At 30.3% G+C, this 57,671-nt stretch carries 50 protein-coding genes (1 of these 50 running past the window's edge); 46 read left to right on the top strand and 4 right to left on the bottom strand.

Features of this window, described 5'->3' with window-relative positions:
- Window positions 1-116 precede the first annotated feature (116 nt).
- The 14 genes from hisZ to BET03_RS05325 all read left to right on the top strand — a co-directional run bounded on the left by hisZ (window position 117) and on the right by BET03_RS05325 (window position 14,979).
- The gene (gene hisZ / locus BET03_RS05260) at window positions 117-1,415 is read left to right on the top strand and encodes an ATP phosphoribosyltransferase regulatory subunit (RefSeq protein WP_120168046.1); all 1,299 of its coding nucleotides are present in this window, start codon (window positions 117-119) and stop codon (window positions 1,413-1,415) included.
- Between the two features lie 10 nt (window positions 1,416-1,425).
- The gene (gene hisG, locus BET03_RS05265; RefSeq protein ID WP_120168048.1) at window positions 1,426-2,082 is read left to right on the top strand and encodes an ATP phosphoribosyltransferase; all 657 of its coding nucleotides are present in this window, start codon (window positions 1,426-1,428) and stop codon (window positions 2,080-2,082) included.
- On the top strand, window positions 2,066-3,349 hold the full coding sequence (hisD, locus tag BET03_RS05270; protein WP_120168049.1) for a histidinol dehydrogenase: 1,284 nt from the start codon (window positions 2,066-2,068) through the stop codon (window positions 3,347-3,349). Before hisG ends, hisD begins: the two co-directional genes overlap by 17 nt.
- The gene (gene hisC, locus BET03_RS05275; protein WP_120168051.1) at window positions 3,349-4,425 is read left to right on the top strand and encodes a histidinol-phosphate transaminase; all 1,077 of its coding nucleotides are present in this window, start codon (window positions 3,349-3,351) and stop codon (window positions 4,423-4,425) included. Before hisD ends, hisC begins: the two co-directional genes overlap by 1 nt.
- Window positions 4,403-4,987, top strand: coding sequence for an imidazoleglycerol-phosphate dehydratase HisB (hisB, locus tag BET03_RS05280; RefSeq protein WP_120168053.1), 585 nt, complete (start codon window positions 4,403-4,405; stop codon window positions 4,985-4,987). The genes hisC and hisB overlap by 23 nt, the downstream gene beginning before the upstream one ends.
- A gap of 2 nt (window positions 4,988-4,989) precedes the next feature.
- Window positions 4,990-5,592, top strand: a complete 603-nt coding sequence (hisH, locus tag BET03_RS05285) for an imidazole glycerol phosphate synthase subunit HisH (RefSeq protein ID WP_120168055.1) — start codon at window positions 4,990-4,992, stop codon at window positions 5,590-5,592.
- Window positions 5,589-6,305: a 1-(5-phosphoribosyl)-5-[(5-phosphoribosylamino)methylideneamino]imidazole-4-carboxamide isomerase gene (gene hisA, locus BET03_RS05290; protein ID WP_120168057.1), complete on the top strand. Its 717-nt coding sequence runs from the start codon at window positions 5,589-5,591 to the stop codon at window positions 6,303-6,305. Before hisH ends, hisA begins: the two co-directional genes overlap by 4 nt.
- Window positions 6,299-7,060, top strand: a complete 762-nt coding sequence (gene hisF, locus BET03_RS05295; protein ID WP_120168059.1) for an imidazole glycerol phosphate synthase subunit HisF — start codon at window positions 6,299-6,301, stop codon at window positions 7,058-7,060. The genes hisA and hisF overlap by 7 nt, the downstream gene beginning before the upstream one ends.
- Window positions 7,061-7,067: 7 nt before the next feature.
- Window positions 7,068-7,685 carry a bifunctional phosphoribosyl-AMP cyclohydrolase/phosphoribosyl-ATP diphosphatase HisIE gene (hisIE, locus tag BET03_RS05300; RefSeq protein ID WP_120168061.1) on the top strand — a complete coding sequence of 206 codons (618 nt, stop codon included), beginning with the start codon at window positions 7,068-7,070 and terminating at the stop codon, window positions 7,683-7,685.
- A 241-nt stretch (window positions 7,686-7,926) separates the two neighbouring features.
- Window positions 7,927-9,972, top strand: coding sequence for a urocanate hydratase (locus BET03_RS05305; RefSeq protein ID WP_120168063.1), 2,046 nt, complete (start codon window positions 7,927-7,929; stop codon window positions 9,970-9,972).
- 151 nt (window positions 9,973-10,123) lie between these two features.
- A complete protein-coding gene (gene ftcD, locus BET03_RS05310) occupies window positions 10,124-11,026 on the top strand; it encodes a glutamate formimidoyltransferase (protein ID WP_183108735.1) in 903 nt (300 codons plus the stop codon).
- A 38-nt stretch (window positions 11,027-11,064) separates the two neighbouring features.
- Entirely contained in the window at window positions 11,065-12,345 is a 1,281-nt protein-coding gene (gene hutI / locus BET03_RS05315; RefSeq protein ID WP_120168065.1) for an imidazolonepropionase, read from the top strand.
- Window positions 12,346-12,384: 39 nt separating this feature from the next.
- Window positions 12,385-12,990, top strand: a complete 606-nt coding sequence (locus BET03_RS05320) for a cyclodeaminase/cyclohydrolase family protein (RefSeq protein ID WP_279230350.1) — start codon at window positions 12,385-12,387, stop codon at window positions 12,988-12,990.
- Window positions 12,991-13,800: 810 nt separating this feature from the next.
- On the top strand, window positions 13,801-14,979 hold the full coding sequence (locus tag BET03_RS05325) for a YibE/F family protein (RefSeq protein WP_207666037.1): 1,179 nt from the start codon (window positions 13,801-13,803) through the stop codon (window positions 14,977-14,979).
- Between the two features lie 48 nt (window positions 14,980-15,027).
- Here the strand turns inward: BET03_RS05325 and BET03_RS05330 are convergent, their stop codons facing one another.
- Complete coding sequence (locus tag BET03_RS05330) at window positions 15,028-15,195, bottom strand: aspartyl-phosphate phosphatase Spo0E family protein (RefSeq protein WP_120168069.1); 168 nt, start codon at window positions 15,193-15,195, stop codon at window positions 15,028-15,030.
- A gap of 494 nt (window positions 15,196-15,689) precedes the next feature.
- On the opposite strand from BET03_RS05330, the gene BET03_RS05335 reads away from it, so the two are divergent.
- From BET03_RS05335 to asrC, 23 genes are all read left to right on the top strand, one after another.
- Entirely contained in the window at window positions 15,690-18,734 is a 3,045-nt protein-coding gene (locus BET03_RS05335; RefSeq protein WP_120168071.1) for an AAA family ATPase, read from the top strand.
- Between the two features lie 142 nt (window positions 18,735-18,876).
- Window positions 18,877-20,196, top strand: a complete 1,320-nt coding sequence (locus BET03_RS05340) for a YjiH family protein (protein WP_120168073.1) — start codon at window positions 18,877-18,879, stop codon at window positions 20,194-20,196.
- 592 nt (window positions 20,197-20,788) lie between these two features.
- Complete coding sequence (locus BET03_RS05345; RefSeq protein ID WP_183108736.1) at window positions 20,789-23,842, top strand: AAA family ATPase; 3,054 nt, start codon at window positions 20,789-20,791, stop codon at window positions 23,840-23,842.
- A 154-nt stretch (window positions 23,843-23,996) separates the two neighbouring features.
- Window positions 23,997-25,631 (top strand): BCCT family transporter, encoded by a 1,635-nt coding sequence (locus BET03_RS05350; protein WP_120168078.1) that lies wholly within the window; start codon window positions 23,997-23,999, stop codon window positions 25,629-25,631.
- Between the two features lie 138 nt (window positions 25,632-25,769).
- Window positions 25,770-26,225 (top strand): (2Fe-2S)-binding protein, encoded by a 456-nt coding sequence (locus BET03_RS05355; RefSeq protein ID WP_120168092.1) that lies wholly within the window; start codon window positions 25,770-25,772, stop codon window positions 26,223-26,225.
- A gap of 20 nt (window positions 26,226-26,245) precedes the next feature.
- Window positions 26,246-27,133, top strand: coding sequence for an FAD binding domain-containing protein (locus BET03_RS05360; RefSeq protein ID WP_120168094.1), 888 nt, complete (start codon window positions 26,246-26,248; stop codon window positions 27,131-27,133).
- The gene (locus tag BET03_RS05365) at window positions 27,120-29,399 is read left to right on the top strand and encodes a xanthine dehydrogenase family protein molybdopterin-binding subunit (RefSeq protein WP_120168096.1); all 2,280 of its coding nucleotides are present in this window, start codon (window positions 27,120-27,122) and stop codon (window positions 29,397-29,399) included. The genes BET03_RS05360 and BET03_RS05365 overlap by 14 nt, the downstream gene beginning before the upstream one ends.
- A gap of 33 nt (window positions 29,400-29,432) precedes the next feature.
- Window positions 29,433-30,956 carry an HAL/PAL/TAL family ammonia-lyase gene (locus tag BET03_RS05370; RefSeq protein WP_120168185.1) on the top strand — a complete coding sequence of 508 codons (1,524 nt, stop codon included), beginning with the start codon at window positions 29,433-29,435 and terminating at the stop codon, window positions 30,954-30,956.
- Between the two features lie 130 nt (window positions 30,957-31,086).
- Complete coding sequence (locus tag BET03_RS05375; protein ID WP_120168098.1) at window positions 31,087-32,106, top strand: molybdopterin-binding protein; 1,020 nt, start codon at window positions 31,087-31,089, stop codon at window positions 32,104-32,106.
- A gap of 8 nt (window positions 32,107-32,114) precedes the next feature.
- Entirely contained in the window at window positions 32,115-32,861 is a 747-nt protein-coding gene (gene yqeC, locus BET03_RS05380) for a selenium cofactor biosynthesis protein YqeC (RefSeq protein WP_183108737.1), read from the top strand.
- 4 nt (window positions 32,862-32,865) lie between these two features.
- Window positions 32,866-33,459: a molybdenum cofactor cytidylyltransferase gene (mocA, locus tag BET03_RS05385; RefSeq protein WP_147417145.1), complete on the top strand. Its 594-nt coding sequence runs from the start codon at window positions 32,866-32,868 to the stop codon at window positions 33,457-33,459.
- On the top strand, window positions 33,452-34,270 hold the full coding sequence (yqeB, locus tag BET03_RS05390) for a selenium-dependent molybdenum cofactor biosynthesis protein YqeB (protein ID WP_120168105.1): 819 nt from the start codon (window positions 33,452-33,454) through the stop codon (window positions 34,268-34,270). The genes mocA and yqeB overlap by 8 nt, the downstream gene beginning before the upstream one ends.
- Complete coding sequence (locus BET03_RS05395; protein ID WP_120168107.1) at window positions 34,260-35,066, top strand: XdhC family protein; 807 nt, start codon at window positions 34,260-34,262, stop codon at window positions 35,064-35,066. Before yqeB ends, BET03_RS05395 begins: the two co-directional genes overlap by 11 nt.
- A 67-nt stretch (window positions 35,067-35,133) precedes the next feature.
- A complete protein-coding gene (locus BET03_RS05400; protein ID WP_243096865.1) occupies window positions 35,134-36,006 on the top strand; it encodes an aminotransferase class IV in 873 nt (290 codons plus the stop codon).
- Between the two features lie 916 nt (window positions 36,007-36,922).
- The gene (locus BET03_RS05405; protein WP_120168109.1) at window positions 36,923-38,032 is read left to right on the top strand and encodes an aminopeptidase; all 1,110 of its coding nucleotides are present in this window, start codon (window positions 36,923-36,925) and stop codon (window positions 38,030-38,032) included.
- A 77-nt stretch (window positions 38,033-38,109) separates the two neighbouring features.
- Window positions 38,110-38,625 carry a D-glycero-alpha-D-manno-heptose-1,7-bisphosphate 7-phosphatase gene (locus tag BET03_RS05410; RefSeq protein ID WP_120168111.1) on the top strand — a complete coding sequence of 172 codons (516 nt, stop codon included), beginning with the start codon at window positions 38,110-38,112 and terminating at the stop codon, window positions 38,623-38,625.
- A 125-nt stretch (window positions 38,626-38,750) separates the two neighbouring features.
- Window positions 38,751-40,016: a DNA polymerase Y family protein gene (locus tag BET03_RS05415; protein ID WP_120168113.1), complete on the top strand. Its 1,266-nt coding sequence runs from the start codon at window positions 38,751-38,753 to the stop codon at window positions 40,014-40,016.
- A 15-nt stretch (window positions 40,017-40,031) separates the two neighbouring features.
- On the top strand, window positions 40,032-40,274 hold the full coding sequence (locus BET03_RS05420; protein WP_120168115.1) for a hypothetical protein: 243 nt from the start codon (window positions 40,032-40,034) through the stop codon (window positions 40,272-40,274).
- A gap of 61 nt (window positions 40,275-40,335) precedes the next feature.
- On the top strand, window positions 40,336-41,013 hold the full coding sequence (locus tag BET03_RS05425) for a Crp/Fnr family transcriptional regulator (protein ID WP_120168117.1): 678 nt from the start codon (window positions 40,336-40,338) through the stop codon (window positions 41,011-41,013).
- Between the two features lie 163 nt (window positions 41,014-41,176).
- Window positions 41,177-41,989 (top strand): formate/nitrite transporter family protein, encoded by an 813-nt coding sequence (locus BET03_RS05430; RefSeq protein ID WP_120168119.1) that lies wholly within the window; start codon window positions 41,177-41,179, stop codon window positions 41,987-41,989.
- Window positions 41,937-42,992 (top strand): anaerobic sulfite reductase subunit AsrA, encoded by a 1,056-nt coding sequence (asrA, locus tag BET03_RS05435; protein ID WP_279230351.1) that lies wholly within the window; start codon window positions 41,937-41,939, stop codon window positions 42,990-42,992. The genes BET03_RS05430 and asrA overlap by 53 nt, the downstream gene beginning before the upstream one ends.
- Complete coding sequence (asrB, locus tag BET03_RS05440) at window positions 42,982-43,776, top strand: anaerobic sulfite reductase subunit AsrB (protein WP_120168123.1); 795 nt, start codon at window positions 42,982-42,984, stop codon at window positions 43,774-43,776. The genes asrA and asrB overlap by 11 nt, the downstream gene beginning before the upstream one ends.
- 14 nt (window positions 43,777-43,790) lie before the next feature.
- Complete coding sequence (asrC, locus tag BET03_RS05445) at window positions 43,791-44,795, top strand: sulfite reductase subunit C (protein WP_120168125.1); 1,005 nt, start codon at window positions 43,791-43,793, stop codon at window positions 44,793-44,795.
- A 29-nt stretch (window positions 44,796-44,824) separates the two neighbouring features.
- On the opposite strand, the gene BET03_RS05450 is transcribed toward asrC, so the two are convergent.
- Together BET03_RS05450 and pepT are read right to left on the bottom strand one after the other, a co-directional pair.
- The gene (locus BET03_RS05450) at window positions 44,825-45,499 is read right to left on the bottom strand and encodes a nitrite/sulfite reductase domain-containing protein (RefSeq protein ID WP_243096866.1); all 675 of its coding nucleotides are present in this window, start codon (window positions 45,497-45,499) and stop codon (window positions 44,825-44,827) included.
- Between the two features lie 64 nt (window positions 45,500-45,563).
- Window positions 45,564-46,787, bottom strand: coding sequence for a peptidase T (gene pepT, locus BET03_RS05455; RefSeq protein WP_120168129.1), 1,224 nt, complete (start codon window positions 46,785-46,787; stop codon window positions 45,564-45,566).
- A 444-nt stretch (window positions 46,788-47,231) separates the two neighbouring features.
- Between pepT and BET03_RS05460 the strand changes: the two genes are divergently transcribed.
- The 8 genes from BET03_RS05460 to BET03_RS05495 all read left to right on the top strand — a co-directional run bounded on the left by BET03_RS05460 (window position 47,232) and on the right by BET03_RS05495 (window position 55,815).
- The gene (locus BET03_RS05460; protein WP_120168131.1) at window positions 47,232-48,926 is read left to right on the top strand and encodes a glycosyl hydrolase family 18 protein; all 1,695 of its coding nucleotides are present in this window, start codon (window positions 47,232-47,234) and stop codon (window positions 48,924-48,926) included.
- 216 nt (window positions 48,927-49,142) lie between these two features.
- A complete protein-coding gene (locus tag BET03_RS05465; protein ID WP_183108738.1) occupies window positions 49,143-49,316 on the top strand; it encodes an aspartyl-phosphate phosphatase Spo0E family protein in 174 nt (57 codons plus the stop codon).
- Window positions 49,317-49,477: 161 nt separating this feature from the next.
- On the top strand, window positions 49,478-50,461 hold the full coding sequence (locus BET03_RS05470) for an acyl-CoA dehydratase activase-related protein (protein ID WP_120168135.1): 984 nt from the start codon (window positions 49,478-49,480) through the stop codon (window positions 50,459-50,461).
- A gap of 13 nt (window positions 50,462-50,474) precedes the next feature.
- Window positions 50,475-51,569, top strand: a complete 1,095-nt coding sequence (locus tag BET03_RS05475) for an acyl-CoA dehydratase activase-related protein (RefSeq protein WP_120168137.1) — start codon at window positions 50,475-50,477, stop codon at window positions 51,567-51,569.
- A gap of 14 nt (window positions 51,570-51,583) precedes the next feature.
- Window positions 51,584-52,558 (top strand): acyl-CoA dehydratase activase, encoded by a 975-nt coding sequence (locus tag BET03_RS05480; protein WP_120168139.1) that lies wholly within the window; start codon window positions 51,584-51,586, stop codon window positions 52,556-52,558.
- Window positions 52,559-52,741: 183 nt separating this feature from the next.
- Window positions 52,742-53,710, top strand: coding sequence for an ABC transporter ATP-binding protein (locus BET03_RS05485; RefSeq protein WP_120168141.1), 969 nt, complete (start codon window positions 52,742-52,744; stop codon window positions 53,708-53,710).
- Window positions 53,703-54,413: an ABC transporter permease gene (locus BET03_RS05490; RefSeq protein ID WP_183108739.1), complete on the top strand. Its 711-nt coding sequence runs from the start codon at window positions 53,703-53,705 to the stop codon at window positions 54,411-54,413. The genes BET03_RS05485 and BET03_RS05490 overlap by 8 nt, the downstream gene beginning before the upstream one ends.
- A 13-nt stretch (window positions 54,414-54,426) precedes the next feature.
- Entirely contained in the window at window positions 54,427-55,815 is a 1,389-nt protein-coding gene (locus tag BET03_RS05495; protein ID WP_183108740.1) for a GldG family protein, read from the top strand.
- A 44-nt stretch (window positions 55,816-55,859) separates the two neighbouring features.
- Here the strand turns inward: BET03_RS05495 and BET03_RS05500 are convergent, their stop codons facing one another.
- Complete coding sequence (locus BET03_RS05500) at window positions 55,860-56,699, bottom strand: CAP domain-containing protein (RefSeq protein ID WP_120168148.1); 840 nt, start codon at window positions 56,697-56,699, stop codon at window positions 55,860-55,862.
- A gap of 445 nt (window positions 56,700-57,144) precedes the next feature.
- Between BET03_RS05500 and BET03_RS05505 the strand changes: the two genes are divergently transcribed.
- Window positions 57,145-57,671, top strand: partial view of a DegV family protein gene (locus tag BET03_RS05505; protein ID WP_120168150.1) — the 5' portion only. Its footprint extends 337 nt past the window's final position; 527 of the gene's 864 nt are visible here — the first part of the coding sequence; it begins with the start codon at window positions 57,145-57,147; its stop codon lies off the right edge, out of view.

Raw genomic sequence — 57,671 nt, forward strand, 5'->3', positions numbered from 1 at the left:
AATTTTTAAAAAAAGATATTGCATTTTTGTTAAAAATATAGTAACATATAGACTAATAATTTAGCATGATAAAGTGATAAAGTTATAAATTAATAAAGTGAGGTGCCAAATATACAATGTACAATTTCAAGCGTGAAGTTCCTCAAGGAGTTAATGATGAGCTAAGTGATTACTATGAGATTAAGGATAAGCTTATATTAGAAATAAAAAACATTTTTAAAAGCTATGGATATAAACAGATTTGCACTCCAACTATTGAGTATTTAGATGTATTTTCTAGAATAGGAAGTACTGTAATAAAGGATGAAATGTTTAAGCTTATAGATAGCTCAGGAGAGATACTCGTTCTTAGACCCGATATGACAGTTCCAATTACTAGAATGGTTACAAGCAGAAAAAAATTTAATGATGATTTATTAAAGTATTTTTATGTTTCAAAAGTATATAGAATGAATAAAAACCATCAAGGAAAAAGAAGGGAAATTACCCAAGCTGGTATTGAGTTTTTTGGAAATGAAAAATTAGATGCAGATGGTGAAGTAATTGCAATAGCTATTAAGACTTTATTAAATGAAGTATCAGATTTTCATATAGAGATAGGCCATACAGATTTCTATAAGGGACTATTTGAAGAAGTAAATGCAGATAACAATATTAAAAGTCAATTAAAAAAGCTTATAGAAAATAAAAATTTTACAGAAATTGAAAGGTTTCTAGAAAAATTAAATATTAGAGAAGATGTAAAAGATATTCTAGTAAAAGTTCCCGGACTTTATGGAGACTTTGAAAACATAATAGATAAGGCAAAGGAAATGTGTTTAAATAAAAAAATGGAAAAAGCATTAGAAGACTTAAAATCAGTATATGAAATACTAAAAGACTATGGTTATAGTAATTTTGTATCTGTGGATTTAGGATTAATAAATTACCTTGATTATTACACAGGTATTATATTCAAAGGCTATATGGCAAATTATGGTCAGATAATATTAAGTGGAGGGAGGTATGACAAATTAACAAAGGAGTTTGGACATTCCATACCTGCAACTGGTTTTGGAATAAATATAGATGAACTATTAAGGGGGTTGTTAACAATTAATAAGTTAAAACATAAAAGGTATTATACAGATTATTTAATTCTTTATACACCTAAAAATAGAAGGGAAGTATTCCAAATAGCAGAAAAATTAAGAAAGAATGCCTTTATAGTAGAAACTAGATTACTTAATAAAAGATTTAAAGATTATATAAACTATGCATCAGCAAACAGGGTAAGATGGGTAATGAAATATAGTGATGAAAGGGTAATAGTCATCGATAATAAGAAAAATAGTTCTGAAACAATTAATACAAGACGCTTTATAAAGGAAATAGATACTAAGGAAAACCAAAACTTAGTTATGCCTATACACTAGGGGGGATAATTTGGAATATTTAAACATAGCTCTAGCTAAGGGAAGATTAGCCCAAAAAGGATACAAACTTTTTAAAGAAATGGGATTTGAATGTGAAGAAATAGAAAAAAATACTAGGAAATTAATATTTGTAAATGAAGAAAAGCTTATTAGATATATACTAGTCAAAGCAAGTGATGTTCCAGCATACGTTGAAAGGGGAGCAGCGGATTTAGGGGTAGTTGGTAAAGATACTATTATGGAGGAAGAAAAGGAATTTTATGAATTATGTGATTTAGGATTTGGAAAATGTAAATTTGTTATTGCAGGCCCTCCTGGATATGAAATGAATACAAGCTATGAGACTTTAAGGGTAGCAACAAAGTATCCTAATGTAGCTAAAAAGTATTTTCTAAAAAAGGGAAAACAGATTGATTTGATAAAACTTAATGGTTCAGTAGAATTGGCACCATTGGTGGGATTAGCAGATGTAATAGTAGATATAGTAGAAACTGGTAGAACTTTAAAAGAAAATGGGTTAAAGGTTATAGAAGATATGTATCATATAAGTGCTAGACTTATAGCTAATAAAGTAAGTTTTAAAATGAAAAATAATAGAATTAAAGAAATAATGAAAAAAGTAAGGTTAATTCAAGAGGTGAATAAAAGAAATGATAAGGATAATTAACTTAAAAGAAGAAGGGAATAAAGATATAAAGGCTTTTATAAGAAAGAGTAAAGTTGTATTTAATGATGTTACCAAAGGGGTAGAAAAGATTATTGAAGATGTTAAGAAAAACGGTGATAAAGCTGTTATTGAGTATACAAAAAAATTTGATGGAATTAAATTAAACAACTTTTATGTTTCAAATACAGAAATAGAGGATGCATACAAAGATTGTGAAGATGATTTTATAAAGGCATTAGAAAATGCAAAGGAAAATATTAAAGAGTTTCATAAAAAGCAACTTAAAAATTCTTGGATATGGAATAAAGATAAAGGGATAACCCTAGGGCAACTATATAATCCAATTTATAGAGTAGGAATATATGTACCAGGTGGAACTGCAGCTTATCCTTCAACAGTTCTTATGAATGCTATTCCTGCAAAGGTTGCAGGTGTAAAGGAAATAGTTATGGTAACTCCACCTGATAAAAATGGACAGGTTAACAAAGCTATTTTAGCTGCAGCTAAGATTGCAGGTGTAAATAAGATATTTAAAATAGGAGGAGCTCAAGCAGTAGGTGCTTTAGCCTTTGGTACAGAGACAATCCCTAAGGTAGACAAGATAGTAGGACCAGGGAATATATATGTAGCTACAGCTAAAAAATTAGTATATGGGTCTGTAGATATAGATATGATTGCAGGACCAAGTGAAATATTAATAATTGGTGATGAAAATTCTAATCCAAAATATATTGCTGCTGATATGTTAGGTCAGGCAGAACACGATGAATTGGCATCATCTATACTTATAACAACATCTATAAGATTAGCAGAAATGGTTAAAAATGAAATCAAAGAACAAGTAAAAGGACTGTCTAGAAGGGAAATTATAGAAAAATCCTTGAAGGATTTTGGAGCAATTATTGTTGTTGAAGATTTACAAAAAGCTATAGATTTGTCTAATGAAATCGCCCCAGAACATTTAGAGCTTATGGTTGATAATGCCTTTGAGATAGTAAATGAAATAAAAAATGCAGGGGCAATTTTTATAGGTGAATATTCCCCTGAAGCATTAGGAGATTATTTAGCAGGACCAAATCATACTTTACCTACAAGTGGAACAGCAAAGTTCTTTTCACCTTTAGGTGTAGATGATTTTATGAAAAAATCAAGCCTTATATATTATAGTAGAGAATCTCTTATGAAGGATAAAGATAAGATAATAAAATTAGCAGCAAAAGAGGGGCTAACGGCTCATGGAAACTCAATAAAAGTGAGGTTTGAATAATGGAAAAGTCTTTAATTAAAGAGAGTATATTAGCTTTAAAACCCTATGTTCCTCATGATTATAATTATATTTATAAGTTAGATGCAAATGAAAGCCCTTTTAATATTCCAAATAGAGTTATTGAAAGTATTCAAAAAAAATTAAGTAATTTAGCCTTAAACAGATATCCCGATACAGATTCTACAGAACTTAGAAGGGAATTAGAAAAATATATAAATGTAGATTACAAAAATATTTTGGTAGGTAATGGTTCAGATGAAATGATAAATATTATAATAAATACTTTTGTAGATAAAGGAGATGTTGTAATATCCTATTCTCCAACTTTTGTAATGTATAAGCATATTACTAAAATTATTGGTGGAAGATATATATCTATACCAACTAATAGCAATTTTCAAGTAGATATAGATAGGATAATTAGGAAAGCCAATAAAGAGAAAGCCAAAATTATATTTTTATGTTCACCAAATAATCCAACGGGAAAAAAGCTTAATAAGGAAGAAATTTTAAAGGTAATTAGAAATACAGAAAGCTTAGTAGTTGTAGATGAAGCATATATAGAATTTTCACAGGGAAGTATTGTGGGTGAAGTAAAAAATTTTAAAAGGCTTATTGTACTTAGGACATTATCTAAAGCCTTTGGATTAGCAGGAATTAGGACTGGTTATATTGTGGCCAATGATGCTATTATAGATAGCCTTAATAGTGTAAAACCTCCTTATAATCTAAATAGCATATCACAACTTATTGCAATAGAACTTTTAAAGAATAAAGATGATATATTTAAAAATATTGAAAAAATAAAGAAGGAAAGGGAACGTATGTATAACCAATTAAAAAATATTGAAGGTATTAAACCTTATACTTCAGAGGCTAATTTTATTTTTGTTAAAGTCCCAAACAATAAGAAAATATTTAAAGGATTACTAAAAAAGGGCATAATGGTAAGAGCTTTTGGTGATGGAATTTTAGAAAATCACCTTAGGATTACAGTAGGAAAAAAGAAAGAAAATGACTTTCTTATTAGTAGCTTAAAGGAAGTGATTAATAATGAGGAAATCAGAAAAAACTAGAAGGACTTTAGAAACTGATATTAAGCTTATTCTTAATATTGATGGAAGGGGTAAAAGTAACATAAAAACTGGAATAGGATTTTTTGATCACATGCTTACACTTTTTTCTAAACATGGATTATTTGACTTAGAAGTAGATTGTCAAGGAGATTTACATGTAGATGGGCATCATACAGTTGAGGATATAGGAATTGTTTTGGGAAAGGCCTTTAAGGATGCCTTAGGAGATAAAAAAGGAATAAGAAGATATTCACATGTTTATACACCTATGGATGAAAGCCTTACATGTATAGTTGTAGATATTAGTGGAAGACCTTATTTAGCATTTGATGTAGATTTTACAAGAGAGAAGGTAGGGGAGTTTGATACTGAATTAGTGGAGGAATTTTTAAGGGGCTTTGTAAATAGTAGCAAAATTACTCTTCATGTAAAGCTTGTAGAGGGGAAAAACACCCATCATATTATTGAATCGATTTTTAAAGGATTAGGAAGAGCACTAGATAAAGCCACCGTTATAGATGAAAGGATAAATGGAGTTATGACGACAAAGGGAGTGATATAAACTTGATTGCAATTATTGATTATGGAGTGGGGAACTTAAAAAGTGTCTATAAGGCCCTATTAAAACTAGGTTATAATTCAAAGATTACCGATAATCCTAATGAAATTGATGATGCTAAAGGAATAATCCTTCCAGGTGTAGGGGCTTTTAGAGATGCTATCTATAGTTTAAGAAATAAAGGATTAATCTCTACTATAAAAAGAAATGTTAATAATGATAAGCCCCTTTTAGGAATATGCTTGGGAATGCAGCTTTTATTTGAAAAGAGTTTTGAAGATGGAGAATATGAAGGATTAGGAATTTTAAAAGGTGAAGTTGTTAAATTTAAAAAAGGAATGGTTGTTCCACATATGGGTTGGAACACACTAGAAATAAATAAGGATAGTAAGATAATAAACTATATTAATGATAAAGACTATGTATACTTTGTACATTCCTATTATGTAAAAGCACAAGAAGATGATGTTGTGTGCTGGACTCAGTATGGAAATGAATTTCCCTCTATAGTACAAAAGGATAATGTAATAGGAATGCAATTTCACCCAGAAAAAAGTGGGAATACAGGATTAGCCTTATTAAAGGCATTTGGAGAGATGATACAATGATAATATTTCCGGCAATAGATATAAAGAAAGGAAATTGTGTAAGACTTAAACAGGGAAACTTTAAGGATATAACAGTATATAGTAATAGTCCATCAGATATAGCTAAAAGGTGGGAAGTAGAAGGGGCTAGATATCTTCATATAGTAGATTTAGATGGAGCAGTAGGTGGATTAAATAAAAATATAAAATCCATAGAGGAAATCTTAAAAACAGTCGATATTCCAATACAAGTTGGTGGAGGAATAAGAAATCGAGCAAGTGTTGAAAGAATGTTAAGCTTAGGAGTAAAACGAGTTATATTAGGATCTCTTGCTGTTAGGAATAAACAGCTATTAAAGGAATTAGTAGAGGATTATGGTGAAAGAATTATTGTATCAATAGATGCAAGAGAAGGACAAGTTGCAGTTGATGGATGGAAAAAAGTAAGCTCTATAAATTCTTTAGACCTAATAAAAGAACTTGAAAGCATGGGATTAAAAACAATAGTATATACGGATATATTAAGGGATGGAATGATGAAGGGGCCTAATTTTGAGATATACAAGACCTTACAGGAAAAAACAGAAGTAAATATAATTGCTTCCGGTGGAATTAGTAGTTTAGATGATGTAAAGAGACTAAAGAATATGGGAGTATATGGTTGTATAATCGGAAAGGCCCTATATACTGGAAAGGTTAGCTTAAAAGGGTTGCTGGAGGTGGCTAAATGCTAGCAAAGAGAGTCATACCATGTTTGGATGTTAGAGAAGGTATTGTAGTAAAAGGAAAAAAGTTTAAGGATATAAAAAATGTAGATGATCCAGTTAAATTAGCTAAATATTATAATGAGCAGGGTGCTGATGAATTAGTTTTTTATGATATTACTGCATCACATGAAAAGAGGAAAATAATGTTAGATGTTGTAGAAAGGACTGCGGAAGAAGTTTTTATTCCACTTACAGTAGGAGGGGGAATAAAATCTATAGATGACTTTACTCAGATATTGAGGGCAGGTGCAGATAAGGTTTCTATTAATTCGGCAGCAGTAAAAAATCCTCAGTTGATAAAAGATGCTGCATTAAAATTTGGTTCTCAATGTGTAGTACTTTCCATTGATGCTAAGAAAGTAGATAAAAAAGATAAGTGGGAAGTTTTTGTTAATGGTGGAAGGATAAATACTGGATTAGATGCTATTAAATGGGCTAAGTCGGGAGTGGAATTAGGAGCAGGGGAAATTGTAATTAATAGTATTGATACTGACGGGATTAAAAATGGATATGATATTGAATTGGTTAAAAGACTATCTTTAGAAGTAGATGTACCTATAATTGCATCAGGTGGAGCAGGAAAAAAAGAAGATTTTTATCAGGTGTTAAGTGAAGGTAAAGCAAGTGGAGCATTAGCTGCCTCAGTTTTTCATTTTAAAGAGATTTTTATAGATGATTTAAAAGAATATCTAAAGTCAAAAGATATACCAGTAAGAAGGTGATATATTAATGAAATTTATTGAAAAAATAAAATTCGACTCTAATGGATTAGTACCTGCTGTTATTCAAGATATAGAGACTAATAAAGTATTAATGGTTGCATATATGAATAAAGAGTCTTTAAAAAGGACAATTGAAACGGGAAAGACTTGGTTTTACAGTAGAAGTAGAAAGAAATTATGGAATAAAGGTGAAACATCAGGAAATTTTCAAGAGGTTTTAAAGATATATTATGATTGTGATAAAGATACATTACTTATAAAGGTAAAGCAGAAGGGGGTAGCTTGCCACACTGGTAAATATTCTTGCTTTCATAATGAAGTTTTAAGTAAGGATTATAAAAACTATGATAAGGTAATTAGTGAATTATATGAAGTAATTAAAGGTAGAAGGAATAATCCAGTAAAAGGCTCTTATACTAGCTATTTATTTGAAAAAGGTATAGACAAAATATTAAAAAAGGTTGGAGAAGAAAGTAGTGAGGTTATCATTGCAGCAAAAAATAATGATAAAAAAGAGCTTATATATGAGATTTCCGATTTAGTATATCATTTACTTGTATTAATGGTTAATGAGGGAATAGACATTGATAGTATAAAAAAGGAATTATATGATAGATCTAAATAATTTTAACTTAGTAATATCTTTTTATAATATGTAGATACTATATATGAATAACATAAATGTAAAGAGGGGATTGCCCCTCTTTTGTTTATTTGAATAATTAAATATAAATTGAAACGAGAACCGGGGTCCTGTTTCAATTTTGTAAAATAAACCCAATTCATAATTGTCACAAAAATTAGACGATTTGGTGACGCTTATTTTATATAATTAAAATACACAAATCTATAGAAGGGGGAGTTGTATGATTAACAATATAGATATTTCCAATGCTATGACTATAAAATTAGACGATATATTTGATGAATTGCCTGAAATGCCTAAATTTGAAGAGGGTATTAGAAGGGCACCGAAAAGGGAATTAACTTTAAATAAAAAGGAAATAGAACTTGCACTTAAAAATGCACTACGTTATGTTCCAGAAAAGTGGCATGAAAAGTTAGCACCGGAGTTTTTAAATGAATTAATGACAAGGGGAAGAATCTATGGATACCGTTTCCGTCCAGAAGGAAGGATATATGGAAAGCCAATTGATAAATATAAGGGTAAATGTACTGAGGGAAAAGCTTTTCAAGTAATGATAGATAATAACTTGGATTTTGATATTGCCCTTTATCCTTATGAACTTGTTACTTATGGGGAAACAGGACAGGTTTGCCAAAACTGGATGCAATATAGACTAATAAAAAAATATCTTGAAGAATTAACTCAAGACCAAACACTGGTAGTAATGTCAGGACATCCATTAGGATTGTTTAAATCTTCACCTGAAGCACCAAGGGTTATTATAACTAATGCATTAATGATAGGTATATTTGATGACCAAGAAAACTGGCATAGGGCTGCAGCTTTAGGTGTAGCAAATTATGGTCAGATGACAGCAGGTGGATGGATGTATATAGGCCCTCAAGGTATAGTGCACGGAACTTATAGTACTATATTAAATGCAGGAAGATCTAAGCTTGGAATACCTGGTGATAAAGACTTAAGGGGACATCTATATGTTACATCAGGCCTTGGTGGAATGAGTGGAGCACAAGGTAAAGCTGTTGAAATTGCTAATGGTGTAGGTATAATTGCTGAGGTTGACTATTCAAGAATTAAGACAAGACATGAACAAGGATGGGTTAGCGAGATAGTAGAGGATCCAAAGGAAGCATTTAGATTAGCAAAGGAATATCAAGAAAAAGAAGAAGGTATTGCAATAGCCTTTTATGGTAATATTGTTGATCTGTTAGAATATGCTGTTGAAAATAATATTGAAATAGATTTATTATCAGACCAAACTTCTTGTCACGCTGTTTATGATGGAGGATATTGTCCTCAAGGATTAACATTTGAAGAAAGAACGGAATTATTAAGAAATGATAAGCCTAAATTTAAGGAGTTAGTTGATAAATCACTAAGACGTCATTTTGAATTAATTAAGAAGTTAGTTGCTAGAGGAGCTTACTTCTTTGATTATGGAAACAGCTTTATGAAGGCTGTATATGATGCAGGAGTTAAAGAAATCTGTAAAAATGGAGAAGACCCAAGGGATGGTTTCATATTCCCATCATATGTAGAGGATATAATGGGACCTGTTTTATTTGATTATGGTTATGGACCATTTAGATGGGTATGCTTAAGTGGTAAGCATGAGGATTTATTAAAGACAGATAGGGCTGCTATGGAATGTATAGACCCTAATAGAAGATTCCAAGATAGGGATAATTATGTATGGATAAGAGATGCAGATAAAAACAAATTAGTAGTTGGTACACAGGCAAGAATACTATATCAAGATGCCTTAGGTAGAATGAAAATAGCACTTAAGTTTAATGATATGGTAAGAAAAGGTGAAATAGGACCTGTTATGCTTGGTAGAGACCATCATGATACAGGTGGTACAGATTCTCCATTTAGAGAAACTGCTAATATCAAAGACGGTAGTAATATAATGGCTGATATGGCTACCCACTGTTTTGCAGGAAATGCAGCAAGGGGTATGAGCTTAGTTGCCCTTCACAATGGTGGAGGTGTTGGAATAGGAAAAGCAATAAATGGTGGATTTGGATTAGTGCTTGATGGTAGTAGTAGAGTAGATGAAATTATTAAGAGAGCTGTACCATGGGATGTAATGAGTGGAGTTGCAAGACGTGCATGGGCTAGAAATGAAGCATCTATAGAAACTTGTATAGAATACAACAAGATGAATGAAGGTACAGACCATATCACTATACCATATATTCCTAATGAGGACTTAGTAAAAGGTTTAGTTGATGAAGCTTGGAATAAAATGAATGAATAAATATAATGTAGCGGAGAGCTTATTCTCCGCTACAACTATGGAAATAGAGTAATTTTATTCTTAATTATCATTCGACAAAATTTTTAAGTTATGCAAAACAGAACCGTCCCCGTTTTTCAGGGGGGAAACTTACTGAAGGAGGAGATTGATTATGGCTATGAAAAAGATAGTACAATGTGTGCCAAATTTTAGTGAGGGTAGGGATTTAGAAAAAATTGAAAGGATAGTTGAGCCATTTAGAGGTAAAGATGGGGTAAAACTATTAGATTATCAAAGAGATGAGGATCATAACAGAGTTGTTGTAACTGTTGTTGGAGAGCCTGAACCCCTTAAAAATGCAGTAGTAGAAGCTATGGGAGCAGCTATTGATGTTATAGATATGACAAAACATGAAGGTCAGCATCCAAGAATGGGAGCTGTAGATGTTGTACCATTTATACCTATTAGAAATGTAAGTATGACAGAGGCTATTGAACTATCCAAGGAAGTGGCTAAAGAGGCTTCAGAAAGGTATAACCTTCCTATATTCCTATATGAAAAATCAGCAACAAGACCTGAAAGGGAGAATTTAGCTAAAATAAGAAAAGGTCAATTTGAAGGTATGGCAGAAAAGCTTCAAAAACCAGAATGGAAGCCAGATTTTGGACCAGATAAAGTACATCCAACTGCAGGTGTTACTGCTGTAGGGGCAAGAATGCCACTAGTTGCTTACAATGTAAACCTGGATACTGACAATATAGAAATTGCTAATCAAATAGCAAGAAAAGTAAGACATATAAACGGAGGATTAAGATACTGCAAGGCAATAGGTGTAGAATTAAAGGATAGAGGAATAGTTCAGGTTTCTATGAATATGACTGATTATACTAAAACTGCCCTTTATAGAGTTTTTGAGCTTATAAAGATTGAAGCTAGAAGATATGGGGTGAATGTAGTTGGAAGTGAAGTTATTGGTCTTGTTCCAATGGAGGCATTAATTGATAGTGCAGTATACTATATGGGAATTGAAGATTTCTCAATGGACCAAGTATTAGAAACTAGAATAATGGAATAAAAAACCCGTTATAGATATTTAAATTCAGGGGTGATTAAATGGAAGGTAATTTGATTATAAAAAATGCTAATGAACTGGTAACTTGTAGTGGCTTTAAAGCAAAACAAGGAAAGGAAATGTCAGATTTAAAGATAATATATGATGGTGCAGTAGTTATTGAAGATGGAATAATTAAGGAAGTTGGAAAAACAGAAGAAATATTAGATAAATATAATGAGAATGATTATGAAGTTATAGATGCTAAGGATAAAGCTGTTTTACCTGGATTTGTTGATTCACACACCCATTTTGTTTTTGGTGGATATAGACCTGAAGAGTTTTCGTGGAGACTACGTGGAGATAGCTATATGGAGATAATGGAACGTGGTGGAGGTATTGTAAATTCAGTTGAAGCAACAAGAAAGGCATCAAAGGAAGAACTTTTAGAAACTGGTAGAAAAAGACTTAATTCTATGTTAGCCTTTGGAGTTACTACAGTTGAAGGAAAAAGTGGATATGGTCTAGATTATGATACTGAAATAAAACAACTGGAGGTTATGGAAGAGTTAGATAAAAACCATCCTGTAGATATAGTTAAGACCTTTTTAGGAGCCCATGCAATTCCAAAGGATTATAAAGGGAAAGAAGATGAGTTTATTGATTTTATTATAGATAAAGTTCTTCCTGATGTGGCAGAGAGAAAGCTTGCTGAATTCTGTGATATATTCTGTGAAAAGGGAGTATTCTCAGTAGAACAATCAAGAAAATTACTTAACAAAGCAAAGGAATATGGATTAAAGCCAAAATTACATGCAGATGAGATAGTACAGTTAGGTGGAGCAGAATTAGCTGCAGAATTAGGTGCTGTATCTGCTGACCATTTACTTCAGGCTTCAGATAAGGGAGTAAAGGATATGGCTGAAGCAGGAGTTGTAGCAACTATCCTTCCAGGTACAGCCTTTAGTTTAAAAGAGCCTTATGCAAGGGCTAGATATATGATAGACCAAAACTGTGCAGTTGCATTGGCTACTGACTTAAATCCTGGTAGTTGTTTTACTGAATCTATACCTTTAATATTTTCATTAGCTACCCTTTATATGGATGTAACAACAGAAGAAGCTATAACTGCCTTAACTATAAACGGTGCAGCTGCTGTAGGAAGGGCAGATACTATTGGAAGTATAGATGTGGGTAAAAAAGGAGATATAGTAATACTTGAGTTTCCATCATATAAATACATACCATATCATATAGGGGTTAATACAGTAGAAAAGGTTGTTAAAAATGGAAAATTAGTATATGACAAAGAGGAAATCTATAGTAAGATGTTTAAAATATAATAAAAAAAAGTAAAACGAGGTGGTAATATGTTGGGGGAAATGAGTGTAAAGGAATTTTTAGAAAAGACTGCATCTAAGGCACCAGTACCAGGGGGAGGAAGTGTAGCTGCACTTAGTGCTGGTATTGCTGCAAGTTTAACTGAAATGGTGGCTAATCTTACAATAGGTAAAAAAGGCTACGAAGAAGTTGAAAAGGAAATGGAAGAATTACTTAATAAAGCAAAAGAATTAAGGGATAAATTTGTTGAAGATATAGATAGGGATTCAAATGCCTTTGACAAAGTTATGGAATCATTTAAATTACCTAAGGATACAGATGAACAAAAGGAAAAGAGAAAAAAAGCTATTCAAGAGGCTTTTAAAAATGCTGCTTTAGTTCCATTAGATGTGGCAAAAAATGCTTATAAAATGATGGACTTAGCAAAGGTAGTAATTGAAAAGGGAAATAAAAATGCTGTAACTGATGGAGCTGTTGCTTGTATGATGGCAAGAACAGCTGTATTATCTGCACTATACAATGTAAAGATTAACTTAGGTTCTATAAAGGATGAAAAATTTGTACAAAAACTTTCGAAAGAAGTAGAGGAATTAGAGTCAAAAGTAAATAAGGAAGAAGAGGAAATACTTTCAAAAGTAGAATTGTAAAAAAGTCTTCTATTAAAAATAGAAGACTTTCAAGGTTGACTTTTTTGAAACACATAACGGAAATTATATTTTATCCACAGCTTTTATTTGATTATAATTTCCTATGTGTTATAAAAAAGTGGAGACATTTGTCTCCACTTTTTTTAATAATGAACCTTTAAAAGCAATTGACAATTAGAAAAACAATTAAAAATTAAAAATGTAAAATTGAAAATGAATGAGTTAGTGGTTAGTAGCAAGTAGTTAGTAGGAAATACAGTTGCTAGTTCCTGGTTCTCAGTTCTTAGCTTTTTAGAAAAAGTTAGTAGGTAGTAGTTAGTGAAAGTAGTTGTTAGTGGCTGGTGATTAGTGGTTAGGATAATGCAAAAGATAAAAAATAACAAACCATTAATAGCAAGAATTTAGTAAGATGTTTTTTTAAATTAATAATCTTCATAGCATTACTAAAAAACAACCACTATCCACTAATCATCAAAAACTGCTTTTAAAAGTAACGGACATCCTTGTTTCTCTTCTCTGGAATAGTAACGGTCCTCGAAGTTTTACTTCCTTGGCATAGTAACGGACTTCCTAGGCTAGACATCCATGGCAAAGTAACGGGCCACAAAGCCTTACTACCTAGGTCAAGTAACGGTCCTTATAGGCTAGATTTCTTAGAAGTAATAACAGAACACAAAATACTAAACATGTTTTTAATTTTTTTATTTTTAAGAACTGAGAGTTAGGAACTAGGAGCTACGTTTTTTTATTGACTCTTTGGACAAGTTTATATATGATTATGATATAGCATGTATATAGAGGGGTGAAGTAATGAATATAAATTTTGGTAAATATCTATCACGATTTTTGGTCTTATTAATAATTTTTATTATAGTTTTAACCCTCAACTCAACCTATGTTAAAGCAGATGTTAGTGATACAACAAATAGCTTACAACAACAGAATATTTCAGAGGAGACACCTAAACCTGTTCGAGGAAAAGTTTTAGAAATTATATCAGATGAATATGAAAATGTAGAAGGATTTGGTGAAGACGTAAAAATGAGACGCCAACAGGTAGAGGTAAAAATCACTAGTGGTAAACATAAAGGTGAAATAATTACTGTGGAACATGTTATTGATGAAAGATTTGCCTATAATATCTTTATCGATGCAGGAGATGATGTTCTTCTTTATTTAGAAGAAGATGAAAAGGGCGAAATTTTAGTAGGTTATATTAGTGATATTGTAAGGGATAAATATCTTCTTTATTTAGTTATAGGATTTATAGGTTTATTAATAGCTGTTGGAGGTATAAAAGGAATAAAGACAGTTCTAACATTAGGTCTAACTATTTTTTCTGTAGTTAAAATACTTCTACCTCTTATTCTTAAAGGATATAGTCCCATATTGATTTCAGTTCTTATAAGTGTAGGTGTTATTACGATTACTCTATTAATTATTAGTGGACCTAATAAAAAGACTTTATCAGCAATTATAGGGACTTCTGGTGGGGTTTTAATTGCAGGATTAATTGCATTAGGAATAGGAAATATGGCTAGTTTGACAGGTTTAGGAAACGAAGAGGCTCAAATGCTTATGTTCATTCCGCAAGAAATTGATTTTAATTTTAAAGGTTTACTTTTTTCTGGTATTATTCTAGGAGCATTAGGAGCTGTAATGGATGTAAGTATGTCTATATCTTCTGCAATGAACGAAATTTATATAACTAACCCACAAATTGAAATAAAGAATTTAGTTAGGTCAGGTATTAATATAGGTAGAGATATAATGGGAACCATGTCAAATACTTTGATTCTTGCATATGTAGGTGGGGCTATACATCTTATGCTTCTTTTTATGGCATATGATTATTCATTCATAGAAATTATAAATAGAGATATGATAGCTTCTGAAGTAGTTAGAGCCTTAGCTGGAAGTATTGGAATTATACTTACAATACCTATTACTGCCTTAGTTTCAGGAACTATATATAGAATGGAAAAGTAAAATATTTTTATTTTTTAAAATTAGATTTGCTGGTGGATTCTAAATCCATCAGTTTTTTTTAGAATATATTCCATAGTATTCATTTAACAATATATCAAGCTTTTGACTTTCTTCTACTACTTCATGAGATGTTAAACTTAATCCTAATGAAATAGCTTCATGCATAATATCCCTTTGGTCTTCTATAACTTTCCGTTTAGCTTTCGATTTACCCATAATTAAACACCCTTTCACTAGAAAAATAAAATATTAAACAACTTGTACAAATTAAGATATACCCAAAAAAAAACATAATCAAACATTATTTTCAAAAAATTCTAAAATAACACATAATAAAAAGGAATAGGTAGAATAAACTACCTATTCCCAGTTTATATTCATTATCTTTAGTGATTTATTAAGGTATTCGATATACTATAGATTAGTATCTATAGAAATAAGGATAGCAGAATAATATTACAAGTAGTAAGAAGAAAAATAGTAGAGAATCGTCACATCCACCTCTGTATCCTGATTTAGTATCAGTCATTTTGCCACCTCCTTAGACTGTAGGTGTAAATTAATATTTATGTTTTTTCCTTTGCTATTATAAATTATGAGATAAGCTGTAAAAATGTTACATTTGTGACTATATAACAGCTGGCTTTGGCAGGAATTTATATATTACTAATTGAAATATATAAGTATGAATTGTAGGGGGAGTGTATTTAATGGCAGAGATATATGTAAAGATTTTTAATACTCCTATGGTACAGAAAAATGGAGAAAAGGTTTCCTTTCCCTTAAGAAAAGCAGAAGCTCTATTTTATTATCTTGTAGTAAATAAGCAAGCTACTAGAGATGAATTGGTGAATCTTTTATGGGGAAATTTAGGTGATAAAAGTGGTAGGAAGAACTTAAGAAATACCATGTATAGAGTAAGGAAAGCCTTCGATTTAGATGTTATTATTTCTCCTCAGCAGCAAATAGTAACACTTAATCCTGATATAAAGATAAATTCAGATTTAGAGACCTTCTTAAATGATAATGAAGACAATCTAAAAGCATACACAGGGGAATTTTTACAAGGTTTTGCAGTTAAAAACGCAAAGAAATTTGAAGAATGGATGTTAAGTACAAGAGAATACTATAAGCAGTTATATATAAATAAAGTATATAAAAATATTGAATTTGATCTAAAAGATAAAAAATATGATTCTATTGAGAAATGGGTTAAAACATTAATTAATTTAGATGAGTTTGATGAAAAGGCTTATAGAATTTTGATGAAAATATATGCTGAAAAGGAAGCCTATAACAAGGCTATAGAAGTATATAATAGATTGTTTGAAATATTGAAGACTGAATTAGGGGTAGAACCAGATGTCAAAACAAAAGAACTTTTTAGAGAAATACTTGAAATGAAAAGTTTTAGCTTTGATAAAAATAAAGATAGGCCTAAAAGTTTTTTCTATGGAAGAGAAAAGGAGCTTAATTTGTTAAGGAAAAACTATTTAAATTTTATAAATAGTAAAGAATCAAAATCTGTTGTTATAATGGGAGAAGCAGGCATCGGAAAGACAGCCCTTAAGGATAAATTTATCGAACAAATAAAATCCAATAATATCTATATATTAGAGACTAATTGCTATCAAGTTGAAAAGGATTACTTTTTAAGACCATGGAATTTAATATTCTCAAAATTGTTAGAGATAATTAAAAGTGAAAATATAGATATATTAGATTCATGGAAAAATGTTGTATCGTATTTGTTTCCCGGATTTTTAGAAAAAGAGACAGGAACAGACCCAATTAGGAAAATAGATACCTTAAAATTTGGAGTAATTGAAGAAACAATAATAAATATATTAAAAAAGGTTTCTACGAAGAAGAAGATATTGTTTATAATTGAAGATTTACAATGGATAGATAAGATGAGTCTTTCATTGTTAACAAGTATTTTACTTCATATAAAGAACAATAATGTTATGTTTATTGGTACATTAAGAAATGGATATGAAAAAGAAATAGATAAATTTCTTGCACTTATGGGGAAATACAACATAATTGAAAAGATTTATTTGGAGAGGTTTTCTAAAAAAGAAACTAAAGAAATTATTAATAAAACCCTTCCTAAACATATGATTAGTAAAGAACTTCAAAATATGATATATAGTGAAACAGAAGGTAATACTTTCTTTCTAGTGGAATTTTTAAAGACTTTAAAAGAAAAAGGGACTATAAATGTAATGTCTTCAAAGATGAAGGACATATTAAAGACAAGATTTTTAGATATTTCAGAAAATGGAAGAAAACTTATTGATGTTATTTCAATCTTTTTTGATGAAGCACCTTTGGATATATTAAAAGAAACAAGTGAAAAAGATGAATTAGAAATTTTAGATATAATGGATGAACTTAAAAGTAAGTATATAATTAAAGAAATTGTAAACTTAGATAAAATAAGTTTTAAATTTACCCATCAAAAATTAAGAGATTTTATATATGAAGAACAATCATTGGCTAGAAGAAAGGTACTTCATAATAAAATAGGATTGATCCTTGAAAATACACTTAAAGGAAATAAATCGGATGTTTCTATATATCCAAAGCTTATATATCATTTTCAAAAAGCTGGAAACTTACTTCTGGCTCTCAAATATAGCATAAAAAATATAAGTATATATCTAAACTTTAGTCACGAGCTCTTCCCAGAACTAGATATAAACTTAGGAGAAAAAAACAAATATTTAAATATTGATAAAGAGGAATCTCTATCATATTTAAAGGATATTGAAAAATTACTTCAAAAAGTAAAACAGAAAGATGGTATAACTAAGGAAGTAAAAAAACTTGAAATTGTATTTTTTCATATGATGGGAAGATATTTAATAAAAGAGGGAGAGTATGAAAAAGGAATAGGATATATACAAAAGGTTATAAAGAAATCTGAAGATATTAATGAGTATAAATATATTTTAAAGGGATATAGACAGATGATTTACTACTGTATACAAACTTATAATATTCAATTAATGGATAAATATTTAAAGCTTGGACTTGATTTAGCAAAAAGACAAAACTTTAAAAAAGATATTGGAATTTTATTAAGGCTTAAAGGTTTAAATAAAATTATGAAGGGTGAATACCAAGAAGCTGAGGAACTATTAAAGGAATCTATTAGAATATTTAACATGCTAGATAAAGGTACAAGCAGATACTTAGTATACATTGCCGCAGCATATAACTATATTGGAGATATAAGGCGAAATAGAATGGAATTTTCTAATTCACTTAACTATTTTAATAAAGCAATATCTATTTGTGAAAATAAAAATATTTTAAGGGGACTTAGTATTTTTAATACAAGGGCAGGTCAAGCTGCATTTGATATGGGAGATTATAAAAGGTCCAGAGAATATTTAAGGAAGGCCCTCAACGTATATAATAAAATTGATTTAGTTTGGGGAAAGGCTATTGCACAAGGATATATGGCAATGATTTATGTAAAAGAAGCTAAATATGTAGATGCTTTAGATTATCTAAAGAAAGCAGAAGAAAATTCTCAGAAACTAAAAAATCCCTACGAAATCGGTCTTATATATAGAGTTAAAGCAGAAATAAAGTCTAATATGGCTAATAATGAAGAATTAAATAAAAGTTTTTCACAATATTTACAATTACCATTGGAAAAATACTGTGAAGAGGGGATAACATTTTTAAAGAAGGTAAAAGATTGTTATGAAATGGATATATTAAAGGCCTTAAAAAAATAGACGTTTAAGCGACGGATATAGTATATAATTTAAAAAAAGGGGGTGTAAAAACATTTAGAAAGAGTATTTTTTACCAACAAAAATTTTCAGAATATTACAAAATCTATTCATGTTAGTCATTATTATACAAGGGGGAGATTGAATGAAAAATACTGTTATGCCCGAAGGAAAGGCTTTAAGTACAAGTGGGAAAGTAAAATTTGTCCTCTTTAGTTTAATTGGTATATTTATGTTCTTTATTCCCGTAACTATTGGTGGGAAATCTACTATTCCTCTAGACCATATTGTAACAGGCGTTAAAAATACACTACCTACTTTAGCACCTATATATGCAATTGCAGTAATAATTATAGGTAGTATTAAACCTTTTGTTAATAAGACATGGAACTCAGATAAAGTGAATACAGTTTTTTCAATTTTAAAAATTTTAGGTATTGTAGTTGTATTAGCTGTATATTCAAATATGGGGCCGGCTTGGCTTTTAGAAAGTGACATGGGACCATTTCTATTTGAAAAATTAGTAATTCCTGTTGGGCTTATAGTGCCTATTGGAGCTATATTTCTATCCTTCTTAGTTGAATATGGACTTTTAGAGTTTATAGGAGTATTAATGCAGCCTGTAATGAAGCCAATCTTTAAAACTCCTGGAAGATCTGCAGTTGATGCTGTTGCTTCATTTGTTGGTAGTTATTCTATTGGACTTCTTATAACAAATAGAGTGTTTAAAGAAGGGAAATATACGATAAAGGAAGCAGCAATTATAGCAACTGGTTTCTCAACAGTTTCTGCAACTTTTATGATAATTGTTGCTAAAACTTTAGGGCTTATGGATATATGGAACATATATTTCTGGACTACTTTAATAATAACTTTTACAGTTACAGCTATTACAGTTAGAATAAAACCTTTAAGTAGTAAAAGTGATAGATATATTACTGGGGAAGGACACAAACAGCTAGCTTTTAAAGGGAACTTATTTAAAAATGCGTGGGAAGAAGGAGTAAGGGCAGCAGAAAAAGCAGAAACTATTGGAAAAAGTGTATTAGAGAACCTAAAAGATGGTTTCAATATGGCCATGGGAATTTTACCAACTATAATGTCTGTAGGGTTAATAGGATTAGTTTTTGCTAAATATACTCCTTTATTTGACGTTGTAGGGTATATTTTCTATCCATTTACTAAAATTCTACAGGTTCCTGATGCAATGTTAGCAGCGAAAGCCGCTGCAGTTGGAATAGCAGAGATGTTCTTACCAGCATTACTAGTAGTTGAAGCTGCACTGGTTACTAAGTTCGTAATCGGAGTAGTTTGTGTATCTTCTATATTATTTTTCTCAGCCTCTATACCATGTATACTTTCTACAGAAATCCCAATTAGTTTAACAGAAATATTAGTCATATGGGTTGAAAGAACTATACTTACATTATTGATAGCAGTCCCAGTGGCGTTTTTAATACTGTAATTAGAGAGGTAGGTGATTATCATCTACCTCTATTTTTGTGCGCCGGGCATATGTAACAACTAGGTGGTGAAAGTCCACTGTGGAGGTTGACCATGCCAACCACTGACCGAAGGCAAAGGTGTCCACCTTGAGGTGGAATCTGAAGAAGCTGAAGACAAAATCCTGGTCTGAGGTACACGAATCACATTAGAGACTGTATAAACTGGGTGAGTTTGCATAACAAAACAAAGCCCTAAATGGTTCGAAAGTTTATGCAGTAAATATGGCGGATATATGGGAGGAAGCAGGTTACGCTTACCCCGGGAGGTCTCAAGGATAAGTCATTAAGATGTATTTCGAAATGACAACCTATACGGTGATGTATAGCTGAACCTTGAGAAGTCAGCAGAGGTCATAGTACCTGTCTAAACCTAGGATAGGGAGGGAAGGACCGAACATTAGGGAGGCAAGTAACATTGAAAGATTCGAGAGGTATGCAGAGACCACAGAAAACTTCATACTACTCGATTTTTATGGATTATAAAGGGAATTAAGGTAAATTTATATAATTATTATTTATAGGCATAAAAATAGTATGAAGGAGAGATGGAAAATGGCCCTTATAGAAGTTAAATTATTTGGTTCGCCTAAAGTATACAAGAAAAAAGAGAAAATTAACTTTCCCTTTGGAAAGGCAGAAGCACTTTTTTATTATTTAGTTGTTGAAAAAGAAAGTTCAAGAGATGTGCTAATTAGCCTATTTTGGGGAAATATACCTGAAAAATCTGCTAGAAAAAATTTAAGAAATGCAATATATGTTATAAAGAAAGTATTTAATGAAGAAGTTTTAATTTCTCCAAGAAGGTCAATAGTAAAACTAAATCCAGAAATTGATTTTAAAATTGATTTAGAAGAATTTTTGAATAAAAAGAATAAGGAAGCTATAGAAATTTATAATGGCCATTTTCTTGAAGGGTTTTTTGTAAAGAATGCTGAGGAATTTGAAACATGGATGACATCCTTAAGACATAAACATATGGATATATATGTAAATAAACTTAAAAAAGAAATTAATAAATATATAGAGAATAATCAGTTAAATAAAGCAGAAGCATATTGTAAGAAATTAATAAATATAGATGAATTTGATGAAAAAGGATATAGAATCTTAATGAATTTGTATAGAAAGCAAGGAAAATACAATAAATGTATATCTATCTACAATAAGTTAAAAGAATTATTAAATAAAGAATTGTCAGTATCTCCAGATGTAAAGACTAGAAGGCTATTTGAAGAAATTTTAATTGAGAAGAAAACTAGGAAGATATTCAATAGTAAAGATAGTGATGAATTTTTTTATGGACGAAAAAAAGAACTAAAAATTCTAAATGGGAATTTTTTTAACTTTTTGCAAGGAAATGTTTCTAAATCTATAGTACTTTTTGGGGAAGCAGGAGTAGGAAAAAGTAAACTTTTATCTAGATTTTTAAACACAATCAATAAAGATGAAAACATATGGATACTTAAAACTAATTGCTACCAAGCAGAGGAAAAGTTTTTATTTAAACCTTGGAATGATATTTTTTATCAGTTATCAAATATCTTTAAAAAGGAAAATGTAGAAATTCCTGTATACATAAGAAAGATAATATCACAAATATTTCCTACTTTTATAGGAGCTGATGAAATAGAAGGTAATTTATTTGAAAAATCACGACTATTAAAATATGAAATTGTAGAAGAAGCTGTAATAGATATATTTAGGAAAGTATCAAAAAGGAGAAAAATAGTATTAGTTTTTGAAGATTTACAATGGATAGACAATATGAGTTTAAATCTATTAAAAAATATCATATTAAAGGATAAAAACAAGTCAATAACTGTATTAGTAACGTGTAGAAATGAATCTATTGAAAGGGTTGAAAACTTTTTAACAGAAGTAGGAAAATACGGATTAATAGAAAAACTTTCTGTAGGAAGATTTAATAAAGAGGAAACTTTAGATTTTGTAGATAAAATGTTACCAGATAAAAATTTATCTTTAGAAATAAAAAATTCAATATATAAAGAGAGTGAAGGAAATGCTTTGTTTATAGTTGAACTTTTAAATAATCTAAAGGAAAAGAATAATTTTACTACTTTTACTCCTAAACTAAAGGATGTTTTAAAAAGCAGGCTTTTAGATATATCAACTGAAGAAAGAAAAATTTTAAATATTGCTTCTGTATTTTTTGACAAATTTAATTTGGATGTATTAAAAGAAATAACACAGAAAAATGAATTAGAACTTGTTGAAATTCTTGAGGAACTTCAGAGAAAAAAATTAATTAGAGAGATTTTAGATTCTAGTGGAAATATTAACTTTATGTTTACACATCAGAAACTAAGAGAATTTATATATTCGCAGATGTCTATGGCAAAAAGGAGAATTTTACATAATAGGGTATCACATTATCTAGCAGGGAAACTAACAGGTAGTAATAGTGATAAATTATTATATCCTAAACTTATATACCATAATAAAAAGGCTGGAAACAAATTAGAATATTTTAAGTATAAAATAAAGAACTTAGAGCAATATATACATCTAATCCATGAAATCTTTCCTGTAATCGATGAAAATGATGTATTAAAAAAGAATTTTCTATATATGTCTGATGAAGAAATAGAAAAACAATTAAATGATATTAATGAATTACTAAAAGAAATCAAAGAGGAAGTTAAATTAGACAGTAGTTTAGTATATTCAGAAATAACTTTTTTACATATGCTTGGAAGATATAATATTGGAAAAGGTGACCACAAGGAAGGACTAAAAATAATAAGAAAGATGATTGATAGGGCATTAAAAACTAAAAATTATAGTTTTGCATTAAAAGGTTATTTAAAAATAATATACTATTGTATTAACACACACAACATAAAACTTATGAACTCTAGTATAACAAAAGCTTTAGATATAGCTAAAAAAAGTAATAGTAAGGGCGAAATAGCTATTTTATTAAGATTAAAAGGATTTCAAAAAATTATGAATGGAGAATTTAACAAGGGTGAGGAACTTTTAAAAAAATCTATCAAAATATTTGATAACCTAGATCATAAAGAAAAATATGAATTAAATATTGCTGCTTCTTTTACCTATATTGGAGAGAGTAAAAGACGTAAAAAAGAATTTAATAAAGCTATTTACTATTATGAAAAAGCTATATCTATGTGCGAGAAAAAGGGGTTAGTAGGGGGACTTACTATAGCTTATACAAAAGCTGGACAGGCAGCTTATGAAGTTAATAACTATGAAAAAGCTAAGGAATATTTTAAAAAAGCAATAAGTTTGTATAACCAATTCAATCTTGTATGGGGACGTTCTATAGCTAATGGTTATTTTTCTTTAATATTGGTTAAGGAGAAAGAATGGGATGAAGCTCTAAAGTATATTAACAAGGCAGAAAAATTTGCCAAGAAGGTGAATAATCCTTATGAGATTGGTCTGCTTTATAGAGTAAAGGCAGAAATGTGCAAACTAGTAAAAGAAAATAATAAAAAGATTTTAGGATATCACTGCCAAGACAATATAGATGAATATTGTAACAAAGGATTAAAATATTTAAAAGATATAAAGGGGTGTTATGAAAAGGAAGTATTAAAAAGATTAAAAAATATTAGTTAATATTATTCCAAATTTTAGCTTTTTGACTTTTTATTGACGTTTTGTTAGTAAAATAACAATTAGGAACGAAATTTTCAGAAGATTCAAAACAAAGGAAACAAAAGATAAATTCAAATATGAAATAAAAAAGTATATTAAAAAGGGGGATGGTATTATGGAGGTAACTAATAGGACAGGTAACAAAAATAATAAAGCTTCATTAAGACTAACTATTTTTATTCCTATGGCAGTTATTTTTTTAGCAGCAATAATTTTAGGAGTAGTTGCTCCTAAAGCCTTCTATGATGTTGAGAATGCAATTGTACAGTTTGCATTTGAAACTTTTGGATGGCTTTTTCAAATTTGTGGAAACATTTTCCTATTTATATGTCTTTGGGTTATGGTTTCAAGGTATGGTGAAATTAAACTTGGGGGAAAAGAAGCCAAACCTATTATGAGTTTTTGGAATTGGTTTGCAATATCATTATGTGCTGGAATTGCTACAGGAATTTTATTTTGGGGGATTGCAGAACCTATCACTCATTTTATGTCACCTCCAGAGGCTTTAGGAATAACTCCACAAAGTGAAGAAGCTGCAATGTTTTCGATGACAACTACTTTTATTCATTGGACTTTTATACCATATGCAATGTATGGTATTGCTGGATTAGCTATAGGTTTTGCAACTTTTAATATGAAGCTACCGTATCAAGTTAGCTCAGTATTGTATCCAGTGTTTGGTAAACATACAAAGGGAATAGTAGGAGAAATAGTTGATAATATTTGTTTATTTGCAATGGCTGGTGGTGTTGCTGCAATATTGGGTGTAGGAACTATGCAGATAGGTAGTGGATTAAATACTTTAGCTGGTATTCCAACAGGTAAAACTTTATGGACTATAATTGTTGGTTTGATAGTTGTTACATATATTTTCTCAAGTTATACAGGATTAAATAGAGGAATACGCTGGTTATCAGATAAAAACTCAAAACTGTTTATAGCAATAATGTTATTTGTATTTTTCTTAGGACCTACTAAGTTTATTTTATCTTTAGGAACTCAATCAACAGGTCATTTTATTCAAAATTTCTTTGTAAGAACTCACTATTTAAGTCCTATAGAAGGCTCTGCATGGCCTAGATGGTGGCCAATATACTATTGGGCTATATGGTTAGCATATGCTCCATTAACTGGTATGTTTTTAGCAAGAATTTCGAAGGGTCGTACATTAAGACAGTTTATGCTAGTGAATTTAATTTTACCTGCAACCTTTGGATTAATCTGGTTTTCAGTATTTGGAGGCTCAGCAATACATCTTCAATTAAATGGAGGTCAACTTTGGGAAGCTATCCAAAAGTCTGGTTTAGAAATATCAGTCTTTGCATTTTTCGAAAATTTCCCTCTTTCCAAATTGATAAGCTGGGTATTTATTTTAGCAATTTACATTTCAATAGTTACCTTGGCAGATTCAATGACTACTACAGTTTCATCCCTTTCAACTACAGCATATAATAATGCAGAAGTTGAGCCGCCAACTAAAGTTAAGATATTCTGGGGTATTGTAATGTCCTCAATGGCTATAATAAACTTAATTGCTGGAAAGGCTGGAAAAATTAGCGGTATAGATGCTACTAAGCAGATTGCTACAGTTGCGGGATTCCCAATACTATTTTTCATGTTATTGTTAGCTTTTTGTGTAATAAAAATGCTTGTAAAACATAAGGAATATGATATAGTAAATCATCCTGATACTGCTTATATAGAAGAAGAAATGCTAGAGAAAAATCAGGCAGATATAGCTATACAGTAAAATAAAACTCCCATTATGGGAGTTTTATTTTACTGTATTAAACAAGGAAATTATCTAGACTTTTTATTGACGATCGTTTTATATAATACAATTTAGTCCACTTATTAATAAAACTTATTTTTCATAGGGGGAGAGACAATGAAGCTAGAGTTTACTGTAAATGGACAGGATTATACTTTAGATGTAAATCCAGATGATAGGTTACTAGATGTTTTAAGGGATAAATTAGGGTTAACCAGTGTAAAAGAGGGTTGTTCTGAAGGGGAATGTGGAGCTTGTACAGTAATTATGGATGGAGCAGCAGTTACTTCCTGTACAGTTTTAGCTATCCAGGCTAGGGGAAAGGAAATAATTACTGTAGAAGGTTTAGAAAAGAATGGAGAATTAGATGAGTTACAAAAATCTTTTATAAAAAATGGTGCAGTACAATGTGGATTTTGTACACCAGGTATGTTGATGTCTAGTAAGGCTTTATTAATGAAAAACCCTAATCCTACAGAAGAAGAAATTAAAAGAGCAATAGAGGGTAATCTCTGTAGATGTACTGGTTATGTGAAGATTATAAAGGCAGTTAAGGATGTAATAGAAGGGTAGTTGGGAAAGGGGGAATATCTATGGAGAGTTTAGTAGTTGAGACTCCAGAAAGTTTAGATGAATTAGTAGAGTGCTTAAAACGTGCAGATAAGAATACTTATTTACTTGCTGGAGGTACAGATTTAATTATTAGAATGAGAAGAAGTAAGATTTATAGCGGTAAAGTAATTGATTTATCAGGTATTAATGAACTTAAGAAAATCAAAGAAGAAAGTAAATATTTAAGAATAGGGGCTTTAGTTACCCATTCAATGATTAGTGAAAATGATAAAATAAAAGAATTTTTTCCTGCCCTTATGGAAGCATCAAGCCAAGTAGGTTCTACACAGATTAGGAACAGAGGAACAATTGCTGGAAATATAGCTAACTCATCACCTTGTGCAGATACCGTTCCGCCATTGATGACATCTAGTGCTAAAGTGAGGACTATAAATGGAAAAGGAGAAATAAAAGAAAGAGATATAGATGAAGTAGTTAAAGGCTCTGGTTTTAACTATTTACAAAAGGATGAAGCAATTATTGAAATAATTATACCGAAATTAGGAAATGAATATTTATCTGCTTTCGGAAAATTAGGAAGTAGAACTGCAGTAACTATTGCAAAAATTAATGGAGCTATTTTAGTAAAAATGGATTCTACAGGAAAAAAGATTAAAAAAGCCTATGTATCATTAGGGGCATTAGGACCGAAGGCTTTTAGATCGAAAATAGTCGAGGATAGATTAATTGGAAAAGAAATATCAAGACAATTATTTCATGATTTATGTAATTCCTTAATAGAACAGGTAGATTTAGCTATAAAGGGGAGAAGTTCACACCCTTACAAAAGAGAAGCAATAAAGGGTATGGCACAGGATATTTTTATTAGGCTTTTTGGAAGTGGGGTGTTAGAGAATGAAAAAAAATAAACTTAAATATGTAGGAAAATCAATTCCTATACATGATGTAACTGAAAAAGTAACTGGTAGATTAAAGTATGTGGGAGATATAGAATTACACGGGATGTTACATGCTAGACTGCTATTAAGTGATATTGCCCATGGGAAAATAAAAAGAATAGATACCTCTAAAGCAGAAGCACTTCCTGGAGTGAAAGCTATTTTTACTTATGAAAACTCTCCTAACACTCTTTATAACTCACATGTATGGTTAGAAGGTATGGAAATTATAAAGGATGAAAGATTATTTAGTGATAAAATTAGGTATTATGGAGATAGGATAGCGGCTGTGATTGCAGAGGATGCTAAAACTGCTAAAAAAGCAGTAGACTTAATAAAGGTGGAGTATGAAGAATTACCTGTTATAACAGATCCAGAAGAAGCATTAAAGGAAGATGTAGTTAAAATACATTCTCCTGGAAATGTAACTTTCAGTAAAGAACTAGAATGTGGAAATATAGATGAAGGATTTGAGAAAGCAGATTATGTATTTGAAGATAGGATTACAACACAAAAACAGCACCATGCAGCAATGGAGCCTCATGTTTGTATAGCAGCACCTGATCCTTTTGGGAATATAACTATATGGAGTCCATGTCAAGTTATATTTCAGGTTAGATTAATTACAGCTGAAGTATTAAATATGCCCCTTAATAAAATAAGGGTAATAAAAGCTCCTATGGGTGGATCCTTTGGGGGTAAAGGACAACCAATTCTTGAACCAATATGTGCTTTTTTAGCTAAAGAAGTTGGTACTCCAATTAAATTACAGATGGATAGGGTTCAAACTATTATAGGCACAAGAACTAGAAATGCAGTAATAGGGAAAGTTAAAACAGCTGTTGATAGCAAAGGAAATATACTTGCTAGAGATATAGACATTCTTGTAGATAATGGTGCTTATTTTACTAATGGTAGTGCAGTTAATATGGCGATGGCCAAAAAATATTTTAGATTATATAGGATAAAGAATCAGAGATATAAGGGAACATCAGTATATACCAATACGCCTATTGGAGGAGCTTGTAGAGGGTATGGTTCTCCACAGATCCATACTATAACTGAGATAAATATAGATAATATTGCTAGAAGTTTAAATATGGACCCCGTAGAGTTGAGACTTAAAAATTTAGTTCATCCATATGACGAAGATCCTATAGGTGGACCAAATTTAGGAAATGCTAGAGTTATTGATTGTGTTAAGAAAGGTGCTGAAGCTTTTAAATGGAAAGAAAAATGGAATAGACCTAAAAGTAAAGGAAGATTTGTAAAAGGTGTAGGTATGGCTTGCTCAACACATGGAAATGGATACCATGGAGCTTATCCAGATTTTATTACAATGTCATTAAGATTAACAGAAGATGGAGGAGCCTATTTAAAGTCAGGTATACATGATTTAGGGTGTGGTACTGTAACGTCTATAAAGCAAATAGTAGCTGAAGTATTAGATATACATCCAGATAAAATATTAGCCCCTGAAGGAGATACAATGATAAGTCCTTTTGATTCAGCAGGTACCCAAGCTAGTAGAGTAACCTTTGTATGTGGTGGTTGTGCTAAAAAAGTAGCAGAATTAGCAAAAGATAAACTTATTTCATATGCAGCTAAAATTCTAAATTGTTCTAAAGATGATATAGTAGTGGAAGATGGTTTAGTATGGTCAGTAAATACACCTCATTACAAGGTAAGCTATGGATCTATAGTTACCGAAACTCAAAATAATTTTGAAGATAGTATAGAAGTAACCTATACTTATAAGTCACCATCTAATCCAGGAGTGTATTCTGCAAACTTTGCAGAGGTTGAAATAGATACACTAACGGGATTAGTAAGAGTAGTAGACTTTTTAGCTGTACATGACGTAGGTAAAGCCATTAATAAAGGATTTGTAGAAGGTCAAATACACGGTGGAGTACAAATGGGAATAGGGTATGCACTTTCTGAAGAAATAACAATAGATAAAAAAGGAAGAATAAAGTCAGACAATTTTAATAGATACCATATTATAAATGCACCAGATATGCCAAATGTAAAAGTATTACTTATAGAAGAAGGAGAGAAGGATGGACCCTTTGGAGCAAAAAGTGTAGGTGAAATAGCCGCTGTTGCCTCTACACCTGCTGTTATTAATGCTATAAATAATGCCTTAGATATTAAAATTAATTCTTTACCAGCAACACCGGAAAAAATCATAAAGGCATTAAAAGAAAAAGAGAGAACGGTTAATAGAATTTAATTATTTTCAAAAGGGGGAGTAGGTTAAGTGGAAATGGAGACTATTTTACTTAATGGGAAAAACTTAACTATTGATAAGATTTTAAAGGTTGCTAAAGAGGGTACTAAAGTTGAGATAGCCCCAGAAGCTATGGAACTTGTAAAAAGGGCAAGAAAGTTAGTTTTTCAACTGGCAGAGGAAAATGTTCCTGTATATGGATTAAATAGGGGAGTTGGATGGAATAAAGATAAAAAAGTTTTTAGTAAGTATTTTGAAGAATATAATAGAAATTTAATTTATGCCCATTGTGTAGCTGCAGAACCTGAAGCTAGTGAAGAACAAGTAAGGGCAATAATGTTAGTAAGATTAAATACACTACTTTTAGGATATACGGGAATACAGCCTGAAATTGTCAATATGTATAAGGAATTTTTAAACCATAGAATTCATCCAGTACTTCCATTAAGGGGTTCTGTTGGTGAAGCAGATATTGCTAACCTTTCACATATAGGTTTAGCTATGATTGGAGAAGGGGAAGTATATTATAATGGTGTTCGTATGGAAGCTTATGAGGCATTAAAAAAAGCAGGTTTAAAGCCTATAGTGCTAGGACCTAAAGATGGATTAGCTATGGTTTCATCAAACGCACTATCAGCTGGGTTAGGTGCTTTAGTTTTAGATGAAGTAAATAATATCATAGAAATAGCAAACTTAGTTTGTGCATTAACTTTAGAAGGAATAAAGGGTAATATTACTCCATTAGATGAAAAAGTAAACAAAATAAGGGGTTTTTCTGGACAAAACTATTGTGCAGGAAAAATAAGAGATTATTTAGATGGTAGTTATCTTTGGAGAAGGGATATAACAGAATCTTTACAAGACCCATTAAGTATAAGGTGTGCATGTGCAATACATGGTGCAGTAAAGGATTCCCTTGAATATGTATGGAATAAATTAATTAATCAATTAAATAGTACAGATGATAATCCTTGTGTTTTATTAGATGAAAGAAAAATAATTTCATGTTGTAATTTTGAGCCTATGACTTGGGTTCTAGGCTTTGAAATGTTAGGAATAGCTTTGAGTCATCTTTCTAGGGTTTCTTGTAATAGAACAATAAAGATGGCAAATCCTAGCTTTACTGAGCTTACAAGATTTTTAACTCCATCTGAAGGGGAAGTAATAGCTTATGGAACTATTCAAAAGACTTTTGCTTCCCTTGATACAGAAATAAGACATCTATCCAATCCTGCTACAGTAGATTATCTTTCTTTAGCTGGTGATATTGAAGACCATGCTAATAATTCACCTTTTGTAGTTAGAAAGGTTAAGAAAATTGTAGATAATTTACGCTATATATTAGGTATTGAAGCATTACACGCTGTGCAGGCTATAGATTTAAGGAAAAAATTAAAATATGAAGAAAATATAAAGCTAGGTAAGAAAACAAAGGATGCCTATGAAATGATTAGAGGAGAAATTCCATTCTTAGATAAGGACAGAAATCTTACAGAGGATATTAAAAAGATTTACAACATATTGAAATCAGAGGAATTTTTAGAATTACTTAAAAACTAATATCGTTTTGTTAATAGTTAGCATCCGCACTGCGGATGCTTTTTTAAAAGGATTTAATAAGTCAATGTAGAATTCAATATTAAAGAATATTCGCAAATGTTTGAAATTTTTACATAAAAGGGGGATAACTATGAAAAAGGTTAGGGTAGAGGATGCAGTAGGGGCTGTATTAGGACATGATTTAACTAAAATTGTTCCAGGAGAATTTAAAGGTCCAGCATTTAAAAAGGGCCATATAATTAAAAAAGAAGATATACCAATTCTTAAGGGTATGGGTAAAAACCATATTTATGTTATAGATTTAAAGGAGCACCAAATTCATGAAGATGAGGCGGCTTTAAGGATAGGTAATGCAGTAGGAGGGGAAGGAATATATCTTAAAGGTCCTTCAGAAGGCAAAGTAAGTCTTAGAGCAAAATATAAGGGACTATTAAAAATAAATTTAGAAGCTTTAGAGACTATTAATAGTATAGAGCTAATTATTTTAGCCACCCTCCATAATAATACATTGGTGAAAAAGGATGAACAAGTTGCAGGTACAAGGATAATACCATTAGTAACAGAAAAGAGTAAAATAGAAAGGGTAGAGGATATATCTAAAAAGTTAGGAACTGTAATAAAAATAAAAAGACTAAAGCCTAAAAAGATAGGTATAGTAGTAACAGGAACAGAGGTTTATGAAGGAAGGATAACTGATAAATTTGGACCGATATTAAAAAATAAGGTGGAAAATTACGGGGGAGAATTAGTAGACATAAGATATGCTCCAGATGATTCTAGCCAAATTGAAAAAGTAATTGAGGAATTTTTAAAAGAAGATGTAGAAATAGTATTTGCCTCAGGAGGAATGTCCGTAGATGCAGATGATGTAACTCCAAAAGCTATAAAAAATGTTTCAGATAATATTGTTACATATGGTTCACCTGTACTACCTGGTGCTATGTTTATGCTTGCCTATAGAGGCAAAAAAGCTATTATAGGAATACCTGCCTGTGGGATGTATTATAAAACTACAGTTTTTGATTTAGTATTTCCAAGGATATTAGCAGGAGAAATACTGTCAAGGAAAGACATAATCTCCCTTGCCCATGGTGGACTTTGTCTTAATTGTGATATATGTAATTATCCAATATGTCCATTTGGAAAGTAGGTGGATATATGGATATTTATGAAGCTTTTAAAATAGATTTAGAAAGAGAAAATGTTATTACATTTATAGGTTCAGGTGGAAAGACAACAACTATGTTTAAGCTGGCAGAAGAGTTAAAAAGGCTTAATAAAAGGGTTTTAGTTACAACAACTACTGCTATATTTTGTCCTGATAAAGGTCAATACGACAGTCTAATTATTTCAGAAGAAATAAAAAATATAGATAAAAGTGAAAAGGGAACAGTTACTGTTATAGGGAGGACAATTTCAAAGGAAAATAAATTATTAGGTATAAATAAAGAATTAATTGATGAAATATACTTTAAAAAGCCATTTGATTTTATATTGGTTGAAGCTGATGGATCAAGGGGACGTTCTATAAAAGCCCCTGCTTTATATGAACCAGTAATTCCTTTAAGTAGTACCATAACTGTTGGAATAATAGGACTAGATATATTAGGCAAAAAGATAAATGCAAAGAATGTCCATAGACCCGAACTATTCTGTAGTGTTACAGGTAGTAAAAAGGGAAAAATAGTAAATGAGGAAAAAATTACTAGATTAATTGAAAATAAAAATGGATTGTTTAAAGACACACCTGAAGGTTGTAAAAAGATACTCTTATTAAATAAAGCAGAAGGTAAACATAGGAAGGCTTCAGCTTTAGCTATTAAAGATATCCTAAGCAAAAATAATATTAAAATAGATGGAATAATTATTGGAAGTATTAAAAATAAAAGCTTTTTTATGGAGTGATAAAATGATTACAGGCATTATCATGGCTTCTGGTTTTTCAAGGAGAATGTCTAAAGATAAGCTCCTTCTTAAAATAAAAGGAGTACCTATTATAGAACGGGTTATAAAAACTGCAGTAAAATCAAAAATTGATGAAATAATACTTATCTATAGGAAAAATGAAATTAAAAAGATAGGACAGAAATATGGAATAAAAACTATTTACAATGAAGGGGCTAAAAAAGGCCAAAGTCAATCTATAAAATTAGGGGTTAAATATTCAAATCCCAATACAAAGGGGTTTGTTTTCATTGTTGGCGACCAGCCTTTTTTAAGTTATAAAACAGTAAATAGATTAATAGATGTTTTTTTACAAGGAAAACATCTAATAGTTGTTCCAATGTATAGGGAAAAAAGGGGGAATCCAGTTATTTTTTCTTCAAAACTTAATGATAAGCTCCTTAATATATATGGTGATAAAGGTGGTAGAGATATAATAAAGAAAATGGAAAATTATGTGGAGTTTGTTAATATTAAAGATAATATCGAGGGAATTGATATTGATAAATGGCAGGAATATGTAAAATATAGAGAAATGGAGATGAATGGTTATGTTTAATGATATTGTTATTGTAAGGGGAGGAGGAGATGTATCAACAGGAGTTGTCCATAGATTATATAAAAGTGGGTTTAGGAAGATATTAATACTAGAGATAGATAATCCACTTGTGGTAAGAAGGAAGATATCCTTTGCACAGGCAATATTTGATGGAGAGGTTATAGTTGAAGGCATAAAAGCTAAAAAGGTTAATAATTTAGATGAAATATATAATACTTGGAATCATAGCAATATACCTATAATAGTTGATAAAGATGCTGTAATATTAAAAAAATTAAAGCCAAATATATTGGTAGATGCAATAATGGCTAAGAAAAACCTTGGAACTAATAAAAATATGGCCCCTATAACTATTGCAGTTGGCCCTGGATTTTGTGCAGGAAAAGATGTAGATGTAGTAGTAGAATCAAATAGAGGACATTTTTTAGGAAGGACTATATTTGATGGTTATGCCCAAGAAAATACAGGAAAACCGGGAGAAATAATGGGCTATAGTAGTGAAAGGGTTTTAAGGGCACCATGTGATGGAAAAATAAAAAACATGTTTAAGATAGGTGATAAGGTAAAAAAAGGAGAAATAGTTGCTAAAATAGATAATAAACCTGTAGAAGCAAAGATTAGTGGAGTTTTAAGAGGTATTATTATGGATGGAACAAAAGTAAAAAAGGGACTAAAGATAGGAGATATTGACCCTAGAGGAATAAAAGAATATTGCTTTACTATTTCAGATAAGGCTAGGTCTATAGGTGGGGGAGTTTTAGAGGCAATATTTTCTATGAAAATAAGAAAGGGGGATTTAAATGGAAAGTAGAGTATTAGAAAAACTAACCGAAAAGGTAAAAGACAATAAAGGTGCAGCATTAGCAGTTATAACTAAGGTTGAAGGTTCTACTCCTAGAGAAGAAGGCTCCATGATGGTTGTTTTAGAAGATGGAACTACCTATGGAACTGTAGGGGGAGGTAAGTTTGAATTAGTTGTAACAAAAAGGGCTCAAAAGTGTATAAAGAAAGGAAAAAGTCAAACATTTAGTTTTAAGCTTAATGATGATAAAGGAAGTCTTCATATGCAGTGTGGAGGAAATGCAGATGTTTTTATAAAGGTATTTAAACCTAAGGATAAGCTAATGATTGTTGGTGGAGGACATATAGCCCTTAAATTATATGAATTAGGTAAAACTTTAAATTTTTTTACGGTTATATTTGATGATAGAGAAGAATTTTGTAATTCAGACAGATTTCCACATGCTGATGAACTAATACTTGGAAACATAGAAGAAAGTCTTAAAAACTATAATATAGATAATAACTGTTATATAGTTATAGTTACAAGGGGACATAAATATGATGAAATAGCTTTAGAAACTGTTATAGAAACTAATGCCAAATACATAGGAATGATAGGGAGCAAAAATAAAACCAAATATGTAATGGAGAATCTCATGAATAAAGGGATAAGTAAAGAAAAATTAGAAAAGGTTTATGCTCCTATTGGGATAAATTTAGGAGGAGATAAACCAGAGGAAATTGCCTTTAGCATAATGTCAGAAATACTCCTTGTAAAAAATAATGGAACATTGGATCATATGAAGGAATTAAAAAGTATTTAATATAATTAAGATTTAGTATATGGTATATAATATAGTTATAACTATGGTTTTATATAGGGGTGAACATATGAAAAAAGAAGTTGTAGGTAACTATTACATATGTAATGGAGAAATATATCCACTACAAAATAAAGAAGTGTTAAAGGGAATAACCTCTTCTTCAATATATGAAGTTATTAGGGTAGTAAAGGGGATTCCACTTTTTGTAGAAGAACATATTAAAAGGATGAAAAGGTCAGCAGAGTTATTAGGTTCTAGACTATATAGAAGTGATAAAGATATTCTAAAAGACATTTTAAAGCTTATAAAAATTAATAATGTAAATAATTTAAATATAAAATTGGTTTGTGACGGAAAATATGATAAAGATCAAAATTTTTTGATTTTCTTTATAAAGAGTTACTATCCTGAAAGGGAATTATATAAAAGAGGAATACATACAATTCTATATAAAGGAAAAAGGAAAAATCCTAATATCAAATCTGTAAATGAAGAATTCAAAAGGAAAGTAAAGGAAAAATTAAAAGAAAAAAAAGCCTTTGAAGCACTTTTAGTAGATGAAAATAATAATATAACAGAGGGAAGTAGATCAAATGTATTTTTTGTTAAGGGTGAGAAAGTATATACGGCACCTAGTAGTAAAGTTTTATTAGGAATAACTAGAAGTCATATTGTAGGTATTTGTAAAAAATTAGGTATAGAGATAATAGAAAGGCCGATTGCTGTAGAAGAACTTGATAAATTTGATGGAGCCTTTATAACAGGTACTTCTGTAAATGTATTGCCAATAACAGTTATTGATAATAGAAAGTATACTTCTGTAATAAATCCTATTATAAGTAAAATAAGCAATGAATATGTTAAAGAAGTTAAAGAATATCTTATAAAAGAAAGGAAAAAAATAAAAAATATAATAAAATTTGAAAAAACCTATTGTTAAGAATTTCCGACTGTGGTATAATTTTTACATAGTATGATTTAGAAGTTAAAAGGAGGCCGTGAAAATGATTATGACACTGGGAAATAGAAAATCTTCAAGAAAATTAAAGACAATGAAAATATATCGCGGCCTGCGAGTAGATGGTTTTATATGTTAATTAAGTAATAAAGACATTTAATCGCAGGTCGAGTACCTGCGATTTTTATGTATATATTGTATTTTTTATTATGACAATATATAAATAATATTATGCTTATAAAGGCCGCAGGTTAAACCTGTGGCTTTTATTGTTATATACATTTATATGTGTAATTTTAATAAGTATAAAAAACCGCAGGTATCTGCGGTTTTTTATTTTTATTATCAAATAAATTAGTTGTAACAAATTTGTTTGATAATTAATAAACTATTATTGGTCTAAAAAACCGCAGATATCTGCGGTTTTTTATTGTGTAGAAAAAAGGAGGTGAAAAAAATGACAGTATTTTTGGAAAATATTGCTATGCTATTTGGAATTAGTAGAGATTCAGGGATGACAGAATATCTAAAATTAGAATTCAGAAAAGATAATCACTAGCTGCCATAGTAAGGGAGGTGAAATATATGCAGAATATAATCCATAAAATCTATGAAAATATCAAGGTAAAACAAGATAAAGGATTAGAACAATATTTAAAAATCGAGTTTAAAAATAATAAGTAAATAAATAAAATATTTAGGAGGGAATATTATGTTTGATTTATTAATGTTTCTTGTTATGAAAACAAGAATTGAACAAGATATGGAAAAATTAAAAAATGAAAAGACAGATAAGTGGGAATCTACAAATGAACCTTAGCCATATATTAGGGGCATTTCTTAGCCCCCTAATATATGATAAAATTAAAGAGAAGTAATATAAAAAAGGGGGATTTTAATGGTAGATGAAAGAATTAAAAAATTAGCAAAGCTTTTGGTAAATTATTCCTTGGGGGTTAAAAAAGGGGACTATTTTTTCATTGAAGGTTATGACATTGCTTCACCTTTAATAAGAGAGGTATATAGGGAGGCAGTAAAAAAGGGAGCACATGTAAAAACAGAAATAATGCTTCCGGGCTTACAGGAAATCTTCCTAAAAGAAGCAAGTGATGAACAATTAAAATTTATAGCACCACATGAAAGAAACTTGGTTGAAAAAGCTGATGCACTATTATCTATTTGGGGAGGCTATAATGAAAGGCAACTTTCAAATGTAGACCCTAAAAAACTTCAAATATCCCGTGGTGCTAGAAAAGAAATACATAGCAAATTTTTTGATAAAGTAGCAAAAGGAGAAGCAAAATGGTGTGGTACACAGTTTCCTACTGATGCCAGTGCCCAAGAGGCCAATATGAGCTTAGAGGAGTATGAAGATTTTGTATTTGGTTCTATGCTTTTAGATAAAGAAGATCCTGTTGCTGAATGGAAAAAAATATCTGAAGAACAAGGAAAAATTTGTGAATATCTAGATAAAAAGAAAATGTTACATATAAAATCAAAGGATACTGATTTAAAGATGTCTATTGAGGGAAGAAAGTGGATAAACTGCGATGGTAGACAAAATTTCCCTGATGGAGAAGTTTTCACAACTCCTATAGAAGATACAGTAGAAGGGTACATTAGGTTTAGTTATCCAGGAATATATATGGGTAAGGAAATTGAAGATATAAGGCTTCAATTTAAAAATGGTAAAGTAGTAAAGGCAAGTGCTGCCAAAGGAGAAGATTTACTTCTAACTTTACTTGATACTGACGAAGGAGCTAGATTTTTAGGTGAGATAGCTGTAGGAACGAACTATGGAATAAAGAAATTTACAAAAAATATGTTGTTTGATGAAAAAATTGGTGGAACAGTTCATGCAGCTTTAGGATCGGCACCTAAGGAAACAGGAGGAAAGAATGAATCAGGAATTCATTGGGATATGCTATGTGATATGAAAAATGGGGGAGAAATATATGCCGATGGGGAATTAATATATAAAGATGGAAAGTTTTTAATAAATTTTTAGAAACCATTTAAAAACAGTATAATTTACCCTATAAATTGCTAAAATACTATATAAGATATATTATAGGCGGTGTTATGGTGGATAAGGTAGTTTTTTTAGATAGAGATGGAGTTATTAATGATAATACAAAACATGTAAATAGACCAGAAGATCTTATAATTTATGATGAAGCTAAGGAAGGGTTAAAAAGCCTTTATAATGCAGGCTATACCTTGTTTATAGTTACAAACCAGGGTGGAATAGAATTAGGCTATATTACAGAAGAAGATTTAGAGAAAATACATAGAAGAATGGTAGATGAATTAAAGCCTTATTGTGAAATAAGGGATATAAAATATTGCCCATATTTTTATAAAAAATCAAAATATAGAAAGCCTAATCCAGGGATGATATTAGAATTAGCTGAAGAATATAATATAGACTTAAAGGAAAGCTGGATGATAGGAGATAGGGATACAGATATAATTGCAGGTATAAAGGCGGGGTGTAAAACAGCTAAAATTGGAAAGGAATATTCTAAAGCTGATATTAACTGTAAAGACTTAAAGGATGCTGCCGATAAAATTTTAGAAAAAGATAGAATAAAAAGCTGATGGATTTTTAAAGCCATCGGCTTTTTTATTTTTTGCAAAAAATTTATAAAAAACTTCTAAAAATGAAAGAGAAGTGATATAATATATTATACGAACAAATGTTCGACAAAAGGTAGGGGGTAGGTATGCAGAAAAAAAAGAATGCTAAAACTATAATGCACATTGATGTTAATTCAGCATTTTTATCTTGGCAGGCAGCCTATAATAAGCAAATAGGTGTAGAGACAGATTTAAGAGAAATATCATCAGTTATAGGAGGAGACAAGAGAAAGAGAAGGGGAATAGTTTTAGCTAAATCAATCCCTGCAAAAAGGGCTGGGATAAAAACTGGAGAAAGCCTTATGGAGGCAAAAATGAAATGTAAGGACCTAGTAATTGTACCTCCAAATTACAATCTGTATATAAAAAGTAGTAAAGCACTTATATCACTACTTAAAGAGTATTCTCCATATATAGAAGTATTTAGTATAGATGAGTGTTTTCTTGATTATACAGGAATGGAAGAACACTTTGGTAATCCAGTAGATGCAGCTTATATGATTAAGGACAGAGTTTATAAAGAACTAGGTTTTACTGTAAATATAGGCATTTCTACTAACAAGCTTTTAGCTAAACAGGCAAGTGAATTAGAAAAACCAGATAAAGTAAATACACTATATCCTGATGAAATACCTAAAAAGCTCTGGCCTTTACCAGTAGAAGAGCTTTTCATGGTAGGCTCTAGGACAAAACCAAAACTAAATAAAATAGGAATATATACTATAGGGGATTTAGCTAACAGTGATTTTAACCTTATATATCAAAAACTAAAATCACATGGGAAACTAATATATCAATATGCTTGGGGAATTGATGATTCACCTGTACACTATACAAATTATATTCCCTTTAAAAGTATAGGAAATGGTAGTACCATTCCCTTTAATGTAGAAGATAGGGAAACTGCACACAAAATTTTATTAAGTCTTTCAGAAACTACAGCTAAGAGATTAAGGGCTGCCAATATGCAGTGTAATGTTATAGGTATAAAAATAAAATACTCTGACTTTTTTTCTATTTCACATCAAAGGAAACTTTTAAATAGTGTTAACACAACTAGAGGTATTTATGAAACTGCTAGAGAGTTATTTGATGAGATATGGAATGGTAAACCTATTAGGAAATTTAGCATGAGATTATCTGAGCTTACTTCCTGTAATATTACTCAGATGACTATTTTTGATAAAAAGGATGAAATAAAGATAAAGAAGCTTGATAAGGCGATAGATTACATAAGGGAGAGATACGGTAATAGGTCTATTGTAAGGGCCACTTTTTTACACAGTGGACTTGAACCTATGCTTGGTGGATTTGGGGCAGAAGATTATCCTGTTATGACCAGTATACTTTAACAGGAGGGTAGTCTTATGAAAATATTAAATGAACCTGTTGATATGATAGCTATATTTTATAAAGAGTCAGGAAAAATAAAACCTTTTAAATTTAGGTATAAGGATACCTCTGTAAGGGTTGAAAAAATATCAAAAATTTATGAAGAAAAGCTAGCAGGAAATAAAAGAATAGTTTTTGTTTGTATACATAATGGAAAAGATATATATGAATTAAAATATGAAGTAGACACATGTAGATGGTTTTTATTTAAAAAATAGGATAGAAAAAATATTTAATTGTATAATTATTAGTAATGGATATAATATAAAGGGTGGTAATATGGATAATACATATAAGTTATTAAAAAATATTGAGACTTTAAAAAATGTGAAAGATGAAATCATTAGAGAAATGGCTACAAAATGTATTGTTAGAGAATACAAAAGTGAAGAAACTATTTTTTTAGAGGGAGATTTAGTAGAGATTATATATTTAATTTCTAAAGGAAAGGCTATGGTTTCCAGGTTTTCAGAAGAAGGTGGAGAAAAAATTATACATATATTTGATAAAGGCCACTTTATAAATGAAGTTTCTATTGATGGTAGAAAGACATCTACAAGTGTTACTATTATGGAAGATAGTCAATTAATACATTTTAAAAAGAAAGATATTTTGTCTTGGATGGAAAAAGATTTTAATTTTAATTTAGCAATTATAAAATCAATAAGTAATAAGCTAAGAAGCTCCTATAGACAGATAAGAAACCTTGGATTGAAGAAGATAAATTCTAGGATTGCTGCAAGGTTATGTAAATTGGTAAGGGATTATGGATATAAGGGCGAGGGATTAATATCTATTGAACTTAATTTAACTCAATCTCAACTTGCTGCAATGGTAGGAAGTACTAGAGAATCAGTAAGTCGCTTTCTGAAACATCTGGAAAGGGAAGGAATTATAGAACAAAAAAATCAAAAAATAAGTATATTAAATTTTGAAGGATTAAAAGAATATACTTAAAAGTTACTGATAATTAAAAATTAAAATAAAGGGTTTAAAAAAGCTGGTGGATTTTATCCATCAGCTTTTTGTTATTTGTGATAAAAATCACAGATGCATACATGTTTTTTCGTTAAAATGTTATCAGAAAAAGAATAAAACGTATTAAAGGAGGAGGTTTAATATGATTAAGGAAAATGTTGTCAATGTTGCCATGGCAGCAAAGAAGAAGGCTGATTTACTAAACAAAAGTTTCACAAGATACTTTATTCTTGCTATGATGGCAGGTATTTATGTAGGATTTGGTGTTATACTTATTTTTTCGATAGGTGCGCCACTTAAAGCAGCAGGAACATCAGCCTTAAAAGCACTTATGGGTGTAAGTTTTGGTATTGCATTAACATTAGTTGTGTTTGCGGGTTCTGAATTATTTACAGGTAACAATATGATTATGACTATAGGAAGTCTATCTAAAACTGTATCATGGATAGACACAATTAAAATATGGGTAACAAGCTATTTAGGAAATTTAGTTGGATCATTATTAATGGCATTAACACTAGTGCAAACAGGATTGATATCAAAGTCTCCATTAAAGGAGTTTATTTTAGGTGTAACTTCAGCAAAAATGAATGCTCCAGCAATAGAGCTATTTTTTAGGGGAATTTTTTGTAACATGCTAGTATGTCTAGCAATCTGGATGGCTATAAAGGCAAAGGATGAAACTGCAAAACTAATTTTAATTTTCTGGTGTCTATTTGGATTTATAGGTGCAGGTTTTGAACATAGTATTGCTAATATGACTATTTTAGGACTAGGACTTTTTATACCACATGACCCAAGTGTTATTTCATGGGTTGGTTTTGCAAGAAATCTAATACCAGTAACAATAGGTAACTTAATTGGAGGTGCAATACTTATTGGAGCTATGTACTGGTATGTAAGTGATATTAAAGAAGGAAAGGGTGAAAAACATGGGGTTTCAGCTACAAAATAGTGATTTTAACAAGATATTAAATGAATTAAAAAAAGAATATAAAATTTATGCACCTAAACGCTTTGAAAAAAGGGGAACATTTTCAGATACAGATATGATACGTTATGGAGAAATTGATAGTGTAGAAGAAATAGTTTGGAAGGAAAAAAGTGAATATTCCCCAAAGGAAATTATATTTCCAATTACCCAAACATTATTTTATTTTACTGAAGAAGAGTACAAGGTTCCAAAGGTAGATGATAAAAAGATAATAGTATTTTTAAGACCCTGTGATATTAATGGGGTTCGTAGATTAGATACAATATTCTTAAAAAATGGAGAACATGAAGATTTCTATTATAAAAGACTAAGGGAAAAGGTAAAGTTTGTAATGATAGAGTGTAAAGAAAGCTTTGAAAATTGTTTCTGTGTTTCAATGAATGGAAACTATACAGATAATTACAGTATTGCAGTAAGGTTTGAAGATGGACAAGTTACTTTAGATGTAAAAGATGAGGATTTTAAAGGATTGTTTAACAAGGTAGGGAAGGAAGTAGATTTTACACCTGAGTATGTAAAGGAAAACCATGTAAAGGTAGAAGTGCCTGAAGTGGATAAAATGCCACTAGAGATATTTAATCATGAAATGTGGAAGGAATATTCTGAAAGATGTATTGCCTGTGGAAGATGTAATGTCTCATGTATAACATGTAGTTGTTTTACTACACAAGATATACCATATGAAGATAATCCAAAGGCAGGGGAACGAAGAAGAGTATGGGCAGGATGCCATATAGATGGATTTACAGATATGGCAGGAGGACATAGTTTCCGTAAAGAGTATGGTTCAAGGATGCGTTTTAAAACTCTCCATAAAATTTATGACTATAAGAAAAGATTTGAAGAAAATATGTGTGTTGGATGCGGAAGATGTGATGATAGATGTCCAGAATATATATCCTTCTCTACATGTATTAATAAGTTAAATAAAGTACTAAAGGAGGAGGAAAAAGATGAAGAATAATCCATATTTACCTGAAAAAATGAAAATATTAGATGTTATCCCTCAAACAGATATAGATATAACCTATAGAGTTGAAACAGACATGAAGCCTAAAAATGGACAGTTTGTACAAGTATCAATACCAAAGATAGGAGAAGCTCCTATATCAGTTAGTGATTTCGGAGATGGATATATTGAAATGACAATAAGAAAGGTAGGAAGGCTAACTAATGAGGTTTATACATTAAAACCAGGGGATTCACTTTTTATTAGAGGACCCTATGGAAATGGATTTCCAATTGAAAAGTATAAAGGTAAACACTTAATTATAGCTGCTGGAGGAACAGGTTTAGCCCCTGTAAAAAGTATTGTAAATCATTTTTATAGGAATCTTGATGAATTAAAAAAATTCGACCTTTTAACAGGATTTAAATCACCAAAAGATATTTTATTTAAAGATGAAATAGAAAAATGGAGTAAAAGGTTTAATACAATATTGACAGTAGATAAGGGAACTGATGATTGGAATGGTAATGTAGGCTTAATTACAGAGTATGTACCTAAAGTTGAAATAGAGGATATGGACAATGTTGAGGTTGTAATTGTAGGGCCACCACTTATGATGAAATTTACAGCACAGGCCTTTATGCAAAGAGGAGTACCAAAGGAGAAAATATGGGTTTCCTTTGAAAGAAAAATGTCATGTGCAATTGGAAAGTGTGGCCACTGTAAAATTGATGAAACTTATGTATGTCTAGAAGGTCCAGTTTTTAACTATACTAAAGCAGAGAATTTGATTGATTAGAAAGGAGGAAAATTATGGGTTTAGATTTAAATACTAAAAAGGTAAAAAAGAATGCCTATAGGATAACTAAGGAAAGAGGAAAAACAGCCCTTCGTATAAGGGTACCGGGTGGCCATTTAGAAGCTAAGTATTTACCTATTATAAAAGAAATAGCAGAAGAATATGGTAATGGTACAATTCATATAACTATTAGACAGGGTTTTGAAATACCTGGAATTCCATTTGAAAAGATGGAGGAAATAAATAGAAAGATAAGACCTATTATAGAAGGTCTAGAATTAGACTATGGTGTAAAAATAGACGATCCTGAAGGGGGATATCCTGCAGCTGGAACGAGAAATGTTTCTGCCTGTATAGGAAATAAAGTATGTAGATATGCCAACTATGAAACTACTGAGCTTGCAAGGAAAATTGAAAAAGCAATATATCCAAATCATTATCACGTTAAGATAGCCTTAACTGGATGTCCAAATGATTGTATAAAGGCACATATGCAGGATTTTGGTATAGTTGGTATGGCAGATACACAATATGATTCATATCGTTGTATCGGATGTGAAGCATGTGTAAAAAATTGTAAAAAGAGAGCAACTGGTGCATTGACTTTTAAAAACGGAAAGGTAAAAAAAGATGAGCGTAGATGTATAGGTTGCGGTGAATGTGTTCTAAAATGTCCTACAGGTGCATGGACAAGGAATCCAAAGAAATTTTACAAGTTATTAATTATGGGGCGTACAGGTAAGAAAAATCCAAGATTAGCTAAACCTTTCCTAGAGTGGGTAGATGAAGATACTATTATTAAAGTTATAAAGAACACATATGAATATATAGACAAATATATTGACCGTTCACTTCCAAAGGAACACGTTGGATATATAGTAGATAGAACAGGATTTAATGTGTTTAAAGAATATGCATTAAAGGATGTTGAATTAGGACCTAAAGCCAAAGTAGCCGAGTATATAGATTTTAGAGGATACAAATATGAAAAAGATGCATTTATGAAAGAGGAAGAATAAATAAAAAATAGATGGCATTAACTTGCCATCTATTTTTTATTTACATTACATTTTTCTAAAATGTCTTTTCTAAACTTTTCAAAACCTATTCTTTTAATAAATTTATTTAGTTTTTCTTTATGTTTACCATTTTTCTTGTAATAGTTTATAATTGTATCTAACACTTCTAAAACATCATCTTCAGTTAAATCTTCAACTAATATATCGGCAATTTTAGTATTAGAGCCACCACTTCCTCCTACAGTTATTTTATAACCATTTTCAGTACCTATAATTCCAATATCTTTAGTATATACATTAGTACAGCCATTTTTACATCCTACTACACTTATTTTAGTACGATTTGGCATATCTATGCCATGGTATAGCTTATCTATTTTCATTCCTAATTCATTGGAATTCTGCTTAGCCTTTTTACAGAATGAAGCTGAGCACATCTCAACATTTTTTATAGATAAAATTGATTTTACGCCAGGCTTCATTCCTAGCTCATTCCAAGCCTTTTCTACGTCCTGTGGCTCTAGGCCAAGTATTGCTATTCTTTGTCCTGATGTTATTTTTAAAGAAGCATTATATTTTTTAGCTACTTGACCTATTTTAATAAGTTGATCTGGAGTAACAAAGCCTCCTGGAATATGAGGTGTTATACCATATGTTTCCTTTCCATTACGAATTTTTTGAAGTACAGCATATTTAGGCTTCAAAGGAATCATCCTTTCAATACTTACCTTGCTTTAATTATAGGTCAACTTAACATAGTAATCAAGTTTATTTACTATAGAGTTCTATTATTTTAAGTATAACTTCAACAGCTTTTTCCATTGAACTTATAGGTATGTATTCATATTTTCCATGGAAGTTATGTCCACCGGTAAATATATTTGGACAAGGTAGTCCCATATAAGAAAGCCTTGCACCATCTGTTCCACCTCTTATAGGTTTTATTAAAGGTTTAACTCCAACTTCCTCCATGGCCCTTTTAGCTGTTTCTACTATATGTATTACCGGTTCAACTTTTTCTTTCATATTGTAATATTGATCTTTCATATCTAATACTACAGTATTTTCTCCGTATTTATTATTCAGGAAATTTGTAATATCATTTATCATCTTTTTCTTATCTTCAAATTTTTTCTTATCATGGTCTCTTATAATGTAGGTAACATTTGTTTTTTCAACATTTCCGTTAATATCAATTATATGGAAAAAACCTTCATATTCTTCAGTATGTTCAGGCCTTTCATTTGTAGGGAGCATAGAGATAAATTCATTAGCTACTAACATTGAATTAATCATTTTATTTTTAGCTGACCCTGGATGAACACTTCTACCATTAAAAGTAATTTTAGCCATTGCTGCATTAAAATTTTCATACTCTAATTCACCAATAGGTCCCCCATCTATAGTATAAGCAAAATCCGCCCCAAATTTATCTACATCAAAGTGGTCTGCTCCCCTACCTATTTCTTCATCAGGCGTAAATCCTACTTTAATAGTCCCATGTTTAGCATCAGGATTATTTATCAAATATTCTAGAGCAGTCATTATTTCCGCTACACCAGCTTTATCATCGGCCCCTAGTAGAGTAGTACCATCTGTAGTAATTAGATCTTCTCCTACATAATTATTTAATTCAGGAAATTCCTTTGGAGATAAAACTATATTCTTATCCTTATTTAACAAGATATCTTTACCAGCATAGTTTTTTACAATATTTGGCTTAACATTTTTGCCCGAAACCTCAGAACTTGTATCTAAATGGGCTATAAATCCTATTGTAGGTACTTCTTTGTCGATATTTGAAGGTAAAGTAGCCATAACATAACCATTTTCGTCTAATGAAACATCATTTATTCCCATTTCTTTTAATTCCTTTACAATTTCTTTTGCCAAAATCATTTGTCCCTCAGTACTTGGAGTAGAGTCAGAATTTATGTCTGATTTTGTATCAAACTTAACATATTTTAAAAACCTTTCAACCAAATTAGACATTAAAAAACCTCCTTAAACAATATTTTTTATTTATAATGTATTATACTCTTATTTTAGACCTATTAAAAGTAAAATAGACAAGTTGCATTAAATAGAAAATATTAATAAAAAATTTCATTTTTTTATAACACATAGGAAATTATAAACGAATAAAAATTATAGATAAAATATAATTTCCGTTATGTGTTTCAAAAAAGTCAACCTTAAGAATCTTCTGTTTTCAATAGAAGACTTTTTTATTTATGCAAAAATTAATAAATACCTTTGAAAAAAAAGTAATAAAATGGTATAATACATAGAGTGTTTTAACAAATGTAAAGACAGCGCAAAATTTTTTTGCTTTATTCGACAAATAATTCCATCAATTGATAATTTTGATTGATTATTTCCCATTAAAAACTTGCTATAATTAAATATGTAAATATATAAAGAGGGAGGAATTAAGTGATTAAAAAGGCTTTTATATTTGTTACTTTAATACTGTTATTAACTTCTACGACAATTTTGGGAATCCTATTTTTCAAGTCTGTTGACCCACATAATGTGATTAAAGCCTTTTCACCTGGAGAAGTAAATATAGTTATTGAGGACAAGCCTATAAAGATTGATGCCCATCCTATTATTACAGGAGAAAAAATATATATCCCAGTAGAAATATTAAAAGAATATATTTATGAAAATATTAAGCTTGATGAGAAAAATGATAGACTATATGTAAACATAGAAAAACCATATTTTAGATTAGAAACAGAGGAACTAGATAAGAGAATAAAGGATGGAATAAAGTTAAATTTCTTAACCAGAAAATTTAATAATATACATTATCTAAATATAAAGGGATTAGAAAAAGTATTTGGTATATCACTTCACTATGCTAAAGCGTCAAAAATCCTTACTATAGATAAAGTAGAGGATGAAAGAAAAGTAGGGACAATAAAGGAAAAAACTTATTTAAGACCAAGGAAATCTTCATTTAGTTTTTGGATGGACAAACTATCAGTAGGAAGTAAAGTTATGGTATTTGACAATGAAGGAAAATGGGTAAAGGTTAGAACAGATAAAGGTTATATTGGATATATCCTTAATAGGAAAGTAGATGTTCAAAGAATATCTGATGGCACTGATAAAAAGTTAAATAGCGTTAGAGAAGATGTAGAATTTAAAAATAAAATAAATCTTGTATGGGATCATGTTTATAAATATTCTTCAGACCTTTCAAAGGAAGAAAAAATAGAAGGTTTAAATGTAATTTCACCTACTTGGTTTTCTGTAGTAGAGCCTAATGGATATATAGAAAATAAAGGTGATATTGAATATGTAAAGGATGCCCATGAGAAGGGGTATATGGTATGGGGACTTATAGATAATAGCTTTAATAAAGATTTAACCCATAAGATACTAAAAGATAAAGAAGCTCAAGAAAATGTAATAAATCAAATCTTAGTCTACTCATCTATTTATGATTTAGATGGGATAAATATTGACTTTGAAAATGTTTACTATGAAGATAAGGATAGATTAACTAAATTTGTAGACAAGCTTACCAAAGAACTGAAAAAGCAAAACTTAATAGTTTCCATGGATATGACGGTACCTTCCTCAAGTCTTAATTGGTCAAAGTTCTATGATAGAGAGAAACTGGGGAAAATTGTTGATTATTGTATGGTTATGACCTATGACGAACATTGGGCTTCAAGTCCAAAAAGTGGATCAGTAGCTTCAATCGGATGGGTTGAGAGGGGAATCCAAAAAACCCTTAAATATATTCCCAAAGAAAAACTTGTTATGGGTGTTCCATTCTATACTAGGGAATGGGAAGAAGTAAAACTTAGAAATGGAAGAGTAAAAGTAAGATCTAAAGCATTATCTATGGAAAAAGTAGAAGAGAGGATAAAAGAGTATAATTTAAAACCTGTTTGGCTAGAGGAGACTGGACAATACTATATCGAGTATACTAAAGAAGGTAAAAAATATAGAATTTGGATTGAAGATGAGAGATCTATCAAACTTAAATCTCTGCTAATCCACAAATATAATTTGGCAGGAGTTGCTTCATGGAGAAAAGGATTTGAAAAAGAAAATGTATGGCAAGTTTTAAATGACACAATTAATAGAGATAGCCAATTAGTTATGAATTAAAATGTAGCATTGTGTAAAAACAAGAAGAAATTTGGAAAATTGTTAAAATTATGTTAAAAATGCAGAAAAACATTGAAAAATAATTAAGAAAATAGTACTATCTTAAATGGTGTTTATTTCCTAAAATAATGTTTAGATGTCAAATGTTTACTAATGGCTTATAAGGGTATAAAGTTTAGTGATATAAAAGAAAAAACGGATTGTGAGGGATATATTATGGAGGGAAATCTTTCACTTGAAGAGTTAAAGGTTATTATTGAGGAAAAACGTTATCAGCTTAATACACTTTTGAAAAATAATGATACAAATAGGGAAAAAGCCCTTAAGTTAAGTGTAGAGCTTGATAAGTTAATATGTAAATATTATAGTGCCATAAATAAGTCTAATTAGATAAAAAATGCTTCTGCTTATATAAGTTATATAAGTAGAGGCATATTTTTATATTTAATTAGTATAGATAAAATAGAAATATTTCCTAATAGTTGCATTTTTGATATAATACCTATATATGTATAATTTTTTAAAAATTTTGAATAGGAGGCCTTACATCAATGAAGATCGGAGTTCCTAAAGCTTTACTTAATTTTTATTATGGGCCCTTCTGGGAAACTTTTTTTGAAGAACTTGGAATGGAAGTAGTTCTCTCTGAAGATACCAATAAAGAAATTATAGATGCTGGTGTTAGAGAGTCAGTTCCAGAAATATGTGTACCCATAAAAATATTTATTGGACATGTACTAAATTTGCTAGAAAAGGATGTAGATTATGTTTTTATACCAAGGATGGTTTCAATAAATGAAGGAGAGATTTTTTGCCCTAAATTTATGGGATTACCAGATATGATTAGACATGGATTAGAGGGATTAGAAGATAAAGTTTTAACATGTCATATTAAATCTGAAAGTGATGATATATCAGACTATAGCAATTACCTGTCAATAGGAAATACTTTAGGAATATCAAAAGAAAAAATAAAAAAAGCGGCTAAAGTAGCAGGAGAACATTGGAAAAAGTTTAGAAATTATAATAAAAATGGGTATACAGCATTAGAGTCATATAATTTAGTATATGGAAAGGGGAAACTTAAGGGTAGAAATAATAGAAAAAAAGGGATTAAAATAGGTCTTTTAGGATATGTATATAACGTATATGACAGTTTTGTAAATATGGATATACTTAATAAATTAAAAGAGCTAAATGTTGAGTTTATAACATTTGATATGATTGATGAGGATGAACTAAGAAATAATATAGATGATATGGACAAAGTACTTTTTTGGACTTTTAGTAATAAGCTTTTAGGAGCAGGGTATAAATTTTTTAGAGATATGGAGGTAGATGGAGTTATACATATAACAGCCTTTGGATGTGGACCTGACTCATTTTTAGGTAAACTTCTTGAAATTGAATCAGATGAAACTCAAATTCCTTTTATGACCCTAAGGATAGACGAACATACTGGTGAAAATCATTTACAAACTAGAATTGAAGCTTTTGTAGATATGTTAAAAAGAAAAAAATTAAAAGCTATATAGTGGAGGGATGGCTTTGAAAATATCATTTCCCTATATGGGTACAGTAGTTATATATAAAAAACTATTAGAGCTTTTAGGCCATGAGGTAATAGTACCTCCTAGACCTTCTCAAAAGACTATAGATTTAGGGGTTAAACATAGTCCAGAGTTTGCATGTTTTCCTTTTAAGGTAATAATGGGAAGTTATATTGAGGCATGTGAGATGGGAGCAGATACTATTGTTACAAGTGGAGGGCATGGTCCTTGTAGAGCAGGTTTCTATGGAGAAATCCATAAAAGGGTCTTAAAAAATCTTGGATATGATACAGAGGTTATAATAATAGATTCCTTTAATAGAAATAGAAAGAAAGTTATGGAAAATATAATGAAATTAAAGGGTAACAATTCATGGTTAAAGTTATCTAAAGCTGTTAAGTTTACATATGATATGATTCAAGAAATAGATAAATTTGATAAAAAGATACGTGAAATAAAACCATATGAAGTAAAGCCCGGAAGTGTAGATAGGGCTTGGGAGAAAATACAAAAAGAATTTGATAACGCTTATTCAAAGAGAGAACTAAAAAAAGCAGTTAAAAGAAGTAATGAAATTATAAATTCACTAGAAATTAGTAGGATAGATGAAAGGGATAGGATTAGAATAGGAATAGTGGGAGAAATCTATGTTGTTATGGAATCATCTATAAACATGGAAATAGAAAAGGTATTAGGTGAATTAGGATGTGAAGTTGAAAGGGGACATTATCTATCAGAGTGGGTGGATTTTAATCTAGTTCCATCATTTTTAAAAAAATCCCATGAGGAAGAGATTATTAAAAAGGGAGAAAAATATATAGAAATAATTATTGGAGGACATGCAAAACAGACAGTTGGAGGTATTGTTGATTTTAAAGATAGGGGTTTTGACGGAATAATACATTTAATGCCCTTTGCATGTTTACCAGAGCTTGTAACACAAAGTATAATACCCAAGATATCAAAAGAACATGACATTCCAATTTTAAGCCTTTCAATTGATGAACAGACTGGTAAAGCTAATAATTTAACTAGGATAGAGGCTTTTATAGATTTAATAAGAAATAAAAAACTTAATAAGTATTCAGCATAAAGGGGGAGAAGACCATGGTTAAAGCCTATGTAGGGATAGATGTAGGCTCCGTTAGTACTAATATTGTAGCCTTAGATGAAAATTATGAGGTATTATTTAATTATTATGCTAGAACAAACGGTCAACCTTTAGATGCTATAAAGGCAGGTTTGGAGAAGCTAAAAAAAGAACTGGGGAATAATATAAATATAAGTGGTGTGGGGACTACAGGAAGTGGTAGACAACTTGCAGGTGTTATGGTAGGAGCTGATGTAATAAAAAATGAGATTACAGCCCATGCTGTTGCAACAACCCATTATGTTCCAGATGTTAGGACAATATTTGAAATTGGAGGTCAAGACTCAAAAATAATATTGATAAAAGACCAAATGGTTATTGATTTTGCAATGAATACTGTATGTGCTGCAGGTACAGGGTCCTTTTTAGACCATCAAGCAGAAAGACTAGGAGTTCCAATAGAGAAATTTGGGGAGCTTGCTTTAACTTCAACAAATGATGTAAGAATAGCCGGAAGATGTACTGTTTTTGCAGAGTCTGATATGATTGCTAAACAGCAATATGGTTTTTCAAAGGCTGATATTATAAAGGGCTTATGTAAAGCGCTAGTAAGAAACTATATAAATAATCTTGGAAGGGGTAAAAAGTTAGAACCACCATTTGTATTCCAAGGAGGAGTTGCTGCAAATGTAGGTATAAAGGCTGCATTTGAAGAGGAAGTAGGCCATGAAGTTATAGTTCCAAAATATCATAATGTCATGGGAGCTATAGGGGTAGCTTTACTTGCTAAAGAAGAAGTTGAAAAGAAAAAAGGCAGGACTAACTTCAGAGGATTTAATTCCTTACAAACAGATTTTGTACCATCAAGCTTTATTTGTACTGGATGTTCAAATAATTGTGAAGTTATAAAAGTTGAGATGAATGGTACTCCAATTGCTATGTGGGGAGATAGATGTGGAATGTGGAAGGAAAAAGTAAAAAGGGCTATATAAAAATGAGCACATAGGGGCTCATTTTTTATTGCACAGGTGAAAGGGTAATTTTCAAATAGTTTATTTTATTCTAAATTTTTGTTAATATAATTACTAAAAGATAATTGACTATAAAAGGCATAAATTTTCATAGTCAATTTGTAGTATACAAGAAACTAAAAAAACAAGATTGGGGGGTTAGTTGTGATAGAGGTAAAAAGGTTAACAAAGAGATATGGAAGTATAACTGCAGTAGACAACCTTAACTTTAAGGTAGAAAAAGGAGAAATATTAGGTTTTCTAGGTCCTAATGGTGCAGGAAAAACTACAACAATGAAAATGTTGACAGGATATATGCCTGCAACGGAAGGTAGTGTTACAATAGATGGTTTAGATATTATAGATGATTATAAAGAAGCTAAGAAGAAAATAGGGTATTTACCAGAACACCCTCCCCTTTATAAAAATATGACAGTAAGGGAATATTTAAACTTTGTAAGTGAACTAAAGGAAGTTGAGAAAAACAAAAGAAAGGAAACAATAGATAGTGTTATAGAAAAACTTTGGCTTAGTGATGTAGAAAATAGGCTTATAAAGAATATTTCTAAGGGATATAAGCAGAGGGTTGGCCTAGCACAAGCAATTATAGGGGACCCAGACCTTTTAATTTTAGATGAACCTACAGTGGGACTTGATCCTAAACAGATAATTGAAATTAGAGAGCTTATAAAGGAATTAGGCAAAGAACATACAATAATATTAAGCTCACATATACTCTCTGAAATTAGTGCAGTTTGTAATAGAATTATAATTATAAATAAGGGAAGGGTTGTAGCAATAGATACTCCGGAAAATTTATCAAAGAAATTGTCGCAGGCTTCTCAAATTTTTGCAAGGATTGTAGGAGAAAAGGATAAAGTTATAGAAATTATAAAAAATATTCCCCAAGTAGAAAATATAGAAGTCATTGGAGAAGTTGAAAAAGGTGCAATTGATTACAATCTTTCAAGTAGTTCTAAAGAGGATATAAGGAAAAAGCTATTCTTTAAAATGGCGGAAGCCGGTTATCCAATATTAGAAATGCAAATAAAAGAATTAACTTTAGAAGAGGTATTTTTAAGACTAACACAGGGTTTAGCAGAAGATGAAAAGGGGGATAAAGAGGATGAATAAGACATTTACTATATTTAAAAGGGAAGTTCTTTCCTATTTTAAATCACCATTGGCATATGTAGTTATATCTACATTTCTCGTTATAACAGGATACATATTTACAACTGAATTACTATACTATAAGTTAGCCTATATGCAAAGTGTTTTTGAAAATATGGTTATGCTTTTAATATTTTTTACTCCTATTTTAACTATGGGACTTTTAACAGAAGAGAGAAAAGAGGGAATAGACCAACTTTTATTTACTTCACCATTAGGTGTAGTTGAATTTGTTATGGGAAAGTTTATAGCTGCTTTTTCCGTATATCTTATAATGCTAATGTTTACTTTACTTTATCCATTAATACTTGAATATTTTGGTACACCCGATTATGGTCCAATAATAGGGGCATATATTGGATTAATATTACTTGGAGGGGCTTTTATTTCTATAGGGTTATTTGCCTCATCTTTAACTCAAAGCCAGGTTATAGCAGGTCTTATATCCTTTGGTATATTAATTCTTCTATGGATTTTAACATATTTAAAGGGAATATTTAGTGGTCCAATATCAAAATTAATTCATAATATAGATGTTTTTGCTTATTTTGTTGACTTTAATAAAGGTATATTAGATTCTCGTGGAATACTAATTTACTTAAGTTTTACCTTTGTATTTTTATTTTTAACTACAAGAGTTATAGATAGGAGACGCTGGAGCTAAAGGGGGACAGATGATGAAAGGATTATTTAATAAAAAATTAAAGTATGGAACTAATTCTATAATTATTACTATTTTAGTAATAGCTTTAATAGTTTTTATTAATGTAGTAACATTTAATCATAACTTTAGGATAGATATGACAAAAAACAAAGTATATTCACTTTCAGACCAAACTATTAATGTTATTAAAAAATTAGAAAAAGAAGTTGAAATAATAGGTTTTTTTAAGGATGATTCTCAACTATTACCTCAAATTGCAGAGTTATTAAAGGAATACAAACATGAAAGTAACAAAATAAAATATAGCCTTATGGATTTTGATGCTAATCAAGTTGAGGCTAATAAATATGGAGTTACTGATTATGATACAGTTGTATTAAAAAGTCGTGATAAGACTATTGTTTTAAATAAAAGTGACTTTTATAAAGTTGACTTTAGGACTAACACTAAGGTCTTTGCTGGTGAAGAGGCCTTAACACAGGGGATTTTAGATGTTACTTTAATTGAGAAAAATAACATATATCTTGTGGAAGGACATGGTGAATTATCGGGAGATAAGTTATATTTATTTACTAAAGCTATTAAGGGTGAAGGCTATAATGTAGCTTCACTAAATATAGCTAAAGAAAAAGGAATACCTAAAGATGCCGACCTTTTAATAATACCTGCACCAATAACTGATTATAGTAGTGATGAATTGTTTAGTCTGCAACAATATGTAGATAAAGGTGGAAGAGTTTTAATTTTAATGCGTACATTAGAGGATCAAACAAATATTAGAAAATTCCTTATGTTTATTGAAGGGCTTGGTATAAAAGTTGATAATAATATAATAATAGATCCTGAAAGGAATTATTTTGGTCAAGCAGAAACAATTATTCCTAAATATACTATTCATCCAATTGTTAATAAGCTAAAAGAAAAGGGACTAGCCCTTATAATGCCTTATTCATTAAGTATAGAAAAACTTGATAATTCAAATTATACAGGTCAGTTTTATCCTCTGTTAGAAACTAGTAATAGTGCATGGGGAGAAACTAATCTTGAGAATAGTGAACCTAAATTAGATGAAAGGGATAAAAAAGGTCCATTGACAATAGCCGCTGTTACAGTAAAGCCAATTAAAAATGGAGAAACTAAGGTTGCAGTAGTCGGAAATGCTGCTATAGTAACTAATGAATTAATAAATAAACAAGGAAATATGGATTTCCTTATAAATACTATTAACTTTCTTCAAGATAAAGAGGAGCTAATTTCTATTAGACCTAAAGAACATGCATTAGAGCCTTTAGATTTAAAGGGTAATGAAGGAAAATATCTTTTTGGAATCTTTGTTATTGGAATACCAGTAATTATATTTATAATTGGCTTAGTAGTTTTCTTAAGAAGGAGAAATAGATAAAAATAAATATTACTAGTAAAAAGCGGCCTAATGGCCGCTTATTTTTACTTAGGTTTACTTATAAACATCTGTGTAATCATATATCCATATCTATCACTTGGTGCTACACCTATACCCACATGAGTAAAGTTTTCATTTAAAATATTTCTTCTATGACCCTGAGAATTCATAAGGGAAGTGTGGGCATTTTGGATTGATGAATTTGCAGCAATATTTTCACCTGCATACAGATACTCTATACCAAACTGATCCATCATTTCAAAAGGACTACCATAAGTTGGTGAGTTATGGCTAAAATAATTATTTTCCACCATATCCTGTGATTTAAGTCTAGCAACCTTTGTTAACTCTAAGTCTACTTTTAGCGGTGGTAGATTTCTTTTAGTTCTTTCCTGATTAATTAGGTTTACCATTTGTTGCTCAGTTTCTTTTAGGCGAGTTGCTCTTCCTACTTGTCTTTGATCTTGCTCTTCCTCAGGATTACCCATCCTTCGTTCTTCAGCTTCTTCTCTTTGTTCAGCCATTTCGTTTTGTTGATTGTTTCCTTGGTTGTCGTCTACAACTATTGGTTTTGCCTGATTAGAAGGAATACATCCTACTGAATTATCAGGAGATTGTACTACATACCAATCTTTTAACTCTCCTATTACCTTTACTCTCTGATTCTTAGAAAGTTTGCCAATTACAGGAAAATTATTTCCATTACCAGTTCTAATATTTACTCTGTCAGCGGTTATTCTTACATTTTTAACATCTGCAGCTTCAAATATAGAGGATTGCTTTGGTTTTGCATTTTCTCTAGGTCTTTCTTGAGGATTTGCACATGATACTGCAAATATTAAAATAAATGATATACATATGGCTAGAATAGTTCTTTTATTCATTAGTTCACCTCCATACTAAATATTGTTTTACATAAAGATATTATTCTCTTTTTAAAGAGTTTTTATGAATTGCAAAATAAAAATTTAAAAATAAAAAGCTATGTGATTTTCAAAATCACATAGCTTTTAGTATAATAGACATATATTAAGTTTACAATTATGTATATACTATTTTATACTGCCATAAGTATAACTAGTAAAGCAATTAAGATTACAATTATTGAAATAGCAATATATAAATGCTTCTTACTTATCAAAAAAATCTTAGTCATTTAATATCACCCCTTAAATTTTAGACAAAAGAAGAGTATAATATTCCATATTATAAATTATTTAAATGACAAGATAAATATTACAAAAAAAGTTTGTATATACTGAAATTTTTGTGTATTGTTTTATTAAAAGAAGTATTATTGATTTTTAAATATAAATAAGGAGTGATAATATGAGTATAAAAATAATAACAGATACTGGATGTGATTTGTCTAAAGAAATTATAGACGAATATGATATTGAAGTTATGCCTTTTATAGTTAATTTGGACGAACAAGAATATGAGGATGGAGTAAATATAAAACCTGAAACAGTATATAATTCTATGAGAAATGGAAAGGTTCCCAAAACAGCTCAAATATCAGCTGGTAAATTAAAAGAAGTATTTGAAAAATATGCTCAAGAAGGAGAGACCTGTATATATATAGCATTTTCATCAGAACTTTCAGGTACATATCAAACGGCAGTTATGGTTAAAAATGAACTACTTAACACCTATCCAGATTTTGACCTTACCATAATAGATACAAAATGTGCTTCAATGGGTCACGGATTAGTAGTTTATAGGGCTGCACAAATGGCTAAAGAGGGTAAGACAAAGGATGAAGTACTAGATACAATAGAGTATTATAAAAACCACATGGAGCATATATTTACCGTAGATAATCTTGAATACCTATATAGGGGTGGAAGAGTAAG

It is taken from the genome of Thermohalobacter berrensis (assembly GCF_003609645.1).
GTDB lineage: Bacteria > Bacillota > Clostridia > Tissierellales > Thermohalobacteraceae > Thermohalobacter > Thermohalobacter berrensis.

Coding starts and splice junctions, on each gene's coding strand:
- hisZ (WP_120168046.1), top strand. CDS start 117: ATGTACAATTTCAAGCGTGAAGTTCCTCAAGGAGTTAATGATGAGCTA.
- hisD (WP_120168049.1), top strand. CDS start 2,066: ATGATAAGGATAATTAACTTAAAAGAAGAAGGGAATAAAGATATAAAG.
- hisC (WP_120168051.1), top strand. CDS start 3,349: ATGGAAAAGTCTTTAATTAAAGAGAGTATATTAGCTTTAAAACCCTAT.
- hisB (WP_120168053.1), top strand. CDS start 4,403: ATGAGGAAATCAGAAAAAACTAGAAGGACTTTAGAAACTGATATTAAG.
- hisA (WP_120168057.1), top strand. CDS start 5,589: ATGATAATATTTCCGGCAATAGATATAAAGAAAGGAAATTGTGTAAGA.
- hisF (WP_120168059.1), top strand. CDS start 6,299: ATGCTAGCAAAGAGAGTCATACCATGTTTGGATGTTAGAGAAGGTATT.
- hisIE (WP_120168061.1), top strand. CDS start 7,068: ATGAAATTTATTGAAAAAATAAAATTCGACTCTAATGGATTAGTACCT.
- BET03_RS05305 (WP_120168063.1), top strand. CDS start 7,927: ATGATTAACAATATAGATATTTCCAATGCTATGACTATAAAATTAGAC.
- ftcD (WP_183108735.1), top strand. CDS start 10,124: ATGGCTATGAAAAAGATAGTACAATGTGTGCCAAATTTTAGTGAGGGT.
- hutI (WP_120168065.1), top strand. CDS start 11,065: ATGGAAGGTAATTTGATTATAAAAAATGCTAATGAACTGGTAACTTGT.
- BET03_RS05320 (WP_279230350.1), top strand. CDS start 12,385: ATGAGTGTAAAGGAATTTTTAGAAAAGACTGCATCTAAGGCACCAGTA.
- BET03_RS05325 (WP_207666037.1), top strand. CDS start 13,801: ATGAATATAAATTTTGGTAAATATCTATCACGATTTTTGGTCTTATTA.
- BET03_RS05330 (WP_120168069.1), bottom strand. CDS start 15,195: ATGGGTAAATCGAAAGCTAAACGGAAAGTTATAGAAGACCAAAGGGAT.
- BET03_RS05335 (WP_120168071.1), top strand. CDS start 15,690: ATGGCAGAGATATATGTAAAGATTTTTAATACTCCTATGGTACAGAAA.
- BET03_RS05340 (WP_120168073.1), top strand. CDS start 18,877: ATGAAAAATACTGTTATGCCCGAAGGAAAGGCTTTAAGTACAAGTGGG.
- BET03_RS05345 (WP_183108736.1), top strand. CDS start 20,789: ATGGCCCTTATAGAAGTTAAATTATTTGGTTCGCCTAAAGTATACAAG.
- BET03_RS05350 (WP_120168078.1), top strand. CDS start 23,997: ATGGAGGTAACTAATAGGACAGGTAACAAAAATAATAAAGCTTCATTA.
- BET03_RS05355 (WP_120168092.1), top strand. CDS start 25,770: ATGAAGCTAGAGTTTACTGTAAATGGACAGGATTATACTTTAGATGTA.
- BET03_RS05360 (WP_120168094.1), top strand. CDS start 26,246: ATGGAGAGTTTAGTAGTTGAGACTCCAGAAAGTTTAGATGAATTAGTA.
- BET03_RS05365 (WP_120168096.1), top strand. CDS start 27,120: ATGAAAAAAAATAAACTTAAATATGTAGGAAAATCAATTCCTATACAT.
- BET03_RS05370 (WP_120168185.1), top strand. CDS start 29,433: ATGGAGACTATTTTACTTAATGGGAAAAACTTAACTATTGATAAGATT.
- BET03_RS05375 (WP_120168098.1), top strand. CDS start 31,087: ATGAAAAAGGTTAGGGTAGAGGATGCAGTAGGGGCTGTATTAGGACAT.
- yqeC (WP_183108737.1), top strand. CDS start 32,115: ATGGATATTTATGAAGCTTTTAAAATAGATTTAGAAAGAGAAAATGTT.
- mocA (WP_147417145.1), top strand. CDS start 32,866: ATGATTACAGGCATTATCATGGCTTCTGGTTTTTCAAGGAGAATGTCT.
- yqeB (WP_120168105.1), top strand. CDS start 33,452: ATGTTTAATGATATTGTTATTGTAAGGGGAGGAGGAGATGTATCAACA.
- BET03_RS05395 (WP_120168107.1), top strand. CDS start 34,260: ATGGAAAGTAGAGTATTAGAAAAACTAACCGAAAAGGTAAAAGACAAT.
- BET03_RS05400 (WP_243096865.1), top strand. CDS start 35,134: ATGAAAAAAGAAGTTGTAGGTAACTATTACATATGTAATGGAGAAATA.
- BET03_RS05405 (WP_120168109.1), top strand. CDS start 36,923: ATGGTAGATGAAAGAATTAAAAAATTAGCAAAGCTTTTGGTAAATTAT.
- BET03_RS05415 (WP_120168113.1), top strand. CDS start 38,751: ATGCAGAAAAAAAAGAATGCTAAAACTATAATGCACATTGATGTTAAT.
- BET03_RS05420 (WP_120168115.1), top strand. CDS start 40,032: ATGAAAATATTAAATGAACCTGTTGATATGATAGCTATATTTTATAAA.
- BET03_RS05425 (WP_120168117.1), top strand. CDS start 40,336: ATGGATAATACATATAAGTTATTAAAAAATATTGAGACTTTAAAAAAT.
- BET03_RS05430 (WP_120168119.1), top strand. CDS start 41,177: ATGATTAAGGAAAATGTTGTCAATGTTGCCATGGCAGCAAAGAAGAAG.
- asrB (WP_120168123.1), top strand. CDS start 42,982: ATGAAGAATAATCCATATTTACCTGAAAAAATGAAAATATTAGATGTT.
- asrC (WP_120168125.1), top strand. CDS start 43,791: ATGGGTTTAGATTTAAATACTAAAAAGGTAAAAAAGAATGCCTATAGG.
- pepT (WP_120168129.1), bottom strand. CDS start 46,787: ATGTCTAATTTGGTTGAAAGGTTTTTAAAATATGTTAAGTTTGATACA.
- BET03_RS05465 (WP_183108738.1), top strand. CDS start 49,143: ATGGAGGGAAATCTTTCACTTGAAGAGTTAAAGGTTATTATTGAGGAA.
- BET03_RS05470 (WP_120168135.1), top strand. CDS start 49,478: ATGAAGATCGGAGTTCCTAAAGCTTTACTTAATTTTTATTATGGGCCC.
- BET03_RS05480 (WP_120168139.1), top strand. CDS start 51,584: ATGGTTAAAGCCTATGTAGGGATAGATGTAGGCTCCGTTAGTACTAAT.
- BET03_RS05490 (WP_183108739.1), top strand. CDS start 53,703: ATGAATAAGACATTTACTATATTTAAAAGGGAAGTTCTTTCCTATTTT.
- BET03_RS05495 (WP_183108740.1), top strand. CDS start 54,427: ATGAAAGGATTATTTAATAAAAAATTAAAGTATGGAACTAATTCTATA.
- BET03_RS05500 (WP_120168148.1), bottom strand. CDS start 56,699: ATGAATAAAAGAACTATTCTAGCCATATGTATATCATTTATTTTAATA.